The following is a 57,671-nucleotide window of genomic DNA, read 5'->3' as shown; positions in this document are numbered from 1 at the left end:
TTAAAGGCTGCCTCGGCGGACAGCATGCCGCGCTGCATGTCGTTCCGTATCGCGTCAGGATCCCGGTCAAGGGGATCGCCAAACCCACCGCCGGACGGTGTAATGAGGCGCAGGACATCGCCGCGTTTGAGCTTGAGTACTGTTACGCGCTCAAGTACCTCCTCATCATCCTTGCCTGGATTCAATACAACCTCGGCCATCCGGCCAGGGTGCCCACCGTGCACGCCCCAAGGGCGAAAAGAAAATCGATTCATGCCGCGAATCGTCATGGTCGCTTCGGCATCTGTGTTCTCCATCTCCATCAGGAGTGCAGCACCGCTGCGCCAGCGGCCGGGCGAATAGCTGTCTTCGAGAAGACGCGTTGCGTGAACAAACAACACCGTCTCAACTTCAATGACCTCAGTCGGAACGCTTTTCAGATATCCGGAACGCGAGTCGATTGCATCAGTGCCATCGCTTCCAGCGCGCCCCCCGCCACCGCCACACAGCGGGTTGATGACACTGACCCGTCGCTTTCCGCTGCGCGGGTCTCGTGCGCTCAGCACGATCACCGCCGACATGCCCGGACCCGAAGCCGTCAGCCCACCCTTCACAGCCTGCTGCAGACAGCCAAGCAACGTGTCATAAACGCGCGTGCTCGCCGCGACCCGCGAGCCACCTGCGGCAGGAAACTCTGCATTGATGACGGTGCCTCGCGGCGCATGCATCGTGATTGCGCGCAGCAAGCCGGCGTTCCGGGGCGCATCCGGTTCTACGGTGAGCAGGTAGTAAAGGAATGCCTGGACGGTGTATGGATGCGTACGATCGCCACTAACGAAGTTGTACGCCGCTGGGATCTGTGGGTCTGTACCATTGAAGTCGAACGTGACGCCGTTCCCATGGACGCGCATTGCGCAACGGATATAGGTATGCTGCCCCGGCTCAATCCCCTCCAGGTAGTCACCGAACTCATAGATACCGTCAGGAATCTTCGCAATCACTGCTCGCGCTTTCATTTCCGCAAACGAGAGGACGTCACGCATACCCTGCTCGACCACGCTTCGTCCATACGCCTCGCACAACTGGTGAAACCGTCGGTCCATGCTCTGTAAAGCCGACAGCATGGCTTTCATGTCGCCCCAGAGATCGTCCGGAATCCGGCTGTTATCGAGCAAGAGACGACGAACGTCCTCGTTTATCTCACCCTTCTTGTAAAGCTTGACGGGGCGGATGCGGATACCCTCCTGGAAAACTTCGGTGAATGCAGGCGAAATGCTTCCGGGTACTGCGCCCCCGATATCTGATGCGTGAACAAAGCCCCATGAGAACGCGATCAGTTGTCGTTCGACGAAGATCGGGCGGACCATCGTAACGTCCATCATGTGAGTGACGAGACCATCGGTCGAGAATGGATCGTTCGTGAGGAAGCAGTCGCCCTCGTCAATGCCGAGCTCGTGCAACTGCTCGATCGTCTTCTGAAGAGGAACGCCGATGAACGAACTCACACCTGATTGACTCGGGTACGCAAAGATTTCTCCCTCAGGCGTGGCGACTGCGCACTGATAGTCCTGCACCAGCTTGACGAACGTCGTGTGAGCTGTGCGATACATGACCGCTGACGCTTCCTCGACGATCGCGGTGAAACGGTTATTCATTACTGCTGTCCGGACCGCATCCATCTCAAGACTCCCTCGTCAACAGGATATTGCTGTGTGAATCGACAGTCGCCAGATAGCCGGGCGGCACAAAAATTGTCGTGTCGTTCTGCTCAATGATCGCTGTCCCTTGCAGCGAGTCTCCGGCACACAGACGTTCCCGAGCGTAGACTTTGCACGCCCCCGCCGACCGTCCCGCAATCTGGATATCCCTCAGCCCAACAAGCGCGTCAGCCGCGCGATCCTGGCGAGACGAAACCACTTCAGGCGTCGGGATGGGCAGCATCCCCCTGATGCGCACGCGGAACTCGGTAAATTCCACAGCCGCCGATGGGTCGGAGTGCGCGTAAAGTCGCTCGTGCTGACGATGGAACTCCTGCTCCATTGCTGCGACATTGCCCGTCTTCGCCGCGTCAGCCGGCACATTCACCGTCAACTGGAACGACTGCCCGCAATATCGGGCGTCCGCACGATATTCGAGAATGGTTTCCTGAAGGCCCGCGCCAACGTTCTGGCCCGTCAACCATTGATGTGCACTGGTCTCGAGCGAAGCGAATTCCGCTCGCGTTGTTTCGGCATCGACAGCAATGCCCTGCATGCTTTTCACGTTGTCGTGCGTCAGCCCTGCTACCAGTCCGCCAAACGCGCAGAAGACCGATGGCATGCCAGGGACGAGTACGCGACCGATGCCAAGCTCCGCCGCCAGCAGCGGCCCGTGGAGCGAGCCGGCACCACCATAAACAACCAGCGTGACGTCGGCCGGGTCGAGACCATAGCGCGCAAGGTAAGGCAGGACACTTGCGACCATGTTCGACGTAGCAACCGTGAGGCATGCCTCAGCTGCCATCACCACGTTCATACCGAGCGCTTCCGCTATCGGCCGCATCGCTGTTTGCGCCGCTGCCAAGTCCAGAGTCATCCGCCCGCCGAGGAAGTGGTCCGGATGGATCAGGCCACAAAGCAGGTATGCGTCGGTCACCGTGGGCTGCATCCCACCATGTCCGAAGCAGGCAGGACCCGGCCGCGCTCCGGAACTGCGCGGACCAACGCGCAACACACCTCCATCCACCCAGCAGATTGAACCACCACCCGCTCCAATTGCTTCGATACCGGTAACCGGCATCATCAACGGGAAATCACCGACTTCTGCTTCGCCAGTAATCGACGGTTCCCCGTCCTGAATAAGCGAGATATCTGTGCTGGTTCCGCCCATGTCCATGGTGAGCATGCACCGCTCATCAAGAGAGACACCAAGGTACTGCGCCGCGGACACGCCGGAGGCCGGGCCCGAGAGCAGGGTATGCACGGGCAGCGCCCGAGCCTCTGCGGCAGCCAGCGCGCCACCATTCGACTGCATGATGAAAAGCTTCGAGTCGGGCAAACGCTCGCCAAGCCAACGTTCAATTTCCGCGATGTAAGCGGTCATCCGAGGCTTGACGTAGGTATTCAGCACTGCAACGATGGCGCGCTCGTATTCACCAATCTTTGGCCAGATGTCGCTGGAAACCGATATGTTCTGGATACCTGTCGCCGCAATGATTGCGTCGCGGGCGGCATGCTCATGCGACGGGTTACGGAAGCTGTGAAGAAAAGCGACGGCAATGCCCTCGACCCCAGCCTCTTTGGCTTGCAATGCAGCTCGTTTAACGGCGTCCAGGTCGATTTCCTTGCGCACACGACCTGCTGAGGTCATGCGCTCCGGAATTTCAAAAACCAGCTCGCGTGGCACGAGAGGCTGCACGCGATCCCCGAGAAGATCGATCGCGCGACGCAGGCGCAGGCGCTGCAGTTCGAGAATGTCGCGAAAACCCTCCGTCGTAAACAGCGCAATCGCCGGTCCGTTTCGCTCAATGACGGTGTTGGTAGCGACGGTAGTACCGTGCACAACAACGATCTGCTCCTCAGCGCGAGGTTTCATGCGTTTGAGCATTTCCTCGCAGCCAGTCTTGAAGCCCTCTGCAAAGTGAGGCGGCGTCGAGGGGACTTTCAACGTCTCAACTTTCTGCTCTCCTCCTTCGCGCCATGCGGCGAAGTCGGTGAACGTCCCGCCGATGTCTACTCCGATCTTAAGCATCTTATCTCCGTGTCTTCTCACGACAAGGTTCGCTACGTTGCATTAACCGCGTTTCTCCAGACACGAGGCGCGGTTGCCGCGCACCACTGGGTGAATCTGGACGTATGACGCTCAGTCCATGCATCGGGTGAATGCAGGGCAAGGCACTTCCAGGCTTCTCTTCCAGGTTGTTCACCAGCGAGGCTGCAAAGCCTGGCACCGGGGATCACTGGCCGTCTGTTCACGATGGATGTAGCTTATGTTCAATTCGCGAAATGTACAATATGTTTTTTGTTATTGAACTAACAGCGCAACCAATCTTCCGCAGGGCACCCGTTCGCTGGCAGGTTTGAGAACTGATTTCGTCGGGGCGCCCTTGGTCGGAAGGCTGCCAATGGTTGCTTCACGATGCGACTCGTCAATCTACGGGGTCAGATACCAAGCGCCGCACAGCGCAAGTCGTGACTGGAGCGTCGTCGAAGGCTGCTTCACGCCTGACCACCGAGCGTCCAGCCTTCGTGACAGCGAAGCCAGGCATACCGCGTGAAGCAGTTGCTGACCATCGGATGGGAGGAAAGAAATGTGGGAGATCAGAGAGCGCCACTCATGTGGGCTTTATCCTCGGGATGGCCACCTACCTAAAAAGGGCCGACACAATGATTTGCCTACTCCCCGGTCTCCATTCTAGTTTCACTTAGGGGCAGGGATGGGCCGAATTACATGCAACGACGCCGTTTTCGATCCCCCAGCGCTTGATCAACTGCGTCATCCCGCCACTGGCGTTCATCTTGTCAATCGCGGCCTGCACCGCATTTTTCAGATCGACATTTCCCTTCGGGATCGCAATGGACATCGTTTTCGGCGGCACCGGCACTCCACCAATCGAAAACCGCCCGCGAGAGCGCGACATGTAATAATTCATAACCACCGTATCGCTCACCAGAGCGTCGACCCGTCCAAGGCTCAAATCCTGGAAGGCGACGGCATTTGTTCCCAATTCGACAATGTCGATCGGAGGTCTTCCACTTACTTTCAAATCGTCGCTGATCTTGTGCAGTGCCTTCGAATTATTGCTGCCAAGCAGTACAGCAACGCGTTTCCCCGAGAGGTCTTCGAATCGGGTCAAATGTTTTGGATTCCCAGTCGGAACCAGTAGGCCGGACCCAAACCTCCAGTAGTCAACCAGCTCATACCGTTGCGCGCGCTCTGGCGTTTTGCCGAGACTGGCAACTGCCAGATCGCACTTTCCGGTGTCGAGTGCAGCAAAAAGACCGGAGAACTGATAGTTGTCTATCTTCGCCGCGACCCCCATCGATGTCGCAATATCATTCATCATGTCGACGGCCGCACCCTTCGGTGTCACACCATCATCTGCGATACCCTCTGCTGGTGGGTTCTCAAGATCCGAACAGAAGGTCAAGATCTTCTTCGCCTTAATCGATGCGGGCGCCTCAACCGAGGCTGCCGCCGCCGCCCAGCTTTGAGCAGTCAACAACACAGCAGCCCCGACTACTGCCATACCTTTGATCCAGCGCATACAGACTCCTACATGTGTTAACCAATGTGCTTCGTTATCCCCACCGAAGCTTTCGGCGGGTCGAAGGTCGCTCGACGCTTTTCACCGCGTCGAGGTGTCTCTCTCGCCCGGTGCCGCGATAACTGTTCGCCCTTGCCGGGTATGACTTAAAAGCGCACTGGCCAGGTGTGGCAGCCCCCGTCAGAACTTATGGGTGATGCCGACGCGTACGTCGCCCTGCGTGCTAGCCAGCGACGGCGTTGTGTACCAGCCCAGTTCTGGATTAACCCCTGACGAAGCCTTCACGAAATCGCCCGATAGATACACTGTGGTACGTTTGGACAACGAGTACTGAACGCCTGCCGAGACCTGATTCCACGTATGTCCTTGGAGGGTATCGTGCTGATAGCCTGCGGCCACCAACCACGCCGGAGTCAGTTGATACGTCGCCCCGCCTTCATAGACATGCATATACGACGTCATATTCTTGTGGCCAAGTTCGGTATTGGTGAAGTTGGCCATCATGGTCAGCTTGCCGATCTGGTAACTGCCACCGATCGCGAAAATCTTGTACGTATCGAGCACAAAGTTCGAAACGAGGTCCGTCTCCACGTTGTTCGACACTGTCGCCACCGTTTGACCAAAGAAGACTGGCGTACCAAGGCGGTTATAAGGATCGATAGCATATCCGGGCAAGGAGGCGTACGCGACACCCAGACGGACGGGACCATTGGTGTAATTACCACCCACCTCCCACGCACTGCCTGTGTGGAAACTGCCCGCAACGTTGCTGAACGAATACATCACACCAGCCCTGAACCCAGCAAACTTGGGCGTTGTGTACTTCACGGCATTGGGCAACCGTGTACAACTCATCCGGTCGATGTCACCCTGATGAATGCCGTATCCGCTTGCAATGAAGCTCACGTTGTAGTCGCAGACATAGTCCGAAATAATGTCGTACTGGTCACCCATCTGCAGGGTGCCCCACGTCTGGTTGTCGAGGCCCACCCACGATTGACGGCCGAATACGGCCCCGCCGTTCGCTGCCTTTCCGGTATTGACGTTGAAGCCGCCTTCCAGGGCAAAGATGGCTGCAGTGCCGCCACCGAGATCCTCCCGGCCTTTGAAGCCCCAACGGTTACCGTGTGCAATCCCGCTATCCATCTTGATGTTTTTGTGTCCGCTCTCGTTGGACACATACGTGATGCCATCGTCGATCAATCCGTATAAGGTCACCGTGCTCTGTGCGTGGGCAACGCCGACCGTCGAAGTCAATCCGCCAAATGCAAGCATCATTGCAACCTGCTTTTTCATCGCGACAATCCCTTTATCATTTAGTATTCCTAATTATTTGCTTAATACCCCACAATCGGTGGATGAACTTCCGCATCGATACGGTGCACCCTTGTGGAACTGCGCCGCTCAGCTACGTTGACGGCAGCTTATGTTCGCCAAAAAAAATGTACAATGTGTATTTTGTTATTGAACTAAAATCTAGGGGAAGTCCTGAGCGGTCCTGTCGAATCGCGGATGGCCGCCCGCGCGGGTGGGTCCCCAACGTTGCGGCAGCTCCTCGCACATCAGTTGCGTCAGAGCAACGCCTGAACGAAAGGCGTAGTCGTCCCGGCCGTCGGCTTGCGCCGCTCGAAGCTGTACACTTCGCACTATGTTATTGAACATAAGAGAAGCGAATGGACGTCCAGTCATTTGTTGAGCAAGTCAGCGCGAGGACGATGCGCGGCATCGCGTTAGAGGTTGCGGAACTGATCCGCAGTGGCGCAATCCCGGTCGGCACTCAGTTACCGCCGGTGCGCGACCTTGCCGAGGCGTTTGGCGTGAGCCCGGCTACCATTTCCGGCGCGTGGAAACAGCTTCGCGCGGTGCGCATGGTGAGCGGCGGGGGTCGTACCGGTACGTGGGTACGCGGTGACCAGACGTCCCTCAGACCGGCGCGCTATGAAGACTTCGCGAACTACGGCGAGAACATCCAGGCTGATCTGCGTTTTGCATCACCCGATCCGGAATTGCTGCCTGATCTCCAACATGCATTGGCTAAAGCGCATTTGGCCCACAACCTCCACAGTTACGTCCGCGAGCCGATTTCGCTCGAGTTGAAAGCCGCCATTGCCGGCGATTGGCCGTACAAGGACTGCACCTTTACAGCGATCAATGGGGGGTACGATGGACTGCATGCGGCGCTGCAAATGGTCATCGTACCCGGTGCCACGGTAGCAATCGAAGACCCGACCACCTTGCGTGCGTTCGATATCCTTGAAAAACTCGGTGCACGGGTCATCGGAGTGGATTGTGATTCACAAGGCCCGCTTCCTGAATCGCTGGCTGCCGCGTTGCAACAGCGTCCTGTGGCTTTCGTCTATCAGCCTGGATCGCACTCGTTGACCGGGAAGCGAGTCAGCCCGAGCCGGCTGAACCAGTTGCGCAAAGTGCTTACCGGCAAGTCAACACTGATCATCGAGCTTGATGGCCTCGCGGGCTTGGCCAGTGCGCCCCCGCTGACCCTGGGTTCCGCATTTCCTGAGCGGACTGTACATATTCGTACTTTCTCAAAGTCCCTGGGAACCGACTTCAGGCTTGCAGTGTTCTCAAGCACCGAAAAATTCGCGGACCAGGTTCAGGCATATCGGAACTTCCGCGAAGGCTGGACCAGCCGGATTCTGCAATGCATTGCGGCAACACTTCTCACGGATCCCGAGTCACTGCGTGAGGTCGCCACTGCTCGCGAAACGTATGCAAAGAGGCGTGGCGTTCTGACTGATGCACTCGCGGAGCGAGGGATAACCGTGTCGGGGCAAGATGCGTTGTGCATCTGGCTTCCTGTATCCGACCAGCAATACGCTTTGGTAACGCTCGCTGCACGCGGGATTGCCGTACAGCCAGGTTCACGGTTCCAGGTCACACCGAGACCGCATATCCGTGTCGCCACGAGCTTCGGGATGGACCAGGTAGATACGATTGCCGACGCTCTGGCGCAGGCAGTCGGCGCACTCGATGGCCCGATCTTGCGCAGTTGATTACTTAAGCCGGCGACCGTTCGGTCGTCTGCTCGTCTCGACTGGAAGCGACAAGATCAACTGGGCGAGTCGCAAGGCCCCGTCAACTGCTGGCCTTCTCCTTTGGGACTGGCTGAACCAAGCATCGCCGCGCCGCATCAATGACCAATGCGCTAATCGTCGCGAGCGGCTCGGGCTCCTGCTCCCAGTGATGCCAGTACAAATCGATCATCAAATCATGCTGAGGAGCGAGCGCAATCAGTCGGCTGCTCCCGATCAGCGGCTCGGCCTGCATTGCGGGTACGAGTCCGTAACCGAGGTCGTCCAAGATCGCATTGAGCAACGCCGCCGGCGAAGGAAAATAGTGCCTGGGATATCTGGCGACCGTCACCCCGAAATGCAACTCAAAAAACAGATCGTGCAGGGCGTCCTTTCGGTCGAACAGGATGGCGGCCGCCTCTAGTACGCTGGGCAACGTCAGGCCACCGGCGAAATGTTCTCGGGCGAATACGGGTGTGGCGACACACTGATAGCGCATCTGCCCGACCGGCTCGGCCATGAAACACTCGACAACCGGCTTCCGTTGAGTGGATAGGAAGCCTTTGACGTCGCCGCGTGCAAGCGCCTCGAGCGTATGGTCCTGATCATCCACGACGATCTCGAGGGCCACATGGTGTTGCGCCAGCTCACGCGTTACCGGCTCGAACCAGGTGGCAAGGGAATCGGCATTGACGGCAAGCGCAAGGGCTGTAGTCGCGGCTCGCCCTGGCGTGACACGCCTAAACAGGTCATCCTCCTGAAGCCGGACAGTCATGAAATGATGAAAAACCTGTTCTCCCGCTTTTGTAGGCATCACATTCGGTTCGCGTATCAGGAGCAGTGCCCCGATCGACTGTTCGAGCCGTTTGATCCGGCGTGTCACTGCTGCAGAAGAAACGTTCAGTGCAGCCGCCGCTTGCGTGAAACTGCGGTACTCGACCACCGCGGCAAACGTCTCCAGCTCGATCATGTTCAACATTGCGCCCACTTTGATCGGCACTCCTCTGTATTCGATAGCGCGCGTGACCACGGGACATCAACGCCATGCAGCGGCTATACCTATGAGATGCTGACGTTCCTGCGTATTCAACTGGCAGGATCGGTGCACGGCTTGGGCGAGCGAAGCTCAAGAACTGCGGCCAGCAGCCTTCGCCTCCCAGAAGGCGTATATCACCGATTTAATGGGTCCTGCCTAGCTCTTTTTTCACAGCCCCGACCCATTCATTAGGTATCGTCACTAAGGCCAAAACCAAACGCCATACGAGATTCAGGCCTCGTCCTTCCCTTCCTATCTCAATAGAGGCCGGTGGGATTTGGATCGTGGCTGACAATCACATTCTTGATGTTTTGGTAGTGATTCAACATCATCTTGTGATTCTCTCGTCCAATGCCCGATCTCTTGTAGCCGCCGAACGCTGAGTGAGCAGGATAAAGATGGTAGCAGTTGTTCCATACGCGTCCAGCCTGGATGCCCTTGCTCATACGGTGAGCAACCGAAATATCTCGCGTCCAGACAGCTGCAGCGAGGCCGTATTGCGTGTCGTTAGCGATATGCAACGCCTCTTCCTCGGTCTTGAAAGTTGTTACCCCTGCCACCGGACCAAAAATCTCCTCTTGGAAGATGCGCATATTGTTTTCGCCGCGGAACATCGTCGGCTCGATGTACCAGCCCCCTTTCAGGTCGCCCGGCAGGTCAGAAGTGCGACCGCCACTGAGACACGTTGCCCCCTCCTCAAAGCCGAGTTTGATGTAGGACATGATCTTATCAAACTGTTCCTTCGATGCTTGGGCGCCAATCATAGTGCCTATATCAAGCGGGTTACCAACCTTGATACCCTTCACACGCTTGATTGCACGTTCGATAAAGCGCTCGTAGATCGACTCTTGCACCAGGTACCGCGACGGACATGTACACGCCTCACCTTGATTGAGTGTAAACATCGCAAAGCTCTCGACTGCTTTCTCAAAAAGAGCATCGTCTTTTGCCGCTATGTCATCAAAATAGATACTGGGTGACTTTCCGCCTAGCTCCAAAGTCACAGGAATCAGATTCTCCGCTGCATAGCCCATGATGAGTTGCCCCGTCGTTGTCTCTCCCGTAAATGCAATCTTGGCGATACGGGGACTACTCGCGAGCGGCTTACCTGCTTCCAGTCCGAATCCGTTCACGACATTCAGAACCCCAGGCGGCAAGAGATCCTGGATCAGCTCTACTAGCACCAGAATCGAAGCTGGCGTCTGCTCCGCCGGCTTCAGGACGATACAGTTACCCGTGGCCAATGCGGGCGCGAGCTTCCAAGCCGCCATCAACAGCGGAAAATTCCAAGGAATGATTTGGCCGACTACCCCGAGCGGCTCTTTGTAGTGGTACGCGTACGTCGAGTTATCGATCTCCGAGATCGTCCCCTCTTCCGTGCGGATGCACGAGGCAAAGTAACGGAAGTGGTCGATAGCCATAGGGATGTCGCCGGACATCGACTCGCGCAAAGGCTTACCCTTTTCAATAGTCTCCGCTACTGCCAGTAGTCTGAGATTTGCTTCCATGCGGTCTGCAATTTTAAGCAAAAGGGACGCACGTTCCGTCGGCGATGTTTTTGCCCAACTAGCCTTTGCTGCGTGTGCGGCATCCAATGCCGCCTCGATGTCACTCGCGTTTGAACGCGGAACTTCGCAGAAAACCTCCCCGGTAATCGGAGTCGCGTTCTCGAAATACTGACCGGAGAGCGACCCTTGCCACCTTCCCCCAATGTAGTTTCCATAGCGTTTCTTGAATGGGTTCTGAACCCCAAGATTGGATGCATCGAGAAGCCTCATGGTGATCTCCTAATTGTTTAATCCACTTAAACACCAGTGTCGCCTGAATTTGGATCCCATCGGATCCGACTAGCCACGCTATTTACTCTTTTTAAGACGCAAAGCAATGGTTTGCTTCAGCTGTCACCAAAAGCGTACGTTCCGTCTATCGAACGTTCTAGGACTTTTCCGCCAATCGCATCGAACGGCAAAAGTGAGTGATTACCATTCCACGAGCAAAGCTTCGCTAAGGATCGATTCGGAAATTGCCCCCTCACACTTGGTCAGTCCGGCCGACCTTAGTCCATCAGTGAGCGCCGGTGCGCAAGCAGAGCCATCAGACGGCGATCGCGCCAGCGACTGCGTTCCTCGATATGATCCAGCGAGAGCACTCTGCGGCGCTCGGCATCGAGGTCCTCCATAGTCTCGGCCGGCCAGTCGAACGGCACGCGCGTCGCGGCGATATCGCGATAAGTGCCCCTGTAGCGCGACGCGTAATCGGCGACGCCACCCGGAGCGTTCAGATCGATGGTCTCGAACGGGCCCATAAAGCACCAGCGCATCGCCAGCCCGTCGCGCATCACGGTGTCGAGGTCGGCAGCAGTGGCATAGCCCTGTTTGTAGAGGCTCAGCGCTTCATCGAGCACAGCGCCTTGCAGACGGTTGAGCAGGAATCCCGCGATTTCGCGCCGGACAATCACAGGCTTTTGCCCCACCTGTTCGTAGAACGCAAGCGCCCGTTCCAGCGCCCCCGGCGAGGTCCACGGCGCGCCGCACAACTCCACAAGCGGCACGAGCGAAGGAGGATTCACCGGATGCCCGACGAAGCAGCGCGCGCGGCCCGGCAAACCCTCAGTAAACTTCGATACGGGCAAGCCCGAGGTCGAGCTGGCAAGTAGTGCGTCGGGCGGGGTCAGCCGATCCAGTTCTGCGAACAGCACACGCTTAGCCTCGACGACTTCGGCGATGTTCTCCTGCACAAACGCGGCGTCCCTGACTGTTTCTTCGAGCGTGCCGCATGCGGTGATGCGCGCGACGATCGCATCGACCGGTTCCTCGATGAGACCAAATGACGCAAGATCTTCGACGCTCTGGCGAATGGCGGGGAGCGCTCCCCTCAGCATCTCTGGCGAGGCATCGTGAATTCTCACAGTGGCGCCATTGCGCGCGAAGACGATTGCCCACGCGCGGCCGATACGCCCGGAGCCGATTACTGCTGTTTTCATTGTCTGCATGCGATCTAATCCTGACTATAGCGGGCACTCCCCATCACGATGCGATGTAGAGGCCACCATTGATATGAATGGTCTCGCCTGTCAGAAAGCCCGCTCCATCGCTGCACAGAAAAGAGACCACAGTAGCCACTTCGCGTGGCTCGCCCATGCGCTTGAGCAGCGTGTTGGCGAGCCACGTATCGCCATCGCTTTCCATGATTGCGCGAACCATCGGCGTATCGATGATCCCGGGTGATACGCAGTTCACGCGCGTACGCGGTGCAAGTTCTTTCGCGAGGCTACGTGCAAACGCGAGCACGCCGCCTTTGGCCGCGCCGTAATGCGAATGCCAGATGACGCCGGCGTGCCCCGCGAGCGATGCGACATGGACCATTGCGCTGCCCTCGCGCAGATAGGGCATAACAGCTCGAGAAATATAGAAAGTGCCGTCAAGATTGATAGCGATAATGCGGTGCCACTCCTCGTCCGTCATGTCGCGCGTGGGACTCTTCGGAAAGTGGCCCGCCGAGGTCACCAGGAAATCGATGCCGCCGAAGCGCTCATTGCAAAGCCGAGCAGCGGCGTCGGCCTCTGCGGATTGCGTCACGTCCACCTTCGCTACCGCGATGCGCTCGCCCGACGGATCGAGCTCCCGCGCGAAGTCTCGCAGCGCCTGCTCGTTGAGGTCGGTAAGCACCATGTTGGCACCGCAAGCATGGAACTCCACCGCGATGGCCCGAGAAATGCCGCCGTTGGCGCCGGTCATCACCAGCGCACGCCCGTTGAAGTCATACATTTTTCGTCTCCATACTTATTGTTCACCACGACGTATAGCCGCCGTCTACCGTGAGGATAGTGCCAGTGCAATAGCTCGCTGCATCGCTCGCGAGGAACAGCACCGCGCTTGCGATCTCGTGCGTGTGGGCCAGGCGGCCCATCGGCGTCATCTCTTCCCAGCAAGCGAGCCAGTCCGGATTGCTGTCGCGCAATGGCCGTGTCATCTCTGTCTCGACGTAACCCGGTGCGACCGCGTTCACGCGCACGCCGGTCTTCGCCAGCGCGCAAGCCATCGCTTTCGTCGTCATGTGCATCGCGCCCTTGCTCGCCATGTACGGAATCGGGTTGTGCGGCTTGGTCACAACGTACCCACACATCGAGCCGATATTCACGATGCTGCCGGCGCCGCGCTTCGCCATGTGGCGGCCGAATTCGCGGCCGCACCAGAAGGCGGCGTCGGAGTTGACTTGCATTGTGCGGGTCCAGACGTCGTCAGGCGTGTCGAGGAAATCGGTAACGATCGCTATGCCCGCGTTGTTGACGAGAATATCTACCGCGCATTCTTCGTTCAGCTCGCGCGCCAGCTCGGCTACGGCGTCCGGTTGCGTAACGTCGATCTGACGCGCCATGGCGTCAATGCCGAGGCTCTTGAGCCTATCCTCGGCGGCACACCCCGTATCGCGATCCAGCTCGGCGATGACGACACTCGCACCCGCCTCGCCCACCGCCTTGGAAATCTCGAGCCCGATACCGCGTCCCCCGCCGGTCACAACAGCGCGTCGACCGTCCAAGCGAAACTTTTCCAAATACATGATTCCTTCTCCTATCGTCTTTACGATCGCGAGTTTCGCTGGCCCTCCTCACGAGAGATGATGGACGTCCTCGATGCCGTACACGGGCGTGTCGATGCCCTCCATCCGCGCTTTGAGCTGAATGGCGAGATACTTCGAGTAATGTCGTGACTGATGCAGATTGCCGCCGTGGAACCAGAGCGCTTCTTGCTTTGTCGGCTTCCACATGTTGCGCAACTCGCCCTCCCACGGCCCAGGATCGCGAATGGTGTCGGAGCCGAGCCCCCACACTTTGCCAACCTTGTCCGCCACCTCCTGCGAAATGATTTCGGCCGCCCAAGCGTTCATGGATCCGTAACCGGTCGCGTAGACGATCAGGTCCGCGCATAGTTCGCTGCCGTCGCTGAATACCACCGAATGCGCTTTGATCTGCGTGATGCTTACGCCAGACTTGAGCTTGATCTCTCCGTTGGCGATCAGTTGCGACGCGCCGACGTCGATGTAGTAGCCCGAACCGCGCCGCAGATACTTCATGAACAGGCCAGAATCATCTTCGCCGTAATCGAGCATGAAGCCAGCATCTTCGAGCGAGCGATAAAACGCCTCGTCTTCCTCGCGGATGCGCTGCATCAGCGGTTTGTGCATTTCGCCAAGCAGCCGATACGGAATCGAAGCGAAAATCAGATCGGCCTTTTCGACATCGACGCCACGCTGCACCGCGCTTTCCGAATAAAGCGGCTCCAATGCGTGCTTCATCTGCGTGGCCGAGCGGACCACCAGCGTGCTGGAGCGCTGCACCATCGTGACATCTGCGCCCTCTTCCCAGAGGGCAGCACAAATGTCGTGCGACGAGTTGTTGGAGCCCACCACGATCACCTTCTTGCCATGCCACCCTTCCGGCCCGGCATGCTGCGACGAATGCTGCTGCACGCCTTTGAACAAGTCCTGCCCCGGATAAACCGGTACGTTCGGCTTGCCAGATACACCCGTCGCGAGCACTAACTGCTTCGGATGCAGCATGATCGCTTCGCCTTTCCGCTCCACGACGACAGTCCATTCCTGCTTGGCCTCATCGTAGGCCGCCGAGCGCGCCGTCGTTGAACCCCAGAAGTTCAGCTCCATTACGTTCGCGTACATCTCGAGGAAGTCGGCGATCTTGTCCTTCGGAGAGAACACCGGCCACGTCTTTGGAAACTCGATGTACGGCAAATGGTCGTACCACACTGGATCGTGCAGGCAGAGCGACTTGTAGCGCTTTCTCCACGAATCGCCTGGCTTTTCGTTGCGCTCGACGATGAGCGTCGGCACGCCGAGGTGACGCAACCGTGCCGCGAGCGCGATGCCGCCCTGACCGCCACCGATGATCAGCGTGTACGGCTGTGTTGAAATTCCGAGCTCGTCGACTTCCTTCTGTCGTTTCTCGCGCCACGTCTGCCGATCCTCGCGCGCGCCGTGCTCCGCTCCGATCGGTCGGCGCGCGCCCGATGCTTCCTCGTGCCCCTTCAGTTCGTTGACGAGAGTGAGCAGCGTCCAGGCCTTTCCGTCTTTTAGCCGCACGTGGCCGATGCAGCGCGCCACCGGCGTCTCAAACGTGAGCCATGAGTCGATTACGCCGCCCGTGTCGACGGGGTCCTCACTCGCGGCGAAGCGGTAAGGCTGCGCCGTGCCGAGCGTCGCGGTAAGCATGTGCTCGATGGCCGGCCTTCCTTCGACTGTCTTGATGTTCCACGTGAGCGCGAGCATGTCGCGCCAGAAACCATGCTCGGTGAAGAGCCCCGCGACCTTGGCAGCATTACCGCTGGCAAGTGCATCGTTGAATTCGGCAAGCCACGCGCTCAGCTCGATGCGGGCTCGTTCGAGCGACGTCGCACGTTCGAAGTCGGTTACTGCATTCATATCATCTCCGTTGCTCATGGATGTCGGAAAATGGTTTCAGCCAGCGACCGGGTTCTCTGCATCGCTGACAGTGGATCGCTCAAGCGGCGCCACATTTTGCTGATCGCCCGCTCTCGCGAGGGCGAGGCGTCGGTTGCGGCGCAGGATCAACACGCGCGCAAGCGTCACCGCGCCCACCAGCACGACGCCGTTGAAGACCGGCTGGACGTAGGAATCCGCGCCGAGCATAAAGAGACCTGTCGTGCCAGTGCCGACGAGATAGACCGCGAGAAACGCGCCCCAGATGTTGTAGAAGCCGAGCCGGAACGAGGTTGCGCTCAAAAAGGCCGCTGCGAACGCGGGCAACAGAAACGCCTGCGCGGCGGTTGGGTGTCCGGCGCCGAGCCTTGCCACCTGAACGAATCCCGCCAACGACGCAAGCGTACTCGACACGACGAACGACATAGCGATGTAGCGAGAAAGATTCACCCCGATGAGCTTCGCCGCGTCGGGGCCCCCGCCGACCGCATAAAGGCGCCGTCCGGCCGGGCGATAAGTGAGCACGAACCACATTACTGCCGCAATCGCCAGTGCATAGAGAAACGGCAGCGGCACGAAGCCCAATAGCCGCGTTTGCCCGAGCGCGAGGAAATTAGGCGGAATGCCTTTGTAGATCACTTGTCCACCGGAATATACGAGCACGATGCCAGAAAGCACGCTACCCACACCGAGGCTCACGACCAGCGAATTGAGTTGAAGGTAGCCGACTAGCACGCCCATCAAGAGACCGATCAGCGCGCCGATTGCGAGCACCGCGACCAGCACGAGCGGCCATGGCCACTGATTATTCGATTGTAGCCCCGCCGTGAGCATCACGCCGAGACTCGCGATAAAGCCCGGCGCGACATCGAACTGTCCGACGATCATCGGCACCATCACGCCCACGGCGATGAGGCTGAGTACTGCGCCGTCGCTCATGATGGAGCCGGCGTTTTCCAGCGTGGCGAACGAATCGGGCCGGATGAGAGAAAAGAAGCCGATCAGCATGAGAAGCGCGATCAGCAGGCTAAAGCGGCTGAGAAAATGATTGATGCGACGCATGTTGACTTCCTGTCAGCAATGAAAACTTATCTCGTGAACCGCGCGGCAGTGTTTTAACGCTTGTACACAGCGCGATTGATCGTTTCGTGCGTAAGCTCCGCACCGTGGTATTCGCCGACCACCTGACCGTCGCACATGACGATGATCCGATCGCAGAAATCGACAAGGATGTCGAGATCCGAATCGAACACAAGCGCACCGATTTTTCGGGTCTCCACGACGCCCCGAATTGTGTTGAATATCTCAGTGCGTGCGCCGATGTCGATTCCCTGCGTGGGCTCATCCAGAATCAGCAGTTGCACTTCCCGACGCAACCACTTGCCAAGCGATACTTTCTGCTGATTACCACCTGAGAGATTTTCGATGGGCGTGCCGGCGCTTTCGGTCTTCACCTTCATGCTGCGCACGACCTCGTCCGCCGCGCGCCGCTCCCGTGCAGGCACGATACCGATGCGGCTCATTAGCTGGCCGAAGTCCGCCAGCACCGAGTTCTCCGCGACGCTCAAGCCGTGAAACACGCCGCTGCGGCGCTCCTGCGGCACATACGCGAGGCCCATATCGACGAGCGCTCGTGTCGAAAGATTCGTGATGTCGGCATGGCGCAGGCGGATGCTTCCGGCCCGTGCCTTTTGCAATCCAAAGATCAGCCGACCCAATTCCGAACGTCCGGATCCGACGAGTCCCGCGACACCGACGATCTCGCCGCGCCCGACATTCAGATCGACACCACGAAGCCGGATGCCCGACAGGCCACGTACCGTCAGCAGCGGCTCAATCCCGCGCGCCGCCGTCGCCAAACGGGCCGCGGGCGGTCTGATTGCTTTATTGACGATCAACCCGACGAGCTTTTCCTTGTCGATGGTAGAAGTCGGTCCATGGAACACCATCGCACCATCACGCAATACGGACACTTCATCTGCGACTTGCATCACTTCTTCGAGCCGATGTGTGATGTAGAGAATTGCGACGCCGCGCGCCTTCACGCGTCGCACCATCTGCAATAGATGATCGACTTCGGAGACGGGCAGGCGCGCCGTCGGCTCGTCCAAGACCAACACCCCACCGCTTTCCGGCAGGCTGTTGAGCGCGCGCGCGATGGCGATCATCGACTGATGCGCGGGGCCGAGCGACCCTACCGCCTCACTCGCGAGGGTGGCAATGCCGTAATCGTCGAGCAACTTCTGCGCACGGCGATGCTGCTCGCGCCAGTTGATCGCGCCCCGGCGTATCGTGAAGCCACAGGCGAGGCCCAGGTTCTCGGCAACTGACAGCGAGGGTACGAGCCCCAGGTCCTGATGCACGAATGCGATGCGCTCGCGCGCCCCGTGCCCGGTCGGCGAAATCTCGCCGCTGTCCGGTTCGTGATAGCCCGAGAGAATCTTGACGAGGGTAGACTTGCCGCATCCATTCGCGCCCAGCAGCGCATGCACGCGGCCCGCGCGAAAGTCGATGCTCACGTCCTTCAGGGCGCGAGTGGCGCCGAACGATTTATTCAGGCCGCGAATCCGGACGCGCACTTGCTGGTCATCATCGAGAACGTCGCTCATTTCTGCACTCCCCACAGCTTGCGATAAGCCGCCCGGAAGTCGTAGCCGCCCTGCCAGCCGTGTGACATCTCGTAGTCGCTGAGCGTACTGATATTGGTCTTGTCGAACAGCCGCACCGGAATGCCCTGATTGACGGTGGGCTGGCCCCGCATCAACCGGTCCAGGTTGTCGATCACTGCGTACGCATCCCATTCGCGCGGATCGGCCGCGCACACCGCTTCGACTTGCCCGTCCTTGATGAGTTGAAGACTCTCGGCATTGCAGTCAAAGCCCGCGCCGCGCATCTTCGACGACAGCCCCGAGGCGATCAGCGCGCGCGACACTCGGCTCATGCAAGCATCGAAGCACCACCCCCAGTTGATCTTCGGATTCGCCTGCAACGCCGCCGTGGCGATCGAACCGGGCTGCGTGTCGATGTTCGCCATCGGCCATTCCTTGACTGTGACCTTGCAGTTCTTGCATTTTTTCGGGTCGGTCAGGACATTCTTCGTGCCAACCCACTGACCGTTGCGCGTGACATAGAGATCGGTATTGAGCAGAATCAGCGCGTTCACGTTGCCGTTCGACTTCCAGATCATGTAGTTCGCCAGCGCCTCGCCGTGCCTGGCGTAATCCCACGACACATCCGGTATCGTGTCCGGCGTGTTCTTCAATGTGCCGAGCGTGATCAGCGGAATCTTCGCTTTGACTGCACGCGCCACACCATCCGAGACGGTCGTCGTATCGACGAATTCGAGCACGATGCCGTCGTACTTCGCATCGATCGCTGAATTCAGCGCCTTGTTCTGCTCCTGCGGATCGCCCCGCCCATCGAGCACGTTGACCTGCCAGCCCAGCGCCTTGCCCGCCTCGACCATGGCGCGCGAAGCGCGCGCCGCACCATCGGCTGCCTCGCAGCACGACACGACCGCGATGCGCTTGCCGGCAAGCGGCTTCGGACTCGATGACGGGCCTCGCCATTCGATCTTCGCGGTCATCACCTGCTCGGCGGCCATCTTCGCCGCCGACGCTTCCGGCGTCAGCGCGGCATCGGCCGCGACCGCATGCACCACCGGAATCAGCGCGGCGAACAACGTCGCCGCGCCCCACGCGTGCTTCAACGTCACGGCACAGCGCGTCCGAGCGCTTTGACTCCAGCCGCGCATCGTCATCAAGATTGCCTTCATGTTTGTCTCCGTCAATTTATGATCGTCGCAACGCCTCTGAGAGCACGTGACGATTGTTTTATGCACATTTGTAATAACCGGGTTTTGCTTAACTGCTTCGCTTCTGACGATCCTCAAGGGCGCCCCCCACTCGTCTTAAGCTTTTGCTACACAATTTCGCCACAGCAACGCATCGGCAACGTCCGAGTCATTGCAGCTAATCTGGCACCAAGCCTACTTAGGCCATTTCCAATCGACTAGGACTTTTGCGCCATCCTTGTGACCACAGAATCGATCAATCCAGCCGCAGCCGCTGCGTCTTACGCAGCGGGTCTCTCGGTACTATCCCCGAGAGGGGAAGGACCAATGGTTGATGGATAATAGTTTTGCTAGCGTTCATTCCGAATTGGAAAAATTGATTAGCGCTTTTGCCCTTTACATCCCCGTTCGCCGCTCCTAGTACGCCGCTCGCGGTGCATCAGGTCGGAGGCCGCGAAAGCTAGGAGGAATAGGAATCATGCAATTCGAAGCGTGGAATGCCGCGCTGCGTCACAACTGTGGTCATTTTTTCGCGGTACCGCGCAGGGGGCAAAAGGCCATCGAAGGCCACTTTTGCCCGCATGACGTGGCTGGGTTCAGCATCGTAGACATCGCCTGCAACATCGAGGGGATCGATCGTCCCATCGAGGGCGTTCGTAGAGATGGGAGAGAGTATCTTTTTCTCCTCGCGCCAATCTCCGGCCAGATGCAAATGGAGCAAGACGGCGAGCGAAACGTCTTGAAGCCCGGGGAGCTCTATCTTCTTGATTCAACGCTTCCAGCGAGTATTGGCTTTGGCAACGCCTTTTGTCGCTACATTGCCGTGCATATTCCTCGTGCGCTGCTGCTACTGGACGCGCCTGCAGGGCCTATCGGCGGCTCGCCGAATTTCGCCGACCGAACCGCTCTCCTGCGCTTGTATCGTTATGTGATGACCTTGAGCGATATGAAGCGAGGTGGTGACGCAAACCTCCTGCTTGGACTCACTCGAGCAACGTTTTCCCGCAACGACGCCTCTCGCCCCGCGCACGCGATGCGGACGCAACAATCGCGCTTCGCGTTGGCCGTCCGAGAAATTGAAAGCTTCTTGAACTCTGATGAGCTTTCGCTTCCCTGGCTAGCTCAACGCCTCGGCATATCGACGCGTCAGCTCGACCGGGATTTCGAAGCACACGGGACCAGTTTTATCCAGACGCTCCGCACCAAGCGCTTAAAGCTCGCCGCAGAGTATATGGATGTTGCGGCTCGTTCTCGTCGTGCTATCAGGATCAGTGACCTAGCTCAAGATTCCGGCTTTCGAGACTTGTCGAATTTTAATCGCGCTTTCAAGGCCGAGTTCGGCGTTACGCCAGGAGATTATCTTCGCGGAGGCTGTCAAAACGTACTGCAAGAGGCGGCACATTCTCTCTAAAATTTTGTCTCGGAAGAAACTTTAAGAATCCGTAATGTGCTCTGATCGAGCTTACCCAGAGCGACGTGGGAGTGCATTGCTGTCTAAGTAACGGCCAGCGAAACAGAGCAACTCGTTGCGATGAGCCGCTCTCGTTTCAAACAGCATTATCGACAGGCGCACTCGAAACGAGCGCCCTCGCGCGCAGCGCCGACGTAACAGAGTCGATGAGTCCATCTGGCGGTGCAACACCGATTCGGGAAAGTGCCTGCTGCACGCTGATCACACGTTCGGCGTCGTAGGACCTTCCGCTTTCGATAGCCCGCTCGAAAGCATTGGCGAGCCGGTTGATCTCCTCTGGATCAGCACTGACCAGCAGCACCGCATGAGCTAACACTGCATGCAGCGGGGCGTGCGATCCGCGCGCGTCCGATCGCACGGCACGCCAGTATTGCGCGGTACCAGCGATCTTTCGTGCATCGCCCCGAGGTCCCCACGCAAGATTGAAGCGTCCGTCGCAGAAGGAGCCTTCCACCGGCTGCCAATGAGTTTGAAGCCCGAATGTGCCCAGCGCCTCGCGCAGGATCTCACACAGATGCCTATAGACCACCTCAGAAAATGCGCCCACGGTGCCCCGCACCGGATAGGCCAAGCTTAGGTTGACTATGCCCGGCCCCTGCGGCACCAGCCCACCGCCAGACATGCGCAAAAATACCGGGCAGCCGCGCCGTGCGAAATCAGCTCGAGCGCTTTCCAGGGTAGCGAAGCGTCGGTAACTACGCGGCACCACCAACGACATCGGCGCCTGCCACAGATGCGCGACGCACTTGCCCGCAGCGGCCAGCGACAGCAGCGATATCTCCGCCGCGAGGGGATCGGCGGAATCTGCATCGACGTCGATGATGTGAAATGGCATATGCACGTGAAGCGGCTTGGGAAGAGAGGAACCGGATCGACGCTTAGCAACGTAGTGGAAAGCGGCGCCGCCGTTCGCGTTGACCGATTGACTTGTGACCAGCGTCAATGACTTGCACCTACTCGTTTGTCGTGCGAGTAAAACTCGCCGCGGCGCCCGCCGCGGCGGTGCGGTCTGCTGCTCGAGCGTCAGCCTGCGGACAAATGCCGTTGCAATGCGGCGTTCACCTCGCCGGCCTTTTCAAGCATGGCCATATGGCCAGTGGCGTCGAACAGGACCACCTGTGCGCCAGGCGGTGCGTTGGCCGCCTGGTCTGCGGGAATGACGCGATCGTCCTTGCCCCAGAAGACAACTGTGGGCTTGCCGAATGTCCGCAGATCGCCGACCAGAACGGCCGACTGCTTGCCGTCCTTGAACAACGCGGCGCCCAATTCGGCCAGCAACGGCTCGACCCCGTCCATGCGTTTGAACTTGAGCATGTCATCGATCATGTGGCGACTCACCAACCCCGGATCGGCGAACAGTTGTTCCAGCACCGGCTTGAGGTCGCGGCGAGACTGAGCCTTGACGAAGCCGTCGGTATAACCCGTATTGATGGCAACGTCGAAACCGGCCGGGCTGACCAAGGCCAGGCTGGCGACGCGTGCTGGCGCGTCGAACGCCATCTGGAGGGCGATTGCGCCGCCCATCGAATGCCCCACCAGATGAACCGGTCCGCTCTCGCCCACAGCATCCAAGAACTTCAACACGAAGTCGGCCAGCGCCGCGATGGACGTGCCAGGCAGCTTGGGCTGGCTTTGTCCGTGCGCCGGCAGGTCCAACGCGATCACCGGGTGTTGCTCCGCCACTGCGTCGAGATTGAACAGCCAGTTGTTCAGGTCGCCACCGAAGCCGTGGATGAACAATACGGGCCGGCCCTCGTCCGGTCCGCGCCGCGCGTAACGCACGCGGATACCATCGACGTTGGCATAGTCGAACGTCGGACCCGCCTTCTCGTCTTCGCTGTCGATCGCCGGCACCTCGAACGCGGCGATGTAAGCTTCAATCTCGGCATCGCTGACATCCGTCTCTGCCAGCACGCCCAGCAACGCCTTGACGGGCAGTGTCTCGCCGCTCTGCGCGACAATTCGGCGCAGCAGTCCGGGATCCGAGGCTTCCACCGCGTTGGAAATTTTATCGGTATCCACATCGACCAGCGCCTGCCCGACTTCGATGCGCTCGCCTTCCCGAACCAGCCAATCCTGCACCGTGCCTTCGGACATCTCCAGCCCCCACTTGGGCATCACAATCGGGATAATGTCGGCCATCAGTGCTGCCCTCCGTTCATCGTGCGGCGCGCTGCTTCCGCGATCTGTCCGGCGCTGGGGATGTACAGGTCTTCTAGCGTGGGCGAGAACGGCACCGGCGTATGCGGCGGGCAAACCATCTCGATGGCCGCCTTCAGGGCACCGAACGCGCGCTGAGCCACCTGCGCCGAGATATCGGTGGCGATGTTGCAGCGTGGGCTGGCCTCGTCCACCACCACCAAGCGGCCAGTGTTCTCGACCGTTTCCAGCACCGTGTCGATATCCAGCGGCGACAGCGTGCGCAGATCGACTATCTCGGCCTCGATGCCCTCCTTGGCGAGCGCCGCGGCCGCCTCCAATGCCCGATGAACCATCAGGCCGTAAGTGACGATCGATACGTGTTTGCCGTCGCGCACGATGTTGGCCTCGCCAAACGGAATCGTGTACGAGTTCTCCGGCACCTCGCCTTCGAGGCCGTACAGGTTCTTGTGCTCGCAAAAAATCACCGGGTCGTTGTCGCGGATGGCCTGGATCAGCAGCCCCTTGGTGTCATAAGGCGTGGACGGGCACACCACCTTGAGGCCGGGAATGTGGGTAAACAACGGTGTCAGCATCTGGCTGTGCTGAGCGGCGGCCCGAAAGCCGGCGCCGACCATCGCGCGGATCACCACTGGCGTTTCGGCCTTGCCGCCGAACATGTAGCGAAACTTCGCAGCCTGGTTATAGATCTGGTCAAAACACACGCCCATGAAGTCGATGAACATCAACTCGGCAATCGGCCGCATGCCACACGCGGCTGCACCAATGGCCGCCCCGACGTAGGCTGACTCGGACAACGGCGTGTCAAGCAGTCGATCGCCGTGCTTGGCATACAAGCCTTTGGTCACGCCGAGCGCACCACCCCACGCGTCTTTTTCGCCGTTTGCGCCGGCACCGCCGACGATATCCTCGCCCAACATGATCACGCTCGGATCACGGCTCATTTCCTGATCGATCGCTTCATTGATCGCCAGCTTCATACTCAATTTGCGGGCCATGGTTAAGTCTCCTGATTTGATTATTGGATCGTTCGTCGCAAAATGATTTCAATAGCTGACGTAGACGTCCGTGAGCAGGTCTTCAGGGCCCGGCAGCGGCGCCGCCTTGGCCTCCTGCACTGCATGCTCGATCAACCCCAAGACTTCATGGTCGATTGCGTCCAGCTCATCGCGCGAAATGAGCTCTGCACGCGTCACTGCGTGCGTGAACTTCTTGATGCAATCCTTGTTGGCGCGAATGTCGTCGAGTTCGCCGGGCGCACGGTAAGTCTGCGCATCGCCTTCGAAGTGGCCATAGAAGCGCACCATTTTGCATTCGAGCAACGACGGCCCGCCGCCCTCGCGTGCGCGCCGGATGACTTCGCCCGCAGCCTCATGGACGGCGAAGAAGTCGGTGCCGTCCACTGTCACGCCAGGGATACCGAAGCCGGCGGCGCGATCGACATAGCTATCCACGGCGGTGCCATATTCGCGCGCGGTCGATTCGGCATAGCCGTTGTTCTCGATCACGAAGATCACCGGCAAATTCCAGACTGCCGCCAAGTTCAGGCTTTCGAGAAAGGTGCCCTGGTTCGACGCGCCGTCGCCGCAGAAGGTGATGCCGACCTCGCCTTTGCCGCGAAACTTGGCAGCCAGTGCCGCGCCACAGATCAGTGGCGCACCGGCTCCGAGAATGCCGTTAGCCCCCATCATTCCCTTGGACAGGTCGGCTATATGCATTGAGCCGCCCTTGCCATTGCAGGAGCCGCCCTTGCGGCCATAAATCTCCTTCATCATCGCCACCGGATCCACGCCTTTGGCGATGCAATGACCATGTCCACGGTGCGTGCTCGCGATACGGTCGCCGTCATTCAAGTGATGCAGGATGCCGACCCCCGCCGCTTCCTCGCCAGCATAGAGGTGGACGAAGCCGGGAATGTCCCCGCGGCCGAAGTCGACGTGCAGTCGCTCTTCGAATTCACGGATCGTCCGCATCTTGCGATAGACCGCGAGCAGTGTTTCCTTGTCGAGCGGTAGCCGAACCTGCGCTGCGATGTCTGCTTCCACGTTTGTCTCCTTTTTCAGGTTTGAGTGGTAGGGGCGTCGAACTGGGGATTGGGCAGGCGTGCACCTGCACCGCTGCGCATCAGCTGCGCGCCCGCCGCATAGCGCATGCAGGCGGCCACGTCGATGCTGCGAAAGGCCTTCTCGTGCAAGGTGACGACGACTTCGTCGTGCGGGCCGAAAGCCAGCTCGCGCTCGCCGTCGAGCGCGACGATGCCGGCGTGCTGTTGCACGCGATGCGGCACGGCATGCTCAAGGCGCTGCCAGTTAGCGATCGGCACCGGTTGCATCAGGCCGGGCGCGATCGGCGCAATCAGCTCGAACGCGCAACGGCCGGGCCGACCCAGTTCGATCGCCAGACCGCCGCGTTCATGTCGGCCGACCGGTTCCAGCAGGCCCGCGATGGCAGATAGGCCAATCGCCTGCGGACTGGCGTATGACACGTAGACTGCTGCCAGCGTGTCGGTTTTCCATACGGCGCGCGCGCCGATGTATTGCTCGCGAGAGATGACGGCGTCCACTAGAGCGATATCGCGCCGCACCGCTCCGTTCGGCTCGCGAATCGTCACTTCCAGGCGCTTGTTATTCGCGAGCGCGCACCATGCCGGAATGCGGCCGGTTGCAAACAAGCCGGTCGCCAGTCCGGTGATCGTGGGCTCGCGCATTTCGGGAAAGGCATTGTTGGTGCCGGTGGAAAGCCCGACGATCGGTACCTTGCCGCACTCGCGGACAACCGCACGATGCGTCCCATCACCGCCGAGCACCACGATGGCGGCTAGGCCAGCCTCGCGCATCATTTTTGCGGCGCGCAGCGTATCGTCCACGCTACCGGTGACCGGCATGTCCAGGAAATCAACTGCCGTCAGCGCGGCGCCGGGCCCTTGCGGGCGTGCCAGATGCCGCTGCAGCATCACCCGCAGCCCCTCGCGGTCCGGCATCATCAGGATGCGGCTAACGCCGCCTGCGGCCAAGGCGGCCAGTAGGCGCAGGACGATATTCACGCGGTCTGCCAACTGAAGGCTGTTCGCGTTGGCGATCACGCGGCGGATATCGCGTGCCGAAACCGGATTGGCGATGATGCCGACTAACGGCGCGCGGACTGAGGAGGGCTCGCGCACGTCAGCCTCCTAGTGTCCGCCGCCACGCGGGCGGAGCGATGAAGGCGGGCTCGTGCAGAAGCTGCTCGCGGCGCCATCGGGCAACGGTACAGGTCGGCATACGATTGCGGCTCACCATGTCAGACGGTGCCTCTAGTATATGTTCCGGGGTATCTGCTTGATGCGCTCTTGTAGAGCTTGATTCATCATTTCTGGAATGCTGCGCGGCGCCATATTGACCGCGCAGGCAGGTAAGAGCGATCGATTTCCCATTAAAGTGGGCGCCCCCCCCAAAATGTCGGATCAAAACCGTTCATGCTTTGTCTCATTCGTCACGGCGCGGCCAATGAGCGTTAAGCGGCACGCATAGACGGACCCTTTTGGCTCGGCGGGAAGACACACCATGATCCATCGTCGTGGCGAAAAAAGAACATAGAAACATGGCCTGCCACGTTGTCAGCTTCGACACAAACGTAGGCCCCATTTCTGGCGCGTTTGAACTGACTGACTCTTACGCTTTTGCCTGGGGCTGGTGCCAACCAATCTTCAACCATCGCTCTCAGCGACTTTCCACCGCTTCCCATCAACGTCCCCTCAATGCAGTCGTTGCGCTCCGATAGCGTTCGTGCAGGCCTGACGGCCGAAGCCAGTGTCAACGGCGCCATACAGCGTAACGCTGCTTTGCGCGTGCGCGGCGCCAGCCATCGCCAACCCAATACTCCAACGCCTAAACTTTTCGTTGCTATCCATCGTTCTCGATTCATTTTGCTGCTGTCTCAATCGATACCATCTCGGGCGAACGGATTTGTCATGTCCGGATATGGCATTATCGACTTTATATTTAGGTATCGTAAGTAAATAAACGCTCCCGAAGTAACGACTTTGCAACGACTGGACTGCTATCGGGTCCGAACGGTGTACAGCACCGCATGCCACGATACCTCTCGGGGGCTATCTCCAAACGGACCGCGCCGAGGTCTCGCCCCCGGGGCACGCGGCGCGCGAGCACACCGCTTTCTTGCGTTAGTATCTGAGCCGAACCTAGCGCCCTCGCCGTCGATCGCCGGCAACTTGCACTCACCTGTGGCTTCACATCGGCGTGCACCACAGCACTGCGTGCTTTAACACGCGGCACAGCGCGCCGCAGCGCTTTGGCTCCAGCCGCGCATCGTCCCCAAGATTGCCTTCACGTTTGTCTCCGTCAATTTATGATCATCGCAACGCCTCTGAAAGCGCGTTACGATTGTTTTATGCGCATTTGTAATATCCTGGTTTTGCTCAACTGCTTCGCTTCCGACGATGCTCAAGGGCAGTTCTCGCTCGTCTTAAGCTTTTGCTACACAATTTCGCCACAGCTATACATCGGGAAAGCTGGGAGTCATTGCAGATAATCTGGCAGCAAGCCTACTTTGGCCATTTCCTATCGACTAGGACTTTTGCGCCATAGTGACCGCACGTTGGATGAGCGCACGAGCGCAGCCACGGACACGGATGCTGAGGACAGCGGCCTATGTCAGCACTGCTCTTCGCGAGTGTCGAATGGCCCCTGTACGCCGGCGTCCGACGTTTCGGCCGCCGGCAGAGGAGCGCCGACCTACGATCCTTGGAGGGGGGGGCCGCCCGCGGCCATTCGGTCGAACGCCTCGGTCGGCGTTGGGATGTTTTCGGTGCGCACATCGATCACCACGGCCGTTCGTGCCTGCAGCGCCTGCTCAAACGCATCCTCGAGGTCCGATGCGTCGTGCACGGTCATGCCTTGTGCTCCGAGGGATGCGGCGAATTTCGCCCAGTCGTGCGTCGGCAGCTCATGTAATCGCCCCAACTCCGGGCTGACCCGGTCAGCACGTAGTTTCGGATTGCCGTGCGCCGAGTTGTTCAGTACTACGCAGACCAGCGGAACGCCATAGCGAGCAGCAGTTTGCATTTCGATGCCGTGCATCAGCATGCAGCCGTCGCCGGTCACGACCACGCACGGATCGTTAGGACGAGCCAGCTTCGCGCCGATCGCCGCGGGAATCGCCCACCCCATCGATCCCATGTACCTAATCGACGTAAAGAACCGCCGCGGTTCGTATGCGGTCCAGTAGTGAGCCGCGAAAAAAGCATGCGCGCCGCTGTCGATGAACAGCATCGTTGAGCGCGGCATTACGCGGCGCAGCACCGTGATTGCTTCGGCCGGGTGCACCGCCCGTGATCCAGATGCGCTACGCCGGAACGGATCGGTCAACCTGCCGTCCGGTTTCAGCGACAAGAGCCAGTCCAGCCGGTCTTCCCGGCTCGCTCGCAGGCGCGCGGACAGCGACGGCTTTGCGTAGTTCAGCGCGTCGAGGCAGCTGCGGGCGTCGCCGAGTATCGGTAGGTCCACAGGATAGTCCTGAAACACACCGCTTGCGTTGATGTCGTTTGCGATCAGCGCATGCCGAGGCCTGAATCCAGCCGTCCAGATCAGCGTGTCCAGCATGTTCAGTCGCGATCCGAGCACAAAAAGCACATCGAGATTGCCGGAAGTGAGCGCATCGATCGCCGGTCTGTTACCCGGCCAGCCCATTACACCGAGACTAAGGCGATGATCCTCGGGAAATACACCTTTTGCTGGCAGGGTCGTAGCCACCGGTATGTCAAAGCTTTCCGCAAACCGAACGAGCGCTTCGGTGGCGTCCGACTGCACGCATCCGGAACCGGCAAGCACAGCCACCTTGGCCTTGGTCCCGATCTGCTCCCAGAACTCGTCGCAACTGCCGGTGTCCACAAATCGGGGCTGATACAGCGACGAAGGAAGTCTCGCCCACTCACCCGTGATCTCGGCTTCTTGGACGTCGAACGGAATTGACAGATGTACTGGGCCGCGTGACGAGTGATCCAGCATGCTGCGCAACAGGCAACCGAGGTGATGCCAGATGAGCGATGGCGAAGTGAGGTCCCGCTGCAATGCGGTGATCGAACGCGCCATATCGGCACTCCGGATTCCTGTAGCACTGGAGTCTTGGTAAGCGCCCCGTCCTGCCCGGTCCTGCTTCACTTCTCCAGAGATGGCCAGCAGCGGTGATCGATCCGTATGGGCCGTTGCGAGGGCGGTCAGCGTATTCGTGAAGCCTGGCCCGCTCGTCGTCGCGCAGACGCCGAAGCGGCCACCTGCACGTGCGTACCCGTCGGCCATATAGGCTGCGCCTTCTTCATGCGCGCAAACGACGGGTTGCACTTGCTGCTGGCGCGTCAGGCTTCTTAGCAGCTGGTCGATCATTTCACCCGGCACGCAGAAGAGGTGCCCGATGTTTTCCTCGCGGAGAGCGCAAACGATGGCGTCGACAACGTTCACGCGACCTCCGCCAGTTCTGATCGAACGGTCTGGATCGCACTCAACGTGCGAGGGACTCCGACATAGACCGCGAGCAGGACGATGCACTCGAGAATCTCTTCCAACGTCATGCCCCGTTTCAGCGCGGTGTGCACGTGCTGACGCAACTGGATCTCCGTATCGCCCTGCGTAATCAACGTCGAAAAAACCACGAGTTCTTTGTCGCGCGCCGTCAAGCCCGGCCGTTGCCACAGGTCGCCGAGCCCGAACTCCTCGATAATCGAAAAATAGCTCGGGCAAAATTCCTTCAACTCCATCAGCCACGCGGCGTGCGCCGGATGATAGATTTCGTTCAGTTCCCGCTGACCAGCACTCAGACCGCTTTCCTTTCCCTGTTCCATAAATCATTTCCTCTATCACGTGAAAGTACCGCTTTTGACGATTCCCGCGGCACTGCGGTCAATGGTTTCGAAAATAGTCGTCACCACTTCGTTTAGTCGGTTGGTTGCGGCGAGCAATTGCCGCCTCGTGCCTGTCTTCCGGGTCCATACGCTATGTGGGACGTCGCGCGAAGACTCACCATCTCCCAGCGCTCGCCGTTAAATCTCGCTCCAGTGCTTGGGCATACGGAATGCCAGCGCGCCGCGCATCCCTTAATTCAACGTCCCCGTATCGCAACTCTCGCGAATTCAACTAGCGAAATCCACCTCCAACGCGCACGTTGTCGCCCGTAATCCACCGCGCGTCATCGGACGCAAGAAAAACCGCCACAGCAGCAATATCATCGGGCTGCCCAAGATGACCTAGCGGCGTCTGGCTGAGCACCAGTGCATCGAGATCCGATCCGACGATGCCAGCAGTATGCGTACCTTCTGTTAGGACTATGCTAGGGTTGATCGAATTGACGCGAATGTGGCGTGATCCGAGTTCGCGAGAAAGCACCCCCGTAATGGAGTCGATCGCGCCCTTCGTGCCCGCGTACACGGCCGTTCGTGCTAGTGCCGCGCGACTTGCGGCGGAGCTAACGTTGATGATGCTACCGCCGCCGACCAAATGCTCGATCGCAGCTTGCGTGACGAGGAGCGTTCCTAGCACATTGACATTGAACTGCTGATGAAAACCCTCTTCCGTCACGTCCTCTATCGAAGCTAGTTCGTAGACGCCCGCGTTGTTGACGACGATGTCAAGACGACCGAAATGCTCGATCGCTCTGTCGACGATAGCTTGCGCGTCCGCCAGTTTCGATACATCGCCTCGGACGGCGACGGCTTTTCCTCCAGCATCTGTAATTGCATCGACAACCGCATCCGCTCCCGTCTTGCTGTTTGAATAATTGACGACGACGGCGGCACCCTCAGCCGCAAGCGCCTTCGCAACGGCAGCGCCAATGCCCTTCGATGCGCCCGTAACGACTGCTACTTTATTTGCAAGCTTGCTCATTGCTCTCTTCCCTGTAAGAATTCATGACGCGATACGCCCTGGCAGACGCTGCACCGGCGCTGCGCATGTAACGCAACCAGATCCATGTTCTTCAAACTTCCCTCCCGGCACGGACGGCAAATGTCTGAGCTTGCCGTCCCCGCGAACGCAACTACCTGACCGCGACGCTTTACGCGTTCATTGCCGAAAGGCGGTGCGCTTCTTCCACAATCACGTCCTCTTGCCCCGCCACCAGCTTTCGATGCGCAAGCGCCTGGCACAACTCGAACGAATCGATCTTGAGCTCGGACGCAAGGCGCTCGATGTGCGGAGCGAAGCCCGAAAAGAGGCCGAAGACGCCTGTGATGATGTTGGCGATGGCGATGTGAGGGGTGCAGATCGGCAGGACTTCGTCCGTGCGCGTCGCGAGGCTGACGATGCGCTCGAAGTCCGTACCTGTCCGGTATCCATAGCGCTCGAGAACCGGAACCAGCGTTTCCAGCTGCGTGTTGCCAGCGCCGGCGCCGATGCCGCGCACGCAGGCGTCCAGTAGCGTCGCGCCGCTCTCCGCCGCGGCAATCGAGTTGGCTATCGCGAGCCCCAGGTTGTTGTGAGCGTGATACCCGACCGGTATCGACAGACCGCCAATCAGGCGCTCGACCTTTTCCTTAACGAGATCCGGGGTCGAAAAGCCCGCGCTGTCCATCAGGACGATCGCGTGCGCGCCGTACGATTGCATGAGGCGGGACTGATTCAAAATCTCGCCGGCATCGGCCATATGCGACATCATCAGCACGCCATAGGCGGTTTTCCCAGCATGCCTCACATACTCGATGAATTGCCGCGTGATGTTGGCCTCGGTGCAATGCGATGCCAGCCGAAACACGTCGACGCCCGCTTCGAGCGCAACTTCGATATCGGATAGCTTACCGGTCCCGGGGATAAAATGAATGCCGAGCTTCGAGCGCCTGAGCTTTGCGCGCACAGACACCAGCATCTCCGCATCGTTGCTCGCCGCTTTACCCAGCAGGGCCGATGAGGCACCCAGTCCGTTACCGTGGCCCACCTCTACGATATCGATGCCAGCCTCGTCGGCGGCCTGCGCATAGCGGGCGATCTGCCCAATCGTCAACTGGTGCCGCACCGCGTGATTGCCGTCGCGCAGGGATGCGTCGGTCAGAGTGATGTAGCCTTTCACAATTGCATGCTCCTCGTCGGACGGCCCTTGTACGCCGCCACCGCGACAGCCGCGCAGTTGATGATGTCGAGATTGCCCGCATAGCTCGGCAGATGATGTCCGCTGCCGTGCACCTTCACGCTGAGAGTGATTAGTCCTCCATCGAGAACCGGCGCGAGAATGATCTGAAATCCCGGGACGTATTCCTGTACGGAAGCGACGGCCTTCCCGATCGCATCCTCGATCTTCGAAAAATCGTCGAACTTCGCGTACGCAAAGATCGTCGTTTGCATCGAGACGCCCGGTTCGGCGGGGTTGATGTTCAGAATCGCCTTGACCGCGTTCGCCCCCGAAAACTGGGACAAGGCCCGCTCCGTCGTCGTGAGGTAATTGTTGATGTTCTCTCGTGTCGCCACGCCGGCGCTCGCGGCCGCAATCGTCGAAACGACCTCGAGGTAGGCGATCTGCTGCGTCGCCTGCCTGAGTGCATGCACGAGTGGCACACTCGCCTGTCCGCCGCAGGTAATTAGGCTAACGTTTTGCTGCCCGGCGACGTCGACCAAGTTGACTGACGGCACACACGCCATACCGATGCCGGCAGGCGTCAGATCGACGGCAAATTTCCCCGAAGCGGAAAAGAATGCATTGTGCTCGACATGCGCATTGGCGGAGGTCGCGTCGAAGACGATGTCGTACGCATCGCTGTGCGCCTTAAGGAATTTAAATCCATCCGCCGACGTCTCGATGCCACGCTCTTTTGCAATGGCGAGCCCGCGGCTCTTCGGATCGCGGCCGGCCACGAATGCAAGGCTCAGGCCTTCCGCCTCAAGAACCTTGCACATCAGATCCGTGGCGATCTTTCCAGATCCAATGATGGCTACGTTCGTGCGTTGATCATTCATATTGAATTCTCGTTGGGCTATAAACCGTAAACATTTGTGCCCTCCAGTTCAGAAAAAATCAGAAATCGGGGTTGCGAATCGCGGCTGCAAGTCCGCTCCATATCCTCCGTCTACCGCAGGCATATGGTCTCTGTCGATTCCAGGATCGGCCAGACGTCACCGCGGACCGCTCTCATGCAGATTCCGCGCCATGTCGCCCCCGCCCATGAAAATCCGATAGACGGGCTTCTGGGGCACTTGCGGAAATCGCGCTGGCTGAATGAGGTCGGCTTCCCGACAAACCGCGTACGTTTTGTATCAAACGTAAGGCCGCAAATTGCTCACCACAGATTCCCGGTAGCCGCCGGAGGCGCGATCAATCGAAAAGCCGCGCACAATGAACTGGCGATGCTTAAACCGTTCGTGACGGACGTGATGCGCTGCTCCTCGATCCGCAACCGCTCAGCCACCTGTGGAAAGCGTATTTCCGTTTGCCGCAAACGACCCATTGTTTGGCGAGAGCTGAATGGTGGCGCCATCTGCTGCGAGCGCCTCAGCTCACGCAGTTGAAGCGCGGCAAAACGATATATCGCGAACTGCGCAGCTCGGCGCCGGCATCGAGACTGCAACGGGCGGCGCGGCTCAAGATTTTCGGCGTCGGCGCGCTCTGGGCGATTGACCGTCCAACCTCGGCGCTACGATCAACGAGATGGTGTCCGTGACGATCTCCATAACTAAACAGCCCGATCAGCGTAAGCCGATGGGGCTGTTCCGGTCAGGCTGACCATTCCATTAAACCCGCTGCGGTCAACGAGGCCTCGGACAGCCATATGTCCTCGATCGCTCGATGAATGCCCAAAAGCCGCGCGGGAGCTCGGTGAAGCGTCTGAGCGCAATGTCGCCTTCGCACAGCCGCTGCGCCGATCGCGCGTTCGGGGCTCGTCAGAATACCGAAGTAGCGGCGGGCATGTGCGTACACCTGGGGATTGAGCGCAGCCTCGGCGAAGATCGGTCTTGCCTTCTACGTCGAACAGTAAAAGCGTGTCCGATTTGAACACTATGCGACGTCAGCTTCCCGACAAACCGAACGCATTCTGCGGCGCCAACACCGGAGCGGCGCCGGTCCGCCCGCACCCTTCCGTTCTCATTAGCAAAACGTTTGGCCACTTCATCACTGGTACAGTTATTGCACTAAACACTAGTAAAGAAAAAATTTAGTTCAATCAATTCTCGACAGCCAAGGAAGGTATTGCGATGAATTTCTTTTCAATCCAGTTGCGCCGGCTGCTTGGCGCTGTTTTTTGTACAATTGCAGCGCTTTCTGATACTGCCCTCGCAGACGGCCCACAGCACTATGACCCAGAGCGCATTCTCGAAGCGTTCAGGAACCCCTATACTGGTCCTGACGAAATCGACAGAACCATAGGCATCGTTGCTCACCGTGGCGTCGTTAGCAGTGGTTGTCCCGAGAATTCGCTTTGTTCGATTCAAAATACCTATAACAACGGTATCGAGGCCATCGAACTGGATGTGAAGCAAAGCAGCGAGGGAACTCCGTATCTCTTCCATGATAACAACGTCGGGCGCGTTGATGCCACCTCCGGATTTGATATCTATACAGGCAAAGGATGGAATGCCGATGTCCGTTCGCTTCCCGATGCAACGCTCGACAAAATTATGTTGCGCGATAAGCAATTCAGAATCACGGGATACAATGCGCTCTCGCTTGAGGAAGCTTTGGATAGGGTGAAGTCCGACTACCCCAACATGTTAGTGATACTCGACATCAAGACTCTCGATGCGATTTCCCGCGCGGCAGATATCGCCCTCCATCGAGGTATGCAAAATATGGTGGTTCTCAAGTTCTTCGCCACATTAGCGGCAGCCGAGCCGGAGAATATCGTGAAATACACGAAAGGCGTTGCATTTGCGCCAATGATTTACGCCAGAGACGAAGATGAGATTGCCAACCGGTACACGGACTTGGGCTGTGAACAAGCCATGGCCCACTTTCCAGTCATAACCGTAGTCCACTATCACCAATGCTTGGTAAATTCCTGGTTGGATAAGGCCAGCGAGCAGAGTAACTTTGCTTGGATTGAAGTCGGCAACAAGAACCCCGTAGACGGCGATCCCACATACGACCTAGTGAAGGATCTCCGCGACGGGCGCAAAGCCATGGGAGCCTTCAATCCGGTGAAGGAGTACCGCCAAAACGCGAACGACGGCAGATGGTACATCCGCAGCAATGGTACTTGTTGCGCTAGCCTCGACGACTACCTAACAGATACTATGCATTTCGGTAATGAAACAGCGGATAGGCGCCCGAACGTTGACCTGCAACTTGAGAACGGTTTCACGTCGATCACTACAGACGATCCAGTGGGGGCCGCAGCTGCCGCAAGCCGCTCTGGAATGCGTGACACCAGCCGGTATTATTAGCTAGCCGGAACAGCAGTCGAAAAAAATGACTTTCGGGCAGCTGAACCAAGTAAAGTCTGGAGAAGTCCGAGGGTTGACGACGCTGTAAGTTAAATGCTGAGTCACACACCCCGCGATCGGCCATGGCTATTCAAAGAAGCTGTTTTTTAGCAACACGAGCGCCGCGCCATTTGCCGCAGCATCACCATTCGCCTCTGACAGAACCAACTTTGGCCGCGGCGGTCCAACGCCGTATCGATGCACATCCCAGAAGCGGGCGCGCTCGATCAACATGCGGCCGAGCGCTGCGGGCAACTGCCCACCGAATACGATGGCCTCCGGGTCGAACAGGCCAGCGATGGCGTTTATCGTTCTGTCAAGCACGGGTAACGTGCGCGCAACCCACGTCTCGACGCCGGGCCAGGCCGGATCGAAGCGCATCCTTAGGTCTTCGACAGAATCGATATCTATACCGTTGGCGCGCAACTCGCCGATCAGATAGCGCAAGGCCGGACGGTTTTCTGCTTCCGCGGGTGTGCAAAGCGTCATTTCACCCGCATTGCCATGCGCACCGAAATAGGGCTTTCCGTTAATGATGACGCCACCTCCAAAGCCGTAATTGAACGATAGATAAAAAAAGCTCTTCGCCCAGCGCCCCGCCCCGAGCAGGCTTTCGCCAATCGCAGCTGTTGTCGCGTTATTATCGATCCACACAGGCAGTCCGAACGAGCGCTCAAGGATCGGTGCAAGGTCGACAAGCGACCAGTCCTGAAGCGGTTCGGGCGCATTCATCTGCCGGTCGTCGGCGACGAAATAACCGGTCATGGCGAATCCGACGCCGATCAGACGGTCGCGCGACACGTGGTTGCGCGTGAGAATCCGGTCGATGGCATCATTGATCGCCGCAAGTGAGGCATTGCGGCTCGTTGGCGTCGTGCGGAGCTGCACCTCTTCGAGGATATGGCATCCAAGGTCAGCGAGACACACCGACATGGAATCCGTGTTGATCGACACGCCGAGCGAGTACGCTGCCTCACGAACCAGTTCGATGCGCGGACTCGGCTGGCCGCGCCCGTTCCTGATCATTTCGCCGGTCCTCAGCAGACCGCGTTCAATCAGTTGCTCGATGAGCCGGTGCACCGACTGTTGTGCGAGTTCACTCTGGGCCGAGATCGCTGCACGCGTGATCACACTGGAGCGTCGAACGAGGTCGAGAACAAGCCGCTCGCTCGCAATTAGCGGGCCGATCCGACCGCGTTGCCGCGTCGCGCCTGTCTCAGAATGTGGTGACACGAACTCTCGCGAAACCAGGGACATGGGTCACGCTCCGCCTATACACGAAATCGAAAATGGTAGCAGACGGGTCCGCTACCGAACCGCTGTCATAGTTGGCCGCGCCGATCATCGGCTAGGCCGCGAGTGCCGACCAGAATGGCAGCACGACATCCGTCAGCGCTGACGTCCCGACCGCGATTCGCATCCCGTGACGTACGCGAGCGCCGTCGAATGCGACCCGAAGACCAGCCTCGCGGCACAGTACCGCGCCGGCAGCCAGATCCCAGAAACTCGTGTGGCACTCGAAATAGCCGTCGACATATCCTAACGCCGCGAAACCCAGGCCGATGGTCGCGCAGCGGTAGCCCGTCACCGCCCATTGATGACGCTTCATCTCCGCTTCGAGCGTCGCCGTTTCGGCCGTGGTCCAGTGCGGGTTGGTGCCAAGCGCCGCGACGCGCACATCGGGAAACGGCACGCCGCGCGTAAAGGGCTGACCGTTGAGAATCACGCCGTGCCCCGTCGCTGCCCCAAGGGTCATGCGCAGCACCGGGTAATGAATGACGCCGATTTCGGGCACGCCGTCCGCCACGAACGCAAGCGCGATCCCCCACAGTGGCGAGCCGCGCAGGAAATTGGCTGTCCCATCGATGGGATCGACGACCCAGAACCGCGATGCCATCTCGCCGCCCAACTCCTCGCCAACGACAGCTTCAGCAGGCCATATACCGGTGATCCGCTCCCTGATCTGCTGCTCGACGGCCATATCGGCTTCGCTGACAAAATCCATCGGCCCCTTGCTGCTGGTGGCGAGCGCTGCGCGCTCCATGAAAAACCCAAGCGCCCTCGCCCCGGCTTCTTCGACGATCGATGTCGCCGCCTGCAGACGACTCTCCAGATTGCTCAACACACTGCTCCATAAGATGGATGAGGGGCCATTGCAAAGCACGGCCGTCAGAACGTCGCACCTGACCACAGCGACTCACACCGTTGCCCCGGCATATCAGGCATCGCCACGCGCCTGCCGGTCGCGGTGTCAAACAGTGTCACATGTTCCGGCCGATAACCGAGAGACAGCCGGTCGCCCGTCCGGTAGTCCGCTGCGTCCCGCTGTGTCGCGATGATCCGCTGGCGGCCAAGCCGGCAATACAGCAGCCGATGACTGCCCATATCCTCAACCGCTTCAACCGTGCACACCAGACCGCTCATGTCGTGCCGCACCACAAACGCTTCGGGCCGGATGCCGACAAGGATGCGGGCACCACCCGCCTCGCCGTGGCCTGGCAACCCCCGCTCTGCAAACAGTAGCTCAATCCCATTCGCCAACACCACGCCACCGTCCGACGCGCACGTCGCTTCGAGCAGATTCATTGGCGGACTGCCGATAAAGCCCGCGACGAACGGCGTGCGTGGTCGATGATAAATGTCGCCCGGCGGGCCGATCTGTTCGATGTGTCCGCGATTCATCACGACGATGCGATCCGCGAGCGTCATCGCTTCGGTCTGGTCGTGTGTTACGAAGATCGTCGTTCCGCCGATTTCTTTGTGTAACCGCCGTAGCTCCAAACGCATCTCGTGCCGCAGTTTCGCGTCCAGGTTCGACAATGCCTCGTCGAACAACAGGATCGCGGGCTGACGTGCAATCGCGCGCGCTATCGCCACCCGCTGCCGCTGACCGCCAGACAGCTGGTCCGGGCGCCGCTTGAGCAGTTCAGTCAGCCCGAGCATGCTGGCCGCATCGCCAATACGCCGTCGGCGCTCCGTGCGCGGCAAGCGCGCGAGCCTGAGAGCGTAGCCGATGTTCTCCTCGACATTCATATGCGGATATAGTGCGTAATGCTGAAAAACCATCGCGCAGCCGCGTTCGCCGGGCGCGCGCAGTGTGACATCTTCGCCGCCTATCAGGACGCGTCCGTGCGTGACCGACTCGAGCCCCGCCACGATACGCAGCAAGGTCGACTTGCCGCACCCCGATGGACCGAGCACGACCGTCAGCTCACCTGGCTCGAACACAATGTTCAGGTCGGCCATTACCGTGTGACCGTCATACAGCTTCGTCACGGCCTCGACGGCGATACCGGCCGGCCGACTGCTTGCGCGATCACTCATCATTTCCCGATTCCCGTCACACCTTTGACAAACCAGCGCTGCATCAGCGCGATCGCGACCAGCGGCGGCGCCATGCCGACCAGCGCAGCGGCCATCATCAGACTCCATTCAGGCGCCTGGCTCGCTTCAGTCGGCACGAAGCTCGCGACACCAAGTACGATCGTGCGCATGTCCTGCCGGCTCGTCATCAACAGCGGCCACATATAATCCTTCCACGTCGAGATGAATACGATCGTGCCCAGCGCCGCAAAATTGGCCCTCGAGAGCGGCAACAGGATGTCAAAGAAAAAGCGCACGGGCCCTGCACCGTCCAGGCGCGCCGCCTCGGACAGCTCCGCGGGCACTGTCTGATAGAACTGCCTGAAAAGGAACGTCCCCGTGGCCGACGCGACCAACGGCAATGTGAGGCCCGCGTAGGTATCCAGGAGGTTCAGTGATGCCGTGAATTGCAGCCCCGTCAGCGTGGCGAGCACGGTATCGAGGTGGGTGGCGCGGAGGATCGTCTTCAAGGGCTCGAAGAGATCGGAGGCGACCGCATAGGTCGGTACGATACGAACTTCGACAGGCAGCAGCAGGGTTGCCAGCACGCCGAAGAAGATCACGTGCCTGAACCGCGAGCGGAAGTATACGACGGCATATGCGGTGATCGACGACAACGCGAGTTTGCCGATCACGACAACCGACGACACCACAAAGCTGTTGAACAGCATGCGTCCGAGGTCCGTACGGCGCGCGACCTCGTGCAGATTGTCGATCAGGCGGTCGCCCGGTACCAGCGCGATCCCTTCGCCCAGCAGCGATGTATTCGAGACGGAGGCCGCGCAGATTGCCAGATAGATGGGCGCGAGCGCGAACGCGATGCCGACCAGCAGCACGGCATAGGCAACCAGCCTGAGGACCGGGTGACGTTCGACCATGACTAGTTTCCCCCGTCGAGTCTGCGTTCGAATACGCGGAACTGCGCGAACGTCATCGCGAGGATGAAAAACATAAGGATGACGGAAAGCGTCGAGGATCCAGACAGATCGAGCCCGACGAAGCCGTCCGAGTAGATCTTGTACGCGATGATGTTGGTCGCCCCTGCGGGACCACCCGCCGTCAACGTATCGACGATACCGAAGCTATTCGTCATCGCCTCGATCATGCTGGCGACCGTCACGAACAGGATGAACGGTTTAAGCATGGGCAGCTTAATATCGAAGAAGCGCCGCACGGGGCCAGCGCCATCGATGGCGGCAGCGGCCAGATAGTTTTGCGGGATCGAGCGCAGTGCGGCAAGGAAGATCACAAAATTGAACGGAACCTGGGTCCACGCGAACGCAAGTGTGATGACGGCAATCGCTTCTGTGCCGTTGGACTGCGGCGCCCACAATCCTGGGTGGATCGCGTTAAGGTGCGCGAGCGGACCGACGATGGGATTCGCGATGAAGCGCATGATCACGCCCAGCACCGCGCCCGCAATCGCATACGGCCAGATCAGCAGATTGCTGAATACTGCGCTGCCGCGAAGGTTCAGATCCGCGAAGCCGGCGAGAGCAAGTGCGATCAGCCCCCCGGAACCGACACCCGCGACCGCGAAGATCGCCGTAATTCGCAGAGACGCATAGAAAGTGGCGTCCGAGAGGATGCGAACATAGTTGTCCAAACCAACGAATAGCGAGCCGTTGCCGAACGGGCGCACGAGGTTAAAGGACCACCAGACGGCCTTGCAGGCCGGCCAGTAGAAAAACAGAGCCACCAGCAGAAGCTGAGGCAGTGCGAGCATCAGCGGTATCTGGCGGCCTGGGAATCTGGCGCTTGGTTTCATTTGGAATAGAAAATTTGCATGTCGGGCAGTCAGCGGCAAGCGCGCTCGCGTTTCGTCAGGGCAGGCACATGCCCCTGTAGGTTGCCTCAAAGCGTGCGAGCAACGCATTGCCATGTGTTTGTGCCTCGCGCAGCGCATCATCCATCGATTTGTCACCGTGGAACGCATGCTGCACCTCTTCGAACCAGATCGAGCGGAACTGCGGAAAGAAGCCGAGCCGTTCGCCCGTATTGTTTTCGTTTCCCGGCTCGTTGAGCGACATCAAGCCTGCCGTGATTGGCAGCAGAGCCACGTCCCTTTGATCGGACGTTGTAGATAGCATCGCTTGCGCGTCCCGCGTAACGGGCAGATAGCCTGTCTTTAGTGCAAATGCGATCTGGTTTCGCCGCTCACGCACAAAGGCGAGAAACGCTGCGGCGACGCGATAGCTGGCCAGGTCCTGACCTTTCATCACCCAGATCGAACTGCCACCAATCACTGTGTGGTAACGTAGCGTGCCCGCGTAGACAGGCATCATGCCCACTGCCGGGCGCACCTTGCCGACGCTCATGATGACGCCCATCGCTCCCGTTGAATCTATCGACATCGCACACTCACCATTCGCGAAAGCGATCGCCTGGCTGCCCGTGCGCGTGTCGGCCGCATCGAGCAGCAACCCCGCCTTGCGCCAACGCAGCAAGTCGTGCATCCAGCGGTTCAGCGGACTGTCCGCGAACACATAGCGCGCGGATAGCCCTTGTCGTCCGTTGGCACCACTCGCAAGCGGCACGCCCTGCACGGCCGCCGGCTGCTCGAATAGTTTCCACGGCGAATAATCGCTGACAGCGGGGCAAGTGGCGCCCGCGGCCCGCAGCTTGCGCGCCGCGGCCTCGAACGCTTCCCACGTCGACGGCGTGCTGGTCACGCCGACTGCGGCGAGTCGCGCAGAATTTGCGTACAGCACGAGCGTCGACACTCCGAACGGTTGCGAATAGAGCCGCCCGTCCGACGATGCGTAGTACCGTCGCACCACATCGGCATAGAGAGATGCATCAACCGGCTTGCCCACCGACGCCGTCATCTCATCCATCGGATAAATGGCGCCGCTTAACATCATGTCCGCCGTGCCAACGTCGTAAATCTCGACGAGCGCTGGCTGCCTGCCCGCGCGATACGCTGCGACCGTCTTGCGCATCGTCTGCTCGTACGCGCCCTGCGACACACATTGCACCTTGTCCACCGGCGACGACGCATTGAACCCGTCGCACAGGGTCTGGATCGCGGTGGCCACGGTACCCGTATGACCGTACCAGAACTGGATGGTTGTTGCCATCGACGGCGACGCACCGAGCGCGAGCAGTACAGCCACAGCAACGCTTGGCATACGCATCATCGCGCACCCCCGTTCGATACGGCGAGACGATGCCCGACCGTGCCGCTCATTGCGATGCGATCCGGCGCAGGAAGAACTGGTTGTCGAACGCATACATGTCATTGAACACGCAGAACTCGGGCGCGCCCAATTCGATGACGTCAAACAGCATGCCCACACCTGCAAAGCAGCCGCTGACGAGATCGAGGCACGCACGCGTGACGTCGGGCGTCATCGGGCGGATCAAATACGACAGTGTGATGTGAAACTCGTAGTGATCGTGCCATGCCGTCCTGAGTGACAGACACTCGGCGAGCCGCGTGCGCAGGTCACGCAGCTTGCGCTCTTCCGCCGCATCAACGGGTACGAGCTTGATGCAGCCAATGTGCGTCTGATTCGCGCGTTCGGCCACCCTGAGACGCAGCGGCAACGCGCATCCCAGATCGAACGATTCGAGCTTCGCCGCGAAGTGACGCGTGCACTCGAGAACGCTCGCGTCATGCGGCAGATCCATCGGCCAGCGGCCGTTGTCGCGTTCGCGGTCTGCGACGCCCTCGAACACGGTCATGTGATAGCTCTCCGGTGGCAGAAAGGTCAGCGATGACGCAAACAGACTCGATCTGATCGTATCGCGCACAGCGACGAGCGCATCGGATAGCGGTGTAAAAAGAGGCACGTGACACACCAGCGTATTGCCGGGATAGCGCAACACGTTGCCATTCGAATCGAACTTCTTTCCGATATGGTCCAGCGAGATGGGCGGTACTTTAGAGACGTCGATAGTATTCATGCCTGCTGTTTTCATTTGTTCCTGATGTTTATGTCTGTTCAGTGCGTCATTCGCTCAGCGAAAAACGCAGTGCGACTTCCCCGATCACATCGGCGTCGCCGGGAGAAAACTTCCAGCGCATCAGCGCGTTGATTGCAACCTGGTCGAAGATCTTCGGCGGATCCGAGCGCACGATACTCACAGCGCTCACGCTCCCATCCGGCGTGATCGTGACGTGCGCGATCACCGACCCTTCGATGTTGCCGGCCATCGCGCGCGGCGGATAATCCGGCTCGACCCGCACCAGCGGCACGATGCCTTTGCGGACCTTTGGTGGCTGCGGCGCGGCGGGCGGTGTCTGATGCGTCGGCTTCTCCATGTCCGGTGCGACGGCGGGCGCCGCCTGCGGCACAGTCACGGGCCCCTGACTGACGACGGGCGCGGGTGTCACGGCCGGCGCAGGCGCCGCGCTGCGTGTGGGCGCTGCATGCCGCACCGGCGTGGGACGGTGCGGCACAGGCGCGGGCTTCGGCGGTTCGGGGGGGGCATTCCGGGCCGGCTGCGGCGGTGCGGGATGGGCGGGCGCGTCGGCGATCGTCACAATCTTCATCACCTTCGGTGGCGGAGGTGGTTCGGCAACAGGCTGCACCGCGATGCGTCCCAATACCGCAACCAGCCCACCTTCGATGACAAGCGCAATCACAAACGCAGCGGGCCAACGCATCCCAGACTTCGGTTCGGGCGGCACGAGCGTTCCCAGAACGACTGTCTTCATGAGTGCACCTCAGCGCACGGCCGCGACGCCGACATCGTCGACACCCGCCGCGTGCGCGAGGTCCATCACGTGCAGCAGATCCTGCAGCGGCACTTCCCTGTCGCCCGCAATCAGCACGTCGACCTTCGCGTCGTGCGCACGTGCACGGATCGTCTGCGTCGCCAAGTCAGCGGACACCGGTTTGCCTTCGAAGAACAGGCTGCCGTCCTTCTTCACCGTGATCGTGAGCGTCGCCTTCGGCAGCGGGGCGGCCGATGCGGCGTGCGGCACGTTGATCTTGACGCCGCTCGCATCGATCATCTTCAACATCGTGACCATGAAGAAAATCAGCAGGAACATCATGATGTCGATCATCGGCACAATTTCGATGCGCGGTTCGTGCGACTCGACGTAACGAGTGCGGCTCATGATTATGCTCCCGACGCATCGGAGGCCATCGTGCGCGACATCGCCCGTACGCTCGCGACGTGCTCCTGACGCTCACGCGTATCGGCGGCGCCCGCGATACCCGCAGTACCCGCCGTGCTCCTGCCGACCAGATGGGTGCGCTTGACGCTTGCGAGCTTGATCAGATCGAGGCACAACATCGCAAGCCGCACCCGCTTGGCGAAGTAGCCGTTCGCCGCGACCCCGACAATGGCCACGAGCAAACCACAGCCCGTCGCGATCAGCGCATGACTTATGCCGCCCGTCACAGCACCCGCGCTAGGCCCTGCGGCGCCAAGCACGTTGAACGACTCGGTGATGCCGATGATCGTGCCGAGCAACCCGATCAGCGGTCCGAGCGTCACAGCTGTATCGAGCATCCACAGGTGCCTGTCGAGTTGCGGCAACGTGCGTACGATCGCTTCGTCGATATAGCGGTCCATCTCGTCGGGATTCAGCGAGCGCGCCTCGACGACAGCCTGCAACGTCGCACCGTAAACCGTGGAACGGTAGCGCGTCGCAACTTCGTTCACCGAGCGTTCATCGTGGAAGTCGAGCGAGTTGAGGCGATGATCGATTTCTGCGCCCGAGGGTGCCGCCTTCGCGAAGAACGCCACGCGCTCGATCGCGACGGCCAGCACCACGATAAAAAGCAGCGCGAGGATCGGGATGATGCCCGCCGACTGCGTGCTCAGACTGAGAAATTGCTGCAGGATGTTCATGTCATGTCCTTGATGAAATAATCCCGTGTCCGGCCGGTCACCCGTGGGGCAGCCCAGCCGTCCTAGGTCAAAGATGCTTCGGGGTATAGGTCAGACCGAGCCAGAAGGTCCGCCCGATGGAGAACTTGTCCTTCAGCAGATTACGGTTTTGACCGGTGACGGCGACCACGGGCGATCCCGTCAGGTTCGCGACTTCGAAGAACGTCTGCCAGCCCGAGCCGATGTCATAGCGTGCCTGCAGATCGATTTCCTTGCGCGCCTGCCAGTACACGTCCTGGCGCGGCAGGCTGGCATCAACCGCACGCAGGCTTGTGCCGATCCAGTTATACGCGACCGTGATGCCGAATTTGCGATAGTTGTAGAAGATACTGAGGTTACGGATCTGATCTGGCTGGTTGACGAGGCGGTTGATCGTGCGCGTGCTGCCCGATGACGTGATCGCATTCAGGCGACCGCTTAGCAACGTGAGGTTTCCGCTGAAGCCGAAGCCCTGCAGGTACCGCGTAAGCCAGCCGAGCGAACTCTGCACGAAGTTCAGTTCGATGCCGTCGAGTTTCGAACTCGACGAATTGAGTGGCTGTGTGATCGACGCTGTGCGGGTCAAGCCATCGTAAAACAGCGTCCCCTGGCGGGTCAGGCTGTAGATCTCGTTTTTGATCTGCTTGTGAAACGCTGCGAGCGAGACGAGGCCCGAGTGCGGCAGATACCATTCCGCCGAGAGATCGAGGTTCGTCGATTCGCGCGGTTTGATGTTCGGGTTGCCGGTGACAACGGTCAGCGACCCGTCTGAGCTTTCGGAGATTGACGTGTTGGGCGCGTAGTCGTCATAGGTCGGCCGGCCGATGGTTTTGCTGGCGGCGAGCTTCAGGCGCACTGCGGGTGTCGCATCGAAAACCAGCGATGCGGCCGGCAATGTGAAGTTGTACTTCGAATCGTTAGTGACGGACTGCCATGTGGTCGTGCCTCCCACCGTATTGCGCACATTGCCTGTCGTCGACAGACGCGTGTTGTCCTGGCGCAGTCCGATCATCGCGCTCAGACGATCCGTGCGCCATGACGCCATCGCGTAGCCGGCCGCCGTCTGTTCCGTGTGCGAGTAGTCGTTCTGCAAACTGCTCGCGAGATTGTTGACGTTCGCCGCAACAAGGCTGCCATTGCTCAACAGTTGCTGCCAGGCCTTGTTAAGGTCGATGGTCATGAACGGCAGACCATTGGTGTACGGCAGCGTGGTCCCCGACGCACCGCCCACGCCCGCCATCGTCATCCCGCTGCCGGTCGGAAAGTAGGCGTTGAACGCTTCGTTGTAGTTGTGGCCGAGGCTGCGATAATCGACGCCGATGGCATAGCCCAGTCCGCGCGAATCGGGGTCCATGTTCTGGCGGAAATCGAGCTTCAGGTCGCCCACCCTGTCGTCGATCCGGATGTTGTCGGTACGCCAATAGAGCGGCTGCCAATTTGCGGGATTCACAAAGCCGGAGGGATTCACAACGCTCACGGCGGGATCGAATCCGGATGTGTCATAGGTCGTCGCCATGCCCGGTATGCCGACGATAGATGGCTGCGTGCCGGACGCACCGTACTTCAGGTTGCCGTAGATGTACTTCACAGCCGTCTGTGGATTCCACTGACTTGCCTTCGAAAACGAGGAGCGGAACGACAATATCCGATCATCGCCAAGATGCCAGTCGAGACCACCCTGGACGTTCTCCACGGTACGGTCGATCTTGCTTTGCTGTACACCTGCTTCCGCTTCGCCGAGTGCGAACTGACCCGACGTCGCCGTTTGGTTGATGACGGGGTTGCTAGAGACCCCCGTCGTGCGCCCGACGTCGATGATGTTCTCGTCGCGCAACTCATGCATATTCTCGACGTTGTAGCCGAGCGAGACGAAACCGTATACGTCCGGCGTGAACTTCGCTTCGAGTTTCGCATCGACGCCCTGCCGCTCGAGATTCTTGCGGTACTGCCAGTATTTGAACTGCTGGGGTACGGGGAGGCCGTTGCCTAGATTCGCCCCGCCCGTCGCCGCGGGGTTCGCGAGCGAGCCGTTCGCGTTGTAGAAGTTGTAGAAGATGTTGTCCGTGGTCATGTGACCCAGCGAATACGTGTTCTGTTTCTCGTAGTTCGCTGCGATCACGAGGCCGACGGCCTGGCTCGGGCCAAATGTGGCGCTCCATGCCATATCCGCCTTGCGCGCGAGGCCCTCGGCCCCCGACAGAACCTTGCCTGTTGCGTCGGCATGACCGAGTGCTCCCGTCGCGCTGAAATACGGCTTGCCGCCGTTGTCGAACGCGCTGCGCGTGACGATGTTCACGGACCCGCCGACCGCATTCGGGTCCTGATCCGGCTGCCAGGTCTTGAAGACCTGCACCTGTTTGACGAGCGACGACGGCAGCATATTCGTGCGTACGCCGCGGCTCGTCTGGTCGGTTGAGGCCATCGGCGCACCGTCGAACGAGATATTGTTGTAGCTCGCGTCGAGGCCACGTATCGCGACGAACTGCGCCTCGTCGCGACCGTTCACGTTGTCCGAGTTAAAGCTCACCGATACGCCGGCGACACGCTTCACCACCTCGGTGACGGTCGCATCCGGCAAGGTTTCTATCTGCTCCTTCGTCAAAACATCCATCACCCGGTCCTGCGTCTGCTTCGTCGCGACGGCCGCACCGCTCACTGCGCGCTTGCGCGTGACGTCGACATGACCGAAGCGCTGGACCTGCTGGTCCTTATCCGTGGTCTGCTCGCCCGCTGCACTAGACTCCGTCTCATCCGCCGGAACCTGCGCTGCGGCGCAGGCCAGCGATGACCACGCTGCCGCTGTCGCGAATGCAAGCGCAGAAAGGCGCCAGTAACGGCGGCCGACTTGCTGATCGAACATGGTTCTTCCCGAATGTGTCATGTATGTGGTCAGTCGCGAAACTCCGACGAGCCTTCGCTGCCTCGGCGGCCGTCCAGCGCGACCAGAGGGATATTACTACTCTTTGTGTGTACTATTAGTGACAGTTATGGGAAGCGGTTCGTCGCCGGACTCCTCGCCCAAGAAAATGCGTTGAAAGCGCTTTTCTATAGGTAACCCGGCAGACTTGTGACAGGCGACCCTAAAAAATTTTGATGTATCGCGTGCAATTGTAATCATCAAGTGTAATATTCGCAGGCCAGCCACTGCGTCGAACGACCGGCGCGCTTTCTGGCGCTGATATTCGCGCCAGACGGCGCGCAACCCGGCATGGCCCACATCGCAACAACCGACCGTGTCGCCAGATAGGACAGCAGCGATGGCATTTCGCCTTGAGGACCGTTGGGTTTGGGATTTCTGGTTTGCACAGGAAAGCGGGCTCACCCACATGTTTTTCCTGAATGCCCCGAAGGCGATCGGTGACCCCGAGCAGCGGCACTGGAACGTATCGATTGGCCATGCGGTCTCCAGCGATCTGGTCAACTGGACAGAACGCGGGACCACGCTGCATCCAGCGCGCTCGCCCGCATGGGATGACTACACCACGTGGACGGGATCGGTCGTACGCACGTCGAAGCAGCGCTGGATGATGTTTTACACTGGCACGAACCATGCGGATCGTGGTCTCGTGCAGCGCATCGGTGCCGCTGTATCCGACGATCTGCATACGTGGGAACGACTTGCGCACAATCCGATACTGGAGATCGATCCTTCTTGGTACGAGCCGCTCAATACAGATATGTGGCACGACCAGGCCTTCCGCGACCCCTGGGTCTTCGCCGCCCCGAACGGCGACGGCTGGCACATGGTGTTCACCGCTCGAGAGCCCATAGGCCCGGCGCTCGGACGCGGCGTGCTCGGGCATGCGGTGTCGCGGGATCTCGAACACTGGTCGCTGCGCCCGCCGCTGTTCCGCTCGAAGGTGTTCGGGCAACTCGAAGTACCGCAGATCTTCGAGCACCAGGGCCGCTGGTACTGCCTGTTCTGCACCGCGAAGAACCATATCGAGCCGACGTATTGCCGCGAGCGTATGTCCGAGCCCATGACGGGCACGCACTATTTGATTGCCGATCATCCGCTTGGCGAATGGAGGCTGGTCGAGGAAGACTTTCTGGTCGGCGATGCAGCAGGCTCGCTCTATTCCGGCCGGGTGGTGCACGCACCGGACGGTACCTTGCGCTTCATGGCCTTTCTGAAATTCGGCAAGGACAGCCAGTTCATCGGGGAGATCTCGGACCCGATGCCCGTCCACGTACTCGACAATGGCCGGTTGCTAGTTGATGCGTCGCCCTACGGGGTCGGTGCCCCCGGCAGGTTGGCGGGAAAGCGGCAAGAATGCGACACGCGATGAGACCCAAAGATCTTGCCCACAAGCTTGGGATGTCGTGAACCACGGTCAGCCGTGCGCTCAATGGCTACCCGGAGCGTAACGCTATTCGATGACATCTCCGACCGAACCCTTTTGAGCCGGTCGCTGTGCTCGGGCGTTGCGCGGTTCAGCGCGCGTGCTGCATATGACCTAGTTAGTCCGCACGTTCACGATCGGAGGTGTGCAGTTCTTCCCCGTGCGCACCACCTGGATGTCCAGCCCAACCAAGGGCGCGTGAACATTGTTGCGACGCTTCGCTCGCCCGCTAACCACCGATTCTTGAGGTTTTCATCGGCGATCAGACGGGCAAATTTGTCGCATCCCTTGGGGACGTAGCCGAGGCCAGCCGGTGCCCGATGCGGGCGTGCGTATAGTTTCGATGCCTCCCGGCGCGATCCCGCCAGCCTTGATGGGCAATAAGCCGACGAGACATTTGAGCCGCGTCGTCTTGCCTGGCGCCGTTGCGCCCAAGCACGACCGTGCAAGCCTCGTCCGCCACCCTGAGCGGCACATCGCGTAACGCGTGGCTGCTGGCCGTAGTACTGATCGATTCGCTGAACCTCGAGCATTGGGGACTCGCGCCTCATTGGCTGCTTAAGCTCGAGCCCTCAGTCTGTCATTCAGGGCAGTCATTCGTGGAACGAATGGATCTTATCCAAACAATTGATTTTTTCGATTTCTGGAAATGTCGCATAGTACATCCTGCAGTGCGCGCTGTGCCGGCGATACGATCACCGTTTGAATGCGCCCCGAAAAGGAAATTTTTCTTGACCTGCAAGACGCAATCCGACGTTATTGCTGCCGATATCAATCTGGATGCCAAACCGAATTCATCGGGCTGCGTTGGAATCAATAAGTTTTGGACCCATGAGCTCCGTGAAGAAGACGCCGCGTTGACGCGGGTCGCTCCGACCTGATGTTGGCGCATTTGACCGATTCGCCGGAGAAGAAAATGCACATTCTTGATGTTAATGAGATGGCTCTGTCCTATGTGAAATCATTCGAACTGATTGCGATCTTCGCTACCGCATGCGTCGCGCTCGAGCTAATCTTTCCGGCTTATCGAAACAGTTTTGCCTCATACGTTCGCGGCGTGCGGATTTGGATTATTCGCATTGGATGCGGCGCGGTAATCTGGCATTTCTACGCTGTGAGTTTGGGCTGGCTAGGAATTAAGCCGCTCGTAACGATCAATTTCGGCACGTTGCTTCACTCTGACAACATAATCATTAACAAGGGCTTGACCGTCCTTTCAGCTGTCTCGGTGGCGATTGCCGGCGACTTCTTTTACTACTGGATGCACCGCGCTCAGCATGCGGTTCCATTGCTGTGGCGCATGCACGCCACTCATCACTCGATCCGCGAACTGACAGCATGGAATTGCAATCACCACGTTTCCGAGCCACTTGTTTACGCAGTATTTGTAGCACTACCACTGGCGCTGATCCACTTTGAATCTGGCGTCGTGCCCGCGGTTGCCATGACGCTGATTACCTTTCAGGCCCATCTTTCTCACTCTAGCACGAGCATCAATCTGGGGCCGCTGCGATACATCATCGGCGACAATAAGTTCCACCGTATTCACCACTCTTCGGAAGCGCATCACCGGCACAAAAACTATGGGTTCTTTACGACGATCTGGGACACCATTTTTCTCACGGCACACTGGCCGAAAAAGAATGAGTGGCCGGAAGTCGGCCTCAAAGGCCAGTCCGAACCGCTCACCGTGCGCGACTACCTTGTGTTTCCGTTTGATCGACGCCGCTGGTGTAGAGCTAAAGTCGGAAGTGGTGCACAAGCGAGTTGAAGGTATGTTGGATGCAACGGCAGGTGTACGCTGAGAATCTGATCGTCGAGGTCGGCGTCGCTGACACATGCATTTCATCCTGCGCCGATAGTTCATCGTGACTGAAGGTCGGGCGTTTCGAGAAGCGCTGAACACCAGGGCGACGGCGCTCACGCCTGGCCCGTCTTTCGCTCGTTGCGCGGCCGCTTCCTTGAACTTCGCCGTGTACACCCAGTTCGGTATCCGAACATCTCTTTTTCGTTCCGTTGGCGGACTTTATACGCGGTCTGCTGCAAGGCGAAATCTCAGGGGGAGACTCAGCTGTGTCTGGAGGTTCCAGGGCAAAAAACATCTAAGCCCCTCGCAAAGTCGGTATCAAATCGGCACCAGCTTTTAGATGATCAAGGTAGTCCGCCCACCACTGCATCATCTTTTTTCGTTCCGGCAGGTATTCCGCATAGTTATAGGCGGCTCGAACCTCGTCACGCTCGCCGTGCGCCAATTGACGCTCTATGGCGTCGCGATGCCACAGATGCGATTCGTTTAGCAGCGTGGAAGCGATCTTGCGGAAGCTATGCCCCGTGAATTCGTCCTTGGCATATCCAAGCCGACGCAACGCCGCATTGATTGTGTTCTCACTCATCGGCCGCTCCCGCGTTCGCTCTCCTGGAAAGACGTACTTGGCAGCGCCGGTCAGCGGCTTCAGTTCGCGTAGGATACCGATCGCCTGCGTCGGCAATGGAACGACATGAGTCGCCCTGGATTTCATCTTCTCCGCCGGGATACGCCATTCGGCTTTATCCAAATCCATTTCCGTCCATTCGGCGTGACGCAGTTCACCGGGACGCACGAATACTATCGGCGCTAAGCGCGCGGCACACCTGACCACCAACGTTGCTTGGAGACCATCCAGCGCACGGAGCAGTGCACCAACCGCGACCGGATCGGTGATCGTGGGAAACGGCGTCATCGTCGGTCTAGATAATGCGCCCTTCAATAGTTCGGCCGGATCGTTCTTCGCTAAGCCGGCGGCGATGGCATAGCGAAACACCTTGCTACATGACCAACGCACGCGGCCAGCCGTTTCAATCGCGCCTCGCGCCTCAATGCGGCGCAAGCACTCCAAGATTTCTGACGCCTCAATTTCGTTCACAGGGCGCTTCCCAAGCCATGGGAAGATATCTGCCTCGAGGCGGTTCCAGATGCGCTCCTTATGGCTCTCGGAGCGCCCGACCATATGCTTTGCGAACCAGTCCGTTGCCACCGCTTCGAACGAATGGAACGCCGCGAGTTTAGCCTGACGCTTAACCGCCCTCTTAGCCTGTGCCGGGTCTGCACCAGCCATCAGGGTCTCTCGTGCTCCCCGATGGCGTTCACGTGCCTTCGCCAACGAGGTCTCAGGATAAACCCCCAAGGCCATCGTCTGGCGCTTGCCGAGATACCGGTAATCCCATCGCCAATACTTTCCCGCCTGGTTGACCAGCAGGTACAAGCCCCCACTATCGGTCAATTTGTACGGCTTGCCCTTGATTTTGGCTTGACGGCAGGCGGTGTCGGTAAGCGGCATGTCTCGGCCCTGACGGTATTTTTTCGCGGACGCGCAGCACAGTCTATCGTATACCGTCGAAAATACCGTCAGCTGACGGTAGCTGGCAATGGACATTCGCGGACCAAGGCGGTCATAAAAAAACCCGCAACGCCTTACACGATGCGGGTTTTCAGACTTTCTCGGAACATCCGGGAAGACATTTTGGTGGGCCCCCCGGGAGTCGAACCCGGCACCAACGGATTATGCGTACCACTATGGCTTTCGCCACCCCTTTCGGGTTTGTGGTCTGGACTGTCTCTTGTCTTTACGACCTGCCCGTACAGTCTCTACACGTTCTCTCGAAGAAATATCGAGAGCTTCGCTCGGGATCGCCACGTTGCCCGCCAACTTGAGCGGCAAGCCGACAACAGAGGTTTCCCCGAATTTGAGCAGTTCTACCGAAGGACAGAGTCAACTTGCCCGACGGCAACCCGTTCTGATGATGTCCGTACCCTCGCGGGCCGTAGGACACCACACATCAAGTCCGCTGCTCTAACCAAGCATGAGCTAGAGGCCCGAAACTTCGCGATTCTACCTAAAAAAAGACCCGGCATGGCGCCGGGTCTCGAGTGAAACGCACGCCTCGATCAATTTCCTTCGAGGAACGACTTCAACTTGTCAGAACGGCTCGGGTGGCGCAGCTTGCGCAGGGCCTTCGCCTCGATCTGGCGGATACGCTCACGCGTGACGTCGAACTGCTTGCCGACTTCCTCGAGCGTATGATCCGTGCTCATCTCGATGCCGAAGCGCATCCGCAGCACCTTCGCCTCGCGCGGCGTCAGCGAATCGAGCACGTCCTTCACGACGTCACGCATGCTCGCATGCAACGCCGCGTCGGCCGGTGCGACCGTGTTCGTATCTTCGATGAAGTCGCCCAGATGGGAATCGTCGTCGTCTCCGATCGGCGTTTCCATCGAGATCGGCTCCTTCGCGATCTTCATGATCTTGCGGATCTTGTCTTCCGGCATTTCCATCTTCTCGGCCAGCGTCGCCGGATCCGGCTCGAGACCGGTCTCCTGCAAAATCTGCCGCGAAATACGGTTCATCTTGTTGATCGTCTCGATCATGTGGACCGGAATCCGGATCGTGCGCGCCTGGTCCGCAATCGAACGCGTAATGGCCTGGCGAATCCACCACGTTGCATACGTCGAGAACTTATACCCGCGACGATATTCGAACTTGTCCACCGCCTTCATCAAACCGATGTTACCTTCCTGAATCAGATCGAGGAACTGCAAGCCGCGGTTCGTGTACTTCTTCGCGATCGAGATCACGAGACGCAGGTTGGCCTCGGTCATCTCGCGCTTCGCCTGACGCGCCTTCAACTCGCCGGCGGCCATCTGACGGTTCGTTTCCTTCAGGTCCTTCAGCGGCAGCACCACGCGCGCCTGCAAATCGATGAGCCGCTGCTGCTGCTCACGAATCGCCGGAATGTTGCGCGATAGCACGGCGCTGTATGGATGGCCTTCGCCAACGATGCGCTCGGCCCAATCGAGGTCGGTCTCATGGCTAGGGAAACGCGCGATGAACTCGGCGCGCGGCATCCCGCACTTGTCGACGACGATATGCAGAATCTGACGCTCGACCTGACGCACTTCGTCCACCTGCGCGCGCAGCGTGTCGCAAAGCCGCTCGACGGTACGCGCGGTGAAGCGAATCGACATCAGCTCGTCCTGGATCGTTTCCTGCGCCTTCAGGTAGGACTTCGACTTGTAGCCCTCCTTCTCGAACGCACGACGCATCTTGTCGAACCACTCGCTGATCAGCGAGAATTTGTCGAGCGACGTGCGCTTCAACGCCTCGAGTTGCGCCGCGTTGGCCGTGGCCTGCGCGGTGCCGTCGTCTTCTTCCTCTTCTTCCTCGTCTTCCTCTTCGACTTCTTCGTCGTCAGCCTCGATCGCTTCGGCTTCCTGAGCCGAGAAGCCGTCCGTATCTTCGGCATTCGGATCGATCAGGCCGTCGACGAGCTCGTCGATGCGGATTTCGTCGTTCGCCACACGCTCGGCCATCGCCAGGATGTCCGCAATCGTCGTCGGGCACGCCGAGATCGCCATCACCATGTGCTTGAGGCCGTCCTCGATCCGCTTCGCGATCTCGATCTCACCCTCGCGCGTCAGCAGCTCGACGGTACCCATCTCGCGCATGTACATACGCACCGGGTCGGTCGTGCGACCGAACTCGGAATCGACCGTCGAAAGCGCGACTTCGGCCTCTTCCTCGACCTCGTCGTCCGACGCCACGTTGGGCGCGTTGTCGTTCAGCAGCAGCGTCTCGGCATCGGGCGCCTGCTCGTACACCGCCACGCCCATGTCGTTGAACGTGCTGATGATGCCCTCGATCGCCTCCGTCTCCGTGAAGTTGTCGGGCAGGTGATCGTTGATCTCGGCATAGGTCAGGAAGCCCCGCTCCTTGCCGAGCTTGATCAGCGCGCGCAACTTCGAACGCCGTTCTTCGAGCTCCTCGGCGGTGCCGGGCTGCGTCGATGCGAACGCGTCCTTCAGGAGCGCCTTCTCCTTCGCGCGACGATCGCGCGCCTTGGCCTTTTCGGCTTTGCCCGAGGCAGCGTGCTGCTCGTCAGCTTGGGTTGCGTCGTCATCGACGGAAACTTCGTTCAGCTTTTTCGTCATGGAGTTCGCCGTACCGGCAATATTCTCGACTCGCGGCTGCTGGACTTCAGCCGGTTGCACCGTGGATACCTGGGTTTCGCGCACTGCCGAATCGTCCGGCCTGGCAGCCGCGCCCCTCCCGCTTTTCGCGCCCGTCTGCTTCGCGACGGGCCTCGTCTCCGGTTTGGCGGATGATTTCGCCGCCTTGGTCACATCGGCCGCTGCCGCCGAAGCCCGCGCAGCCGCCTTGGTCGTCGATTTCCCGCCGGCCGCCAAAGCACTCGCGGAAGCCTTTCTGGCCTCGGACACGTTGCGCACCGTCCGCGGCGGAACCTTGCCGGCAACGCTCTTCGCCTTGCCCGTCCCCGTTGTTTTCGCCGTCGCCTTTGCGCCTGTCGTCTTTGCCATCGCTATCTCGCCTCGCCTGTCTGCCTTCGCGCCTCTTGCCAAGAAAACCTGAAAAATCAAACCGCTGGAAACCTTTTATTATAGCACGCGTGCCCTTACCCGCCCGTCAAAGCCCAAGGCGGCGCTTCATCTCGGCCCGCTGCCGGTTGAGCTCCGCGACTTCCGCAATCTCGTCCGAGGTGTGCCTCGACTGCCGCGACAAGCGCTCGAGCCGTTGACAGCAAGCGTCGTAGCGCATCTTCAGGATTGCCGCCTGGAGTTCTTCGCCAGCGATGCGCTCTCGCTCGCGCTGTTGTTCGACGGCGGCTTCGTCGTTTTCGGGGCTATGTAGCAACAAATCCCGCACGTTTTCATCATAGACCAGAATTTCCCGAAAAATTTCTTCGAAGGTCGAGGCGTTCGCCCCCGTACGCAGCAAGTCGGACAGCAAGCGGAATTCTGCTGCACTGCCCAATTCGCGCGCGTGAGTCGCCACCTCCGCGAACAACTCGCCATGCGCCTGCGCGAAGAGACTCTCCTCGGCCTCCTCGTCCAACGTTGCAACGATGCGCGGGTACATGACCAGATTGCGCAACGCGCGCTCCTCGATTCCCGTCACGCGCCGACGATCCTTGCGCGCCGGTGCTGAGCGAGCCGCAACGACAATCCGCGCGTCGACCTCCGAGAGGGCCGCCACTTCCTCGAACGGCACGTCGAGCCGGTCCGCGAACATGTGCATGATCTGGGCGCGCAACGCATTCGGCGGCAGCGCTTGCAGCAGCGGCTTCGCATCGAAGAGCGCTCGGGCCCGGCCTTCGGGCGTATCGAGTTCCTTGCCGGCAATCACCTCGCTCAACATAAACTGCGAGAGCGGCGTCGCTCGCTCGATCTGCTCGGCGAACGCCTCCTTGCCGAACTCGCGGATGAAGCTGTCCGGATCGTGCTCGGGCGGCAGAAACAGAAACTTGATCGTCCGATTGTCCGCCGCATGCGGCAAGCACGCATCGAGCGCGCGCCGCGCGGCGCGCCGCCCCGCGGCGTCGCCATCGAAGCTGAAGATGACCGTATCGGTCTGCCGCAACAGCTTCTGCACGTGGATCGGCGTGCAAGCCGTACCGAGGGTCGCAACGGCGTTCGGAAACCCGAGCTGCGCCAGCGCGACGACATCCATGTAACCTTCCACCACCAACACCGAGCGCGCCTCACGAATCGCAAGTCGCGCCTCGAAAAGACCGTAAAGCTCGCTACCCTTGCTAAATAGTGGCGTTTCGGGCGAATTCAAATACTTCGGCTCTCCCGACTCGAGCACGCGCCCGCCGAATCCGATCACCTGTCCCTTCACGTTCCGGATCGGAAACATGATCCGTTCGCGAAATCGGTCGTAGCGGCGCGGCTGGCCTTCGCTATCGAGCTTGTCGCTGACGATGACGAGTCCCGCCTCGACGAGCGCATCGCTGCGATAGTCGGGAAAAGCAGCCTCCAGGTTCTGCCACCCGTCGGGGGCGAACCCAAGCCCGAAACGCGCCGCGATCTCGCCCGTCAGCCCCCGCTTCTTCAAGTAGCGGATCGCCTCGGGCGAGCCGCGCAGCGCCTTGCGGTAGTAGTCGCAAGCAATGTGCATGAGGTCCGAGAGCGCAGCCGCCGTCTTGGCGTTCGCCACGCCCGCGCCGGCCTGCCATGCCTCGCCGTTTGATCCCGCCGCGCCGGCGCGCCCGGGCGCCGGTTCCTGCGGCACCGTCAGCCCCACCGATTGCGCGAGCTCGCCCACCGCTTCCGGGAAGGCCAGGCCGGCGTGATCCATCAGAAACCCGATCGCCGTGCCGTGCGCACCGCATCCGAAGCAGTGATAGAACTGCTTCGTCGGACTCACCGTAAACGACGGGCTTTTCTCGTTGTGGAAAGGGCACAGGCCGACAAAGTTCGCGCCGCCCTTCTTGAGCTGGACGTATTTGCCCACCACATCGACGATGTCGACGCGGTTCAGCAAGTCCTGCAGAAACGAGTGCGGAATCACGTTGCTGGTCGCCGGCGCAGCCCGCCCCGCGCGTTCGCGCGGCCGCGAGCACGCATTTCGCTATTTGGCGAGCGCAGCTTTGACGAGCGCCGATACGGCCGTCATGTCGGCACGCCCCGCGAGCTTGCCCTTCAGGACGCCCATCACCTTGCCCATGTCCTGCGGACCGGCGGCACCCGTTTGCGCCACGGCGGCCTGGACTTCTGCCGCGATTTCGGCTTCCGAAAGCT

General features: G+C 59.7%; 46 protein-coding genes (2 of these 46 running past the window's edge). 8 read left to right on the top strand and 38 right to left on the bottom strand.

The window, feature by feature from the left end:
• From B0G57_RS22470 to B0G57_RS22455, 4 genes are all read right to left on the bottom strand, one after another.
• Positions 1–1,658, bottom strand: the 5' portion of a protein-coding gene (locus tag B0G57_RS22470) for a hydantoinase B/oxoprolinase family protein (protein WP_026229493.1). The gene continues 325 nt to the left of window position 1, outside the view; only the first 1,658 of its 1,983 coding nucleotides appear in the window; its start codon is at positions 1,656–1,658; its stop codon lies beyond the left edge, outside the window.
• Between the two features lies 1 nt (position 1,659).
• A complete protein-coding gene (locus B0G57_RS22465) occupies positions 1,660–3,708 on the bottom strand; it encodes a hydantoinase/oxoprolinase family protein (protein ID WP_018439691.1) in 2,049 nt (682 codons plus the stop codon).
• Positions 3,709–4,381: 673 nt separating this feature from the next.
• Complete coding sequence (locus tag B0G57_RS22460; protein WP_018439692.1) at positions 4,382–5,224, bottom strand: ABC transporter substrate-binding protein; 843 nt, start codon at positions 5,222–5,224, stop codon at positions 4,382–4,384.
• Between the two features lie 180 nt (positions 5,225–5,404).
• Entirely contained in the window at positions 5,405–6,520 is a 1,116-nt protein-coding gene (locus B0G57_RS22455) for a porin (RefSeq protein ID WP_018439693.1), read from the bottom strand.
• Positions 6,521–6,897: 377 nt separating this feature from the next.
• Here B0G57_RS22455 and B0G57_RS22450 point away from each other — a divergent pair, with 377 nt between their 5' ends.
• The gene (locus tag B0G57_RS22450; protein ID WP_018439694.1) at positions 6,898–8,238 is read left to right on the top strand and encodes an aminotransferase-like domain-containing protein; all 1,341 of its coding nucleotides are present in this window, start codon (positions 6,898–6,900) and stop codon (positions 8,236–8,238) included.
• An 82-nt stretch (positions 8,239–8,320) separates the two neighbouring features.
• On the opposite strand, the gene B0G57_RS22445 is transcribed toward B0G57_RS22450, so the two are convergent.
• From B0G57_RS22445 to B0G57_RS22405, 9 genes are all read right to left on the bottom strand, one after another.
• Entirely contained in the window at positions 8,321–9,235 is a 915-nt protein-coding gene (locus tag B0G57_RS22445; protein ID WP_018439695.1) for an HTH-type transcriptional regulator ArgP, read from the bottom strand.
• Positions 9,236–9,549: 314 nt separating this feature from the next.
• On the bottom strand, positions 9,550–11,070 hold the full coding sequence (locus tag B0G57_RS22440; protein WP_018439696.1) for an aldehyde dehydrogenase family protein: 1,521 nt from the start codon (positions 11,068–11,070) through the stop codon (positions 9,550–9,552).
• Between the two features lie 278 nt (positions 11,071–11,348).
• A complete protein-coding gene (locus B0G57_RS22435; RefSeq protein ID WP_026229495.1) occupies positions 11,349–12,284 on the bottom strand; it encodes a 3-hydroxyacyl-CoA dehydrogenase in 936 nt (311 codons plus the stop codon).
• Positions 12,285–12,318: 34 nt separating this feature from the next.
• Positions 12,319–13,059 (bottom strand): SDR family NAD(P)-dependent oxidoreductase, encoded by a 741-nt coding sequence (locus B0G57_RS22430; RefSeq protein WP_018439698.1) that lies wholly within the window; start codon positions 13,057–13,059, stop codon positions 12,319–12,321.
• A 22-nt stretch (positions 13,060–13,081) separates the two neighbouring features.
• On the bottom strand, positions 13,082–13,852 hold the full coding sequence (locus B0G57_RS22425) for an SDR family NAD(P)-dependent oxidoreductase (protein WP_018439699.1): 771 nt from the start codon (positions 13,850–13,852) through the stop codon (positions 13,082–13,084).
• Between the two features lie 48 nt (positions 13,853–13,900).
• Positions 13,901–15,727, bottom strand: coding sequence for an NAD(P)/FAD-dependent oxidoreductase (locus B0G57_RS22420; protein WP_020566081.1), 1,827 nt, complete (start codon positions 15,725–15,727; stop codon positions 13,901–13,903).
• A gap of 36 nt (positions 15,728–15,763) precedes the next feature.
• A complete protein-coding gene (locus B0G57_RS22415; protein WP_018439701.1) occupies positions 15,764–16,807 on the bottom strand; it encodes an ABC transporter permease in 1,044 nt (347 codons plus the stop codon).
• Positions 16,808–16,860: 53 nt separating this feature from the next.
• Positions 16,861–18,354 (bottom strand): sugar ABC transporter ATP-binding protein, encoded by a 1,494-nt coding sequence (locus B0G57_RS22410; protein ID WP_018439702.1) that lies wholly within the window; start codon positions 18,352–18,354, stop codon positions 16,861–16,863.
• Positions 18,351–19,520, bottom strand: a complete 1,170-nt coding sequence (locus tag B0G57_RS22405) for a sugar ABC transporter substrate-binding protein (RefSeq protein ID WP_018439703.1) — start codon at positions 19,518–19,520, stop codon at positions 18,351–18,353. Before B0G57_RS22405 ends, B0G57_RS22410 begins: the two co-directional genes overlap by 4 nt.
• A 496-nt stretch (positions 19,521–20,016) precedes the next feature.
• Between B0G57_RS22405 and B0G57_RS22400 the strand changes: the two genes are divergently transcribed.
• The gene (locus B0G57_RS22400; protein WP_020566082.1) at positions 20,017–20,949 is read left to right on the top strand and encodes a helix-turn-helix domain-containing protein; all 933 of its coding nucleotides are present in this window, start codon (positions 20,017–20,019) and stop codon (positions 20,947–20,949) included.
• Positions 20,950–21,085: 136 nt separating this feature from the next.
• Here the strand turns inward: B0G57_RS22400 and B0G57_RS22395 are convergent, their stop codons facing one another.
• The 10 genes from B0G57_RS22395 to B0G57_RS22340 all read right to left on the bottom strand — a co-directional run bounded on the left by B0G57_RS22395 (position 21,086) and on the right by B0G57_RS22340 (position 33,122).
• Positions 21,086–21,844: a lipoyl protein ligase domain-containing protein gene (locus B0G57_RS22395; protein ID WP_026229497.1), complete on the bottom strand. Its 759-nt coding sequence runs from the start codon at positions 21,842–21,844 to the stop codon at positions 21,086–21,088.
• 188 nt (positions 21,845–22,032) lie between these two features.
• A complete protein-coding gene (locus tag B0G57_RS22390; RefSeq protein WP_018439706.1) occupies positions 22,033–23,151 on the bottom strand; it encodes an acetoin dehydrogenase dihydrolipoyllysine-residue acetyltransferase subunit in 1,119 nt (372 codons plus the stop codon).
• Positions 23,151–24,167, bottom strand: a complete 1,017-nt coding sequence (locus B0G57_RS22385) for an alpha-ketoacid dehydrogenase subunit beta (protein WP_020566083.1) — start codon at positions 24,165–24,167, stop codon at positions 23,151–23,153. Before B0G57_RS22385 ends, B0G57_RS22390 begins: the two co-directional genes overlap by 1 nt.
• A 48-nt stretch (positions 24,168–24,215) precedes the next feature.
• Complete coding sequence (locus B0G57_RS22380) at positions 24,216–25,214, bottom strand: thiamine pyrophosphate-dependent dehydrogenase E1 component subunit alpha (RefSeq protein WP_018439708.1); 999 nt, start codon at positions 25,212–25,214, stop codon at positions 24,216–24,218.
• Between the two features lie 14 nt (positions 25,215–25,228).
• A complete protein-coding gene (locus B0G57_RS22375) occupies positions 25,229–26,329 on the bottom strand; it encodes an ATP-NAD kinase family protein (protein ID WP_018439709.1) in 1,101 nt (366 codons plus the stop codon).
• A 1,573-nt stretch (positions 26,330–27,902) separates the two neighbouring features.
• On the bottom strand, positions 27,903–29,624 hold the full coding sequence (locus B0G57_RS22360) for a thiamine pyrophosphate-binding protein (RefSeq protein WP_018439711.1): 1,722 nt from the start codon (positions 29,622–29,624) through the stop codon (positions 27,903–27,905).
• Positions 29,621–30,004: a carboxymuconolactone decarboxylase family protein gene (locus B0G57_RS22355; protein WP_018439712.1), complete on the bottom strand. Its 384-nt coding sequence runs from the start codon at positions 30,002–30,004 to the stop codon at positions 29,621–29,623. The genes B0G57_RS22360 and B0G57_RS22355 overlap by 4 nt, the downstream gene beginning before the upstream one ends.
• Before the next feature lie 292 nt (positions 30,005–30,296).
• Positions 30,297–31,043: a glucose 1-dehydrogenase gene (locus tag B0G57_RS22350; RefSeq protein WP_018439713.1), complete on the bottom strand. Its 747-nt coding sequence runs from the start codon at positions 31,041–31,043 to the stop codon at positions 30,297–30,299.
• Positions 31,044–31,212: 169 nt separating this feature from the next.
• The gene (dmpG, locus tag B0G57_RS22345) at positions 31,213–32,220 is read right to left on the bottom strand and encodes a 4-hydroxy-2-oxovalerate aldolase (protein WP_018439714.1); all 1,008 of its coding nucleotides are present in this window, start codon (positions 32,218–32,220) and stop codon (positions 31,213–31,215) included.
• Positions 32,217–33,122, bottom strand: coding sequence for an acetaldehyde dehydrogenase (acetylating) (locus B0G57_RS22340; protein ID WP_223258601.1), 906 nt, complete (start codon positions 33,120–33,122; stop codon positions 32,217–32,219). Before B0G57_RS22340 ends, dmpG begins: the two co-directional genes overlap by 4 nt.
• Positions 33,123–33,275: 153 nt before the next feature.
• On the opposite strand from B0G57_RS22340, the gene B0G57_RS30975 reads away from it, so the two are divergent.
• On the top strand, positions 33,276–33,650 hold the full coding sequence (locus B0G57_RS30975) for a hypothetical protein (protein WP_146013336.1): 375 nt from the start codon (positions 33,276–33,278) through the stop codon (positions 33,648–33,650).
• Between the two features lie 684 nt (positions 33,651–34,334).
• Positions 34,335–35,522 (top strand): glycerophosphodiester phosphodiesterase family protein, encoded by a 1,188-nt coding sequence (locus tag B0G57_RS22330; protein WP_018439717.1) that lies wholly within the window; start codon positions 34,335–34,337, stop codon positions 35,520–35,522.
• 126 nt (positions 35,523–35,648) lie between these two features.
• Here the strand turns inward: B0G57_RS22330 and B0G57_RS22325 are convergent, their stop codons facing one another.
• From B0G57_RS22325 to B0G57_RS22275, 11 genes are all read right to left on the bottom strand, one after another.
• Complete coding sequence (locus B0G57_RS22325; RefSeq protein ID WP_083925536.1) at positions 35,649–36,818, bottom strand: ROK family transcriptional regulator; 1,170 nt, start codon at positions 36,816–36,818, stop codon at positions 35,649–35,651.
• A 91-nt stretch (positions 36,819–36,909) separates the two neighbouring features.
• On the bottom strand, positions 36,910–37,686 hold the full coding sequence (locus tag B0G57_RS22320; protein ID WP_018439719.1) for an inositol monophosphatase family protein: 777 nt from the start codon (positions 37,684–37,686) through the stop codon (positions 36,910–36,912).
• Between the two features lie 44 nt (positions 37,687–37,730).
• Entirely contained in the window at positions 37,731–38,885 is a 1,155-nt protein-coding gene (locus tag B0G57_RS22315; RefSeq protein ID WP_223258602.1) for an ABC transporter ATP-binding protein, read from the bottom strand.
• Positions 38,885–39,802, bottom strand: a complete 918-nt coding sequence (locus B0G57_RS22310; RefSeq protein ID WP_018439721.1) for an ABC transporter permease subunit — start codon at positions 39,800–39,802, stop codon at positions 38,885–38,887. Before B0G57_RS22310 ends, B0G57_RS22315 begins: the two co-directional genes overlap by 1 nt.
• A 2-nt stretch (positions 39,803–39,804) precedes the next feature.
• The gene (locus B0G57_RS22305) at positions 39,805–40,650 is read right to left on the bottom strand and encodes a carbohydrate ABC transporter permease (RefSeq protein WP_018439722.1); all 846 of its coding nucleotides are present in this window, start codon (positions 40,648–40,650) and stop codon (positions 39,805–39,807) included.
• Positions 40,651–40,747: 97 nt separating this feature from the next.
• Positions 40,748–42,055, bottom strand: coding sequence for an extracellular solute-binding protein (locus B0G57_RS22300; RefSeq protein ID WP_223258595.1), 1,308 nt, complete (start codon positions 42,053–42,055; stop codon positions 40,748–40,750).
• Between the two features lie 55 nt (positions 42,056–42,110).
• The gene (locus B0G57_RS22295; RefSeq protein WP_018439724.1) at positions 42,111–42,833 is read right to left on the bottom strand and encodes a DUF1868 domain-containing protein; all 723 of its coding nucleotides are present in this window, start codon (positions 42,831–42,833) and stop codon (positions 42,111–42,113) included.
• Positions 42,834–42,879: 46 nt separating this feature from the next.
• Positions 42,880–43,587, bottom strand: a complete 708-nt coding sequence (locus B0G57_RS22290; RefSeq protein WP_018439725.1) for an energy transducer TonB — start codon at positions 43,585–43,587, stop codon at positions 42,880–42,882.
• A gap of 9 nt (positions 43,588–43,596) precedes the next feature.
• On the bottom strand, positions 43,597–43,995 hold the full coding sequence (locus B0G57_RS22285; RefSeq protein ID WP_018439726.1) for an ExbD/TolR family protein: 399 nt from the start codon (positions 43,993–43,995) through the stop codon (positions 43,597–43,599).
• A 2-nt stretch (positions 43,996–43,997) separates the two neighbouring features.
• Positions 43,998–44,735 carry a MotA/TolQ/ExbB proton channel family protein gene (locus tag B0G57_RS22280; RefSeq protein WP_018439727.1) on the bottom strand — a complete coding sequence of 246 codons (738 nt, stop codon included), beginning with the start codon at positions 44,733–44,735 and terminating at the stop codon, positions 43,998–44,000.
• 67 nt (positions 44,736–44,802) lie between these two features.
• Positions 44,803–47,613 (bottom strand): TonB-dependent receptor, encoded by a 2,811-nt coding sequence (locus B0G57_RS22275; RefSeq protein ID WP_018439728.1) that lies wholly within the window; start codon positions 47,611–47,613, stop codon positions 44,803–44,805.
• 397 nt (positions 47,614–48,010) lie between these two features.
• On the opposite strand from B0G57_RS22275, the gene B0G57_RS22270 reads away from it, so the two are divergent.
• From B0G57_RS22270 to B0G57_RS22265, 3 genes are all read left to right on the top strand, one after another.
• Complete coding sequence (locus tag B0G57_RS22270) at positions 48,011–49,042, top strand: glycoside hydrolase family protein (RefSeq protein WP_020566084.1); 1,032 nt, start codon at positions 48,011–48,013, stop codon at positions 49,040–49,042.
• Between the two features lie 497 nt (positions 49,043–49,539).
• On the top strand, positions 49,540–49,977 hold the full coding sequence (locus B0G57_RS31140; protein WP_146013337.1) for a hypothetical protein: 438 nt from the start codon (positions 49,540–49,542) through the stop codon (positions 49,975–49,977).
• Positions 49,978–50,012: 35 nt separating this feature from the next.
• Positions 50,013–50,867 carry a sterol desaturase family protein gene (locus B0G57_RS22265; RefSeq protein ID WP_026229502.1) on the top strand — a complete coding sequence of 285 codons (855 nt, stop codon included), beginning with the start codon at positions 50,013–50,015 and terminating at the stop codon, positions 50,865–50,867.
• A 331-nt stretch (positions 50,868–51,198) separates the two neighbouring features.
• Here B0G57_RS22265 and B0G57_RS22260 read toward each other — a convergent pair whose 3' ends face one another.
• Together B0G57_RS22260 and rpoD are read right to left on the bottom strand one after the other, a co-directional pair.
• Positions 51,199–52,509, bottom strand: a complete 1,311-nt coding sequence (locus tag B0G57_RS22260; RefSeq protein ID WP_018439732.1) for a tyrosine-type recombinase/integrase — start codon at positions 52,507–52,509, stop codon at positions 51,199–51,201.
• Between the two features lie 512 nt (positions 52,510–53,021).
• On the bottom strand, positions 53,022–55,253 hold the full coding sequence (gene rpoD / locus B0G57_RS22255) for an RNA polymerase sigma factor RpoD (RefSeq protein ID WP_399276591.1): 2,232 nt from the start codon (positions 55,251–55,253) through the stop codon (positions 53,022–53,024).
• On the opposite strand from rpoD, the gene B0G57_RS32395 reads away from it, so the two are divergent.
• Positions 55,225–55,500, top strand: a complete 276-nt coding sequence (locus B0G57_RS32395; protein WP_399276602.1) for a hypothetical protein — start codon at positions 55,225–55,227, stop codon at positions 55,498–55,500. The two genes, rpoD and B0G57_RS32395, sit on opposite strands and share 29 nt — an antisense overlap.
• Positions 55,501–55,554: 54 nt before the next feature.
• On the opposite strand, the gene dnaG is transcribed toward B0G57_RS32395, so the two are convergent.
• Both dnaG and B0G57_RS22245 read right to left on the bottom strand, forming a co-directional pair.
• On the bottom strand, positions 55,555–57,441 hold the full coding sequence (gene dnaG, locus B0G57_RS22250; protein WP_018439735.1) for a DNA primase: 1,887 nt from the start codon (positions 57,439–57,441) through the stop codon (positions 55,555–55,557).
• Positions 57,442–57,501: 60 nt separating this feature from the next.
• Positions 57,502–57,671, bottom strand: the 3' end of a protein-coding gene (locus B0G57_RS22245) for a GatB/YqeY domain-containing protein (RefSeq protein ID WP_026229504.1). It continues 277 nt past the right edge of the window; 170 of the gene's 447 nt are visible here — the last part of the coding sequence; its start codon lies off the right edge, out of view; its stop codon occupies positions 57,502–57,504.

It is taken from the genome of Trinickia symbiotica, from assembly GCF_002934455.1.
Taxonomy (GTDB): domain Bacteria; phylum Pseudomonadota; class Gammaproteobacteria; order Burkholderiales; family Burkholderiaceae; genus Trinickia; species Trinickia symbiotica.
The sequence above is the reverse complement of the archived record's forward strand: the minus strand, read 5'-3'. Positions and strand labels throughout refer to the sequence as shown.

Coding starts and splice junctions, on each gene's coding strand:
- B0G57_RS22465 (WP_018439691.1), bottom strand. CDS start 3,708: ATGCTTAAGATCGGAGTAGACATCGGCGGGACGTTCACCGACTTCGCC.
- B0G57_RS22460 (WP_018439692.1), bottom strand. CDS start 5,224: ATGCGCTGGATCAAAGGTATGGCAGTAGTCGGGGCTGCTGTGTTGTTG.
- B0G57_RS22455 (WP_018439693.1), bottom strand. CDS start 6,520: ATGAAAAAGCAGGTTGCAATGATGCTTGCATTTGGCGGATTGACTTCG.
- B0G57_RS22450 (WP_018439694.1), top strand. CDS start 6,898: ATGGACGTCCAGTCATTTGTTGAGCAAGTCAGCGCGAGGACGATGCGC.
- B0G57_RS22445 (WP_018439695.1), bottom strand. CDS start 9,235: ATGTTGAACATGATCGAGCTGGAGACGTTTGCCGCGGTGGTCGAGTAC.
- B0G57_RS22440 (WP_018439696.1), bottom strand. CDS start 11,070: ATGAGGCTTCTCGATGCATCCAATCTTGGGGTTCAGAACCCATTCAAG.
- B0G57_RS22435 (WP_026229495.1), bottom strand. CDS start 12,284: ATGCAGACAATGAAAACAGCAGTAATCGGCTCCGGGCGTATCGGCCGC.
- B0G57_RS22430 (WP_018439698.1), bottom strand. CDS start 13,059: ATGTATGACTTCAACGGGCGTGCGCTGGTGATGACCGGCGCCAACGGC.
- B0G57_RS22425 (WP_018439699.1), bottom strand. CDS start 13,852: ATGTATTTGGAAAAGTTTCGCTTGGACGGTCGACGCGCTGTTGTGACC.
- B0G57_RS22420 (WP_020566081.1), bottom strand. CDS start 15,727: ATGAATGCAGTAACCGACTTCGAACGTGCGACGTCGCTCGAACGAGCC.
- B0G57_RS22415 (WP_018439701.1), bottom strand. CDS start 16,807: ATGCGTCGCATCAATCATTTTCTCAGCCGCTTTAGCCTGCTGATCGCG.
- B0G57_RS22410 (WP_018439702.1), bottom strand. CDS start 18,354: ATGAGCGACGTTCTCGATGATGACCAGCAAGTGCGCGTCCGGATTCGC.
- B0G57_RS22405 (WP_018439703.1), bottom strand. CDS start 19,520: ATGAAGGCAATCTTGATGACGATGCGCGGCTGGAGTCAAAGCGCTCGG.
- B0G57_RS22400 (WP_020566082.1), top strand. CDS start 20,017: ATGCAATTCGAAGCGTGGAATGCCGCGCTGCGTCACAACTGTGGTCAT.
- B0G57_RS22395 (WP_026229497.1), bottom strand. CDS start 21,844: ATGCCATTTCACATCATCGACGTCGATGCAGATTCCGCCGATCCCCTC.
- B0G57_RS22390 (WP_018439706.1), bottom strand. CDS start 23,151: ATGGCCGACATTATCCCGATTGTGATGCCCAAGTGGGGGCTGGAGATG.
- B0G57_RS22385 (WP_020566083.1), bottom strand. CDS start 24,167: ATGGCCCGCAAATTGAGTATGAAGCTGGCGATCAATGAAGCGATCGAT.
- B0G57_RS22355 (WP_018439712.1), bottom strand. CDS start 30,004: ATGGAACAGGGAAAGGAAAGCGGTCTGAGTGCTGGTCAGCGGGAACTG.
- B0G57_RS22350 (WP_018439713.1), bottom strand. CDS start 31,043: ATGAGCAAGCTTGCAAATAAAGTAGCAGTCGTTACGGGCGCATCGAAG.
- B0G57_RS30975 (WP_146013336.1), top strand. CDS start 33,276: ATGCAGATTCCGCGCCATGTCGCCCCCGCCCATGAAAATCCGATAGAC.
- B0G57_RS22330 (WP_018439717.1), top strand. CDS start 34,335: ATGAATTTCTTTTCAATCCAGTTGCGCCGGCTGCTTGGCGCTGTTTTT.
- B0G57_RS22325 (WP_083925536.1), bottom strand. CDS start 36,818: ATGTCCCTGGTTTCGCGAGAGTTCGTGTCACCACATTCTGAGACAGGC.
- B0G57_RS22315 (WP_223258602.1), bottom strand. CDS start 38,885: ATGAGTGATCGCGCAAGCAGTCGGCCGGCCGGTATCGCCGTCGAGGCC.
- B0G57_RS22310 (WP_018439721.1), bottom strand. CDS start 39,802: ATGGTCGAACGTCACCCGGTCCTCAGGCTGGTTGCCTATGCCGTGCTG.
- B0G57_RS22305 (WP_018439722.1), bottom strand. CDS start 40,650: ATGCTCGCACTGCCTCAGCTTCTGCTGGTGGCTCTGTTTTTCTACTGG.
- B0G57_RS22300 (WP_223258595.1), bottom strand. CDS start 42,055: ATGCCAAGCGTTGCTGTGGCTGTACTGCTCGCGCTCGGTGCGTCGCCG.
- B0G57_RS22295 (WP_018439724.1), bottom strand. CDS start 42,833: ATGAATACTATCGACGTCTCTAAAGTACCGCCCATCTCGCTGGACCAT.
- B0G57_RS22290 (WP_018439725.1), bottom strand. CDS start 43,587: ATGAAGACAGTCGTTCTGGGAACGCTCGTGCCGCCCGAACCGAAGTCT.
- B0G57_RS22285 (WP_018439726.1), bottom strand. CDS start 43,995: ATGAGCCGCACTCGTTACGTCGAGTCGCACGAACCGCGCATCGAAATT.
- B0G57_RS22280 (WP_018439727.1), bottom strand. CDS start 44,735: ATGAACATCCTGCAGCAATTTCTCAGTCTGAGCACGCAGTCGGCGGGC.
- B0G57_RS22275 (WP_018439728.1), bottom strand. CDS start 47,613: ATGTTCGATCAGCAAGTCGGCCGCCGTTACTGGCGCCTTTCTGCGCTT.
- B0G57_RS22270 (WP_020566084.1), top strand. CDS start 48,011: ATGGCATTTCGCCTTGAGGACCGTTGGGTTTGGGATTTCTGGTTTGCA.
- B0G57_RS22265 (WP_026229502.1), top strand. CDS start 50,013: ATGCACATTCTTGATGTTAATGAGATGGCTCTGTCCTATGTGAAATCA.
- B0G57_RS22260 (WP_018439732.1), bottom strand. CDS start 52,509: ATGTCCATTGCCAGCTACCGTCAGCTGACGGTATTTTCGACGGTATAC.